The sequence below is a fragment of the Clostridium tunisiense TJ genome (assembly GCF_000300195.1).
Classification (GTDB): Bacteria; Bacillota; Clostridia; order Clostridiales; family Clostridiaceae; genus Clostridium_J; species Clostridium_J tunisiense.
In genome coordinates, this window is the sequence record NZ_AMQH01000005.1 from 288,357 (window position 1) to 346,027 (window position 57,671).

The 57,671-nt window shown below is 31.0% G+C and carries 43 protein-coding genes and 1 riboswitch (1 of these 44 only partly in view); of the genes, 32 read left to right on the forward strand and 11 right to left on the reverse strand.

Annotated elements, in window-relative coordinates:
• The first annotated feature begins 136 nt into the window (after positions 1-136).
• Complete coding sequence (locus C661_RS0105145; protein WP_017414242.1) at positions 137-1,762, forward strand: SulP family inorganic anion transporter; 1,626 nt, start codon at positions 137-139, stop codon at positions 1,760-1,762.
• 238 nt (positions 1,763-2,000) lie between these two features.
• Here the strand turns inward: C661_RS0105145 and yaaA are convergent, their stop codons facing one another.
• Complete coding sequence (gene yaaA / locus C661_RS0105150) at positions 2,001-2,771, reverse strand: peroxide stress protein YaaA (RefSeq protein WP_017414243.1); 771 nt, start codon at positions 2,769-2,771, stop codon at positions 2,001-2,003.
• Positions 2,772-3,131: 360 nt separating this feature from the next.
• Between yaaA and C661_RS0105155 the strand changes: the two genes are divergently transcribed.
• Positions 3,132-4,142, forward strand: a complete 1,011-nt coding sequence (locus C661_RS0105155; RefSeq protein WP_017414244.1) for a DUF2935 domain-containing protein — start codon at positions 3,132-3,134, stop codon at positions 4,140-4,142.
• A 288-nt stretch (positions 4,143-4,430) separates the two neighbouring features.
• Entirely contained in the window at positions 4,431-7,682 is a 3,252-nt protein-coding gene (locus C661_RS0105160) for a DEAD/DEAH box helicase (RefSeq protein ID WP_017414245.1), read from the forward strand.
• 188 nt (positions 7,683-7,870) lie between these two features.
• On the opposite strand, the gene C661_RS0105165 is transcribed toward C661_RS0105160, so the two are convergent.
• Positions 7,871-8,053 (reverse strand): cysteine-rich CWC family protein, encoded by a 183-nt coding sequence (locus C661_RS0105165; protein ID WP_017414246.1) that lies wholly within the window; start codon positions 8,051-8,053, stop codon positions 7,871-7,873.
• 33 nt (positions 8,054-8,086) lie between these two features.
• Positions 8,087-9,478 carry an aldehyde dehydrogenase gene (locus C661_RS0105170; protein WP_017414247.1) on the reverse strand — a complete coding sequence of 464 codons (1,392 nt, stop codon included), beginning with the start codon at positions 9,476-9,478 and terminating at the stop codon, positions 8,087-8,089.
• A 414-nt stretch (positions 9,479-9,892) separates the two neighbouring features.
• Between C661_RS0105170 and C661_RS0105175 the strand changes: the two genes are divergently transcribed.
• From C661_RS0105175 to C661_RS0105185, 3 genes are all read left to right on the forward strand, one after another.
• Entirely contained in the window at positions 9,893-10,936 is a 1,044-nt protein-coding gene (locus tag C661_RS0105175; RefSeq protein ID WP_017414248.1) for an energy-coupling factor ABC transporter permease, read from the forward strand.
• A 214-nt stretch (positions 10,937-11,150) separates the two neighbouring features.
• Positions 11,151-11,951, forward strand: coding sequence for a cobalt ECF transporter T component CbiQ (gene cbiQ / locus C661_RS0105180; protein WP_017414249.1), 801 nt, complete (start codon positions 11,151-11,153; stop codon positions 11,949-11,951).
• A gap of 44 nt (positions 11,952-11,995) precedes the next feature.
• Positions 11,996-12,763: an energy-coupling factor ABC transporter ATP-binding protein gene (locus C661_RS0105185; protein ID WP_017414250.1), complete on the forward strand. Its 768-nt coding sequence runs from the start codon at positions 11,996-11,998 to the stop codon at positions 12,761-12,763.
• A gap of 60 nt (positions 12,764-12,823) precedes the next feature.
• Here the strand turns inward: C661_RS0105185 and larE are convergent, their stop codons facing one another.
• Positions 12,824-13,648 (reverse strand): ATP-dependent sacrificial sulfur transferase LarE, encoded by an 825-nt coding sequence (gene larE / locus C661_RS0105190; RefSeq protein WP_017414251.1) that lies wholly within the window; start codon positions 13,646-13,648, stop codon positions 12,824-12,826.
• A 340-nt stretch (positions 13,649-13,988) separates the two neighbouring features.
• On the opposite strand from larE, the gene C661_RS0105195 reads away from it, so the two are divergent.
• Positions 13,989-15,317, forward strand: coding sequence for an FAD-dependent oxidoreductase (locus C661_RS0105195; protein WP_017414252.1), 1,329 nt, complete (start codon positions 13,989-13,991; stop codon positions 15,315-15,317).
• A 106-nt stretch (positions 15,318-15,423) separates the two neighbouring features.
• Here C661_RS0105195 and C661_RS0105200 read toward each other — a convergent pair whose 3' ends face one another.
• Both C661_RS0105200 and C661_RS0105205 read right to left on the reverse strand, forming a co-directional pair.
• Positions 15,424-15,876, reverse strand: a complete 453-nt coding sequence (locus C661_RS0105200; RefSeq protein WP_017414253.1) for a hypothetical protein — start codon at positions 15,874-15,876, stop codon at positions 15,424-15,426.
• A gap of 579 nt (positions 15,877-16,455) precedes the next feature.
• On the reverse strand, positions 16,456-16,800 hold the full coding sequence (locus tag C661_RS0105205) for a cupin domain-containing protein (protein ID WP_017414254.1): 345 nt from the start codon (positions 16,798-16,800) through the stop codon (positions 16,456-16,458).
• A gap of 521 nt (positions 16,801-17,321) precedes the next feature.
• Positions 17,322-17,423, forward strand: a riboswitch (purine riboswitch).
• A 101-nt stretch (positions 17,424-17,524) separates the two neighbouring features.
• Here C661_RS0105205 and C661_RS0105210 point away from each other — a divergent pair.
• Positions 17,525-18,952, forward strand: coding sequence for an NCS2 family permease (locus C661_RS0105210; protein WP_017414255.1), 1,428 nt, complete (start codon positions 17,525-17,527; stop codon positions 18,950-18,952).
• 170 nt (positions 18,953-19,122) lie between these two features.
• Here C661_RS0105210 and msrA read toward each other — a convergent pair whose 3' ends face one another.
• A complete protein-coding gene (gene msrA / locus C661_RS0105215) occupies positions 19,123-19,692 on the reverse strand; it encodes a peptide-methionine (S)-S-oxide reductase MsrA (protein ID WP_017414256.1) in 570 nt (189 codons plus the stop codon).
• Positions 19,693-19,945: 253 nt separating this feature from the next.
• On the opposite strand from msrA, the gene C661_RS0105220 reads away from it, so the two are divergent.
• From C661_RS0105220 to C661_RS0105255, 8 genes are all read left to right on the forward strand, one after another.
• Positions 19,946-20,107 carry a zinc-ribbon domain-containing protein gene (locus C661_RS0105220; RefSeq protein WP_017414257.1) on the forward strand — a complete coding sequence of 54 codons (162 nt, stop codon included), beginning with the start codon at positions 19,946-19,948 and terminating at the stop codon, positions 20,105-20,107.
• Between the two features lie 160 nt (positions 20,108-20,267).
• Entirely contained in the window at positions 20,268-22,508 is a 2,241-nt protein-coding gene (gene recQ / locus C661_RS0105225; protein WP_017414258.1) for a DNA helicase RecQ, read from the forward strand.
• A gap of 142 nt (positions 22,509-22,650) precedes the next feature.
• Positions 22,651-22,908: a phage holin family protein gene (locus C661_RS0105230; RefSeq protein ID WP_017414259.1), complete on the forward strand. Its 258-nt coding sequence runs from the start codon at positions 22,651-22,653 to the stop codon at positions 22,906-22,908.
• Between the two features lie 279 nt (positions 22,909-23,187).
• Complete coding sequence (locus tag C661_RS0105235; protein ID WP_017414260.1) at positions 23,188-23,880, forward strand: ABC transporter ATP-binding protein; 693 nt, start codon at positions 23,188-23,190, stop codon at positions 23,878-23,880.
• 132 nt (positions 23,881-24,012) lie between these two features.
• Positions 24,013-26,529: an ABC transporter permease gene (locus C661_RS0105240; protein WP_017414261.1), complete on the forward strand. Its 2,517-nt coding sequence runs from the start codon at positions 24,013-24,015 to the stop codon at positions 26,527-26,529.
• A 106-nt stretch (positions 26,530-26,635) separates the two neighbouring features.
• A complete protein-coding gene (locus tag C661_RS0105245) occupies positions 26,636-27,331 on the forward strand; it encodes a response regulator transcription factor (RefSeq protein WP_017414262.1) in 696 nt (231 codons plus the stop codon).
• A complete protein-coding gene (locus tag C661_RS0105250; protein WP_017414263.1) occupies positions 27,328-28,569 on the forward strand; it encodes a HAMP domain-containing sensor histidine kinase in 1,242 nt (413 codons plus the stop codon). Before C661_RS0105245 ends, C661_RS0105250 begins: the two co-directional genes overlap by 4 nt.
• Before the next feature lie 402 nt (positions 28,570-28,971).
• Positions 28,972-29,805 (forward strand): sulfurtransferase, encoded by an 834-nt coding sequence (locus C661_RS0105255; RefSeq protein ID WP_017414264.1) that lies wholly within the window; start codon positions 28,972-28,974, stop codon positions 29,803-29,805.
• A gap of 178 nt (positions 29,806-29,983) precedes the next feature.
• Here C661_RS0105255 and C661_RS0105260 read toward each other — a convergent pair whose 3' ends face one another.
• Complete coding sequence (locus C661_RS0105260; protein ID WP_017414265.1) at positions 29,984-30,712, reverse strand: polysaccharide deacetylase family protein; 729 nt, start codon at positions 30,710-30,712, stop codon at positions 29,984-29,986.
• Between the two features lie 524 nt (positions 30,713-31,236).
• Here C661_RS0105260 and C661_RS0105265 point away from each other — a divergent pair.
• From C661_RS0105265 to C661_RS0105285, 5 genes are all read left to right on the forward strand, one after another.
• Positions 31,237-32,610 (forward strand): MATE family efflux transporter, encoded by a 1,374-nt coding sequence (locus C661_RS0105265; RefSeq protein ID WP_017414266.1) that lies wholly within the window; start codon positions 31,237-31,239, stop codon positions 32,608-32,610.
• Positions 32,611-32,853: 243 nt separating this feature from the next.
• Positions 32,854-33,639 (forward strand): hypothetical protein, encoded by a 786-nt coding sequence (locus C661_RS0105270; protein ID WP_017414267.1) that lies wholly within the window; start codon positions 32,854-32,856, stop codon positions 33,637-33,639.
• A 507-nt stretch (positions 33,640-34,146) separates the two neighbouring features.
• Entirely contained in the window at positions 34,147-35,064 is a 918-nt protein-coding gene (locus tag C661_RS21380; RefSeq protein WP_192812647.1) for a CsxC family protein, read from the forward strand.
• Positions 35,065-35,201: 137 nt separating this feature from the next.
• The gene (locus C661_RS0105280; protein ID WP_017414269.1) at positions 35,202-35,867 is read left to right on the forward strand and encodes a DUF4489 domain-containing protein; all 666 of its coding nucleotides are present in this window, start codon (positions 35,202-35,204) and stop codon (positions 35,865-35,867) included.
• Between the two features lie 185 nt (positions 35,868-36,052).
• A complete protein-coding gene (locus tag C661_RS0105285) occupies positions 36,053-37,015 on the forward strand; it encodes a hypothetical protein (protein WP_017414270.1) in 963 nt (320 codons plus the stop codon).
• A gap of 45 nt (positions 37,016-37,060) precedes the next feature.
• On the opposite strand, the gene C661_RS21385 is transcribed toward C661_RS0105285, so the two are convergent.
• The gene (locus tag C661_RS21385; RefSeq protein WP_017414271.1) at positions 37,061-39,532 is read right to left on the reverse strand and encodes an ABC transporter substrate-binding protein; all 2,472 of its coding nucleotides are present in this window, start codon (positions 39,530-39,532) and stop codon (positions 37,061-37,063) included.
• A 414-nt stretch (positions 39,533-39,946) separates the two neighbouring features.
• Here C661_RS21385 and C661_RS0105295 point away from each other — a divergent pair, with 414 nt between their 5' ends.
• The 3 genes from C661_RS0105295 to C661_RS0105305 all read left to right on the forward strand — a co-directional run bounded on the left by C661_RS0105295 (position 39,947) and on the right by C661_RS0105305 (position 43,635).
• On the forward strand, positions 39,947-40,456 hold the full coding sequence (locus C661_RS0105295; protein ID WP_017414272.1) for a hypothetical protein: 510 nt from the start codon (positions 39,947-39,949) through the stop codon (positions 40,454-40,456).
• A 477-nt stretch (positions 40,457-40,933) separates the two neighbouring features.
• The gene (locus C661_RS0105300; RefSeq protein WP_017414273.1) at positions 40,934-42,361 is read left to right on the forward strand and encodes a TldD/PmbA family protein; all 1,428 of its coding nucleotides are present in this window, start codon (positions 40,934-40,936) and stop codon (positions 42,359-42,361) included.
• Entirely contained in the window at positions 42,361-43,635 is a 1,275-nt protein-coding gene (locus tag C661_RS0105305) for a metallopeptidase TldD-related protein (protein ID WP_017414274.1), read from the forward strand. The genes C661_RS0105300 and C661_RS0105305 overlap by 1 nt, the downstream gene beginning before the upstream one ends.
• A 413-nt stretch (positions 43,636-44,048) precedes the next feature.
• On the opposite strand, the gene pdxR is transcribed toward C661_RS0105305, so the two are convergent.
• Positions 44,049-45,554 carry a MocR-like pyridoxine biosynthesis transcription factor PdxR gene (pdxR, locus tag C661_RS0105310; protein WP_017414275.1) on the reverse strand — a complete coding sequence of 502 codons (1,506 nt, stop codon included), beginning with the start codon at positions 45,552-45,554 and terminating at the stop codon, positions 44,049-44,051.
• A 141-nt stretch (positions 45,555-45,695) separates the two neighbouring features.
• Here pdxR and pdxS point away from each other — a divergent pair, with 141 nt between their 5' ends.
• From pdxS to C661_RS0105340, 6 genes are all read left to right on the forward strand, one after another.
• On the forward strand, positions 45,696-46,574 hold the full coding sequence (gene pdxS / locus C661_RS0105315) for a pyridoxal 5'-phosphate synthase lyase subunit PdxS (protein ID WP_017414276.1): 879 nt from the start codon (positions 45,696-45,698) through the stop codon (positions 46,572-46,574).
• 10 nt (positions 46,575-46,584) lie between these two features.
• Positions 46,585-47,157, forward strand: coding sequence for a pyridoxal 5'-phosphate synthase glutaminase subunit PdxT (gene pdxT, locus C661_RS0105320; RefSeq protein WP_026050949.1), 573 nt, complete (start codon positions 46,585-46,587; stop codon positions 47,155-47,157).
• 325 nt (positions 47,158-47,482) lie between these two features.
• A complete protein-coding gene (locus C661_RS0105325; RefSeq protein WP_017414278.1) occupies positions 47,483-48,445 on the forward strand; it encodes a CobW family GTP-binding protein in 963 nt (320 codons plus the stop codon).
• A gap of 11 nt (positions 48,446-48,456) precedes the next feature.
• Positions 48,457-49,089, forward strand: coding sequence for a GTP-binding protein (locus C661_RS0105330; RefSeq protein ID WP_017414279.1), 633 nt, complete (start codon positions 48,457-48,459; stop codon positions 49,087-49,089).
• Between the two features lie 71 nt (positions 49,090-49,160).
• Positions 49,161-50,201, forward strand: a complete 1,041-nt coding sequence (locus C661_RS0105335; RefSeq protein WP_017414280.1) for a permease — start codon at positions 49,161-49,163, stop codon at positions 50,199-50,201.
• Complete coding sequence (locus tag C661_RS0105340; RefSeq protein ID WP_017414281.1) at positions 50,198-51,001, forward strand: TIGR03943 family putative permease subunit; 804 nt, start codon at positions 50,198-50,200, stop codon at positions 50,999-51,001. The genes C661_RS0105335 and C661_RS0105340 overlap by 4 nt, the downstream gene beginning before the upstream one ends.
• A 293-nt stretch (positions 51,002-51,294) precedes the next feature.
• On the opposite strand, the gene C661_RS0105345 is transcribed toward C661_RS0105340, so the two are convergent.
• Entirely contained in the window at positions 51,295-51,612 is a 318-nt protein-coding gene (locus tag C661_RS0105345) for a hypothetical protein (RefSeq protein WP_017414282.1), read from the reverse strand.
• 240 nt (positions 51,613-51,852) lie between these two features.
• Between C661_RS0105345 and C661_RS0105350 the strand changes: the two genes are divergently transcribed.
• Together C661_RS0105350 and C661_RS0105355 are read left to right on the forward strand one after the other, a co-directional pair.
• Positions 51,853-56,769 (forward strand): nucleotidyl transferase family protein, encoded by a 4,917-nt coding sequence (locus C661_RS0105350; RefSeq protein WP_017414283.1) that lies wholly within the window; start codon positions 51,853-51,855, stop codon positions 56,767-56,769.
• A 14-nt stretch (positions 56,770-56,783) separates the two neighbouring features.
• Positions 56,784-57,671 carry the 5' portion of a lactate/malate family dehydrogenase gene (locus C661_RS0105355; protein ID WP_017414284.1) on the forward strand. 492 nt of this gene lie beyond the right edge of the window, so only the first 888 of its 1,380 coding nucleotides appear in the window; it begins with the start codon at positions 56,784-56,786; its stop codon lies beyond the right edge, outside the window.

Here is a 57,671-nt window from a genome sequence, read left to right on the forward strand (position 1 = left end):
TTTTCATTTTACAGAATTATTTAAGAAAAAATTAAATATACATGCATGGAAATAAGGTAGTAAACAAGTTGACTAAAGAAAATCACAGGAGTATGCTTTTATAGGGAATAAAACTAATCTTAGGAGTGATGGTTACATGAAACCAAAATTATTAAGGATGATAGAAAGAAAGGAGATTACTAAGGAAAGAGTTTTAAAGGATATAATTGCAGGAATTATAGTTGCTATTATAGCATTGCCATTGTCTGTAGCACTAGGAATTTCCTCAGGAGTATCTCCAGAAAAAGGACTTATAACGGCGATTATAGCAGGATTTTTAATTTCCTTTTTAGGGGGAAGCAGAGTTCAAATTGGTGGACCTACAGGAGCCTTTGTTGTAATTGTTTATGGTATTATTCAAAGTTATGGCATAGAGGGCCTTATTATATCTACAATTATGGCAGGAATTATTTTAATAGTTTTAGGATTGCTTAGATTTGGAAGTGTGATTAAGTTTGTGCCTCACCCAATAACTGTTGGGTTTACTTCAGGGATAGCTATAACCTTACTTTCAACACAAGTTAAGGATTTTCTGGGACTAACTATAGATAAAGTACCAGCAGAATTTATTGGGAAGTGGGAAGCATATTTTGCGCACCTTAATACCTTTAATTTAACAGCATTTTTAGTAGGACTTGGGTCATTACTTATTATGATTTTGTGGCCTAAAATTAACAAAACAATACCTGGTTCATTAGTTGCATTAATAGTAGCTACCTTGGTGGTTAGTCTATTTAACCTTCCAGTAGAGACTATAGGTAGTAGATTTAATAATATTTCATCTACAATTCCTGTTCCAATGTTACCAAAGGTAAGTTTTGACACTATAAAAAACTTGTTAAGTCCAGCCTTAACTATTGCAATACTTGCTGCCATAGAGTCCCTACTTTCCGCAGTAGTAGCTGACGGAATGATAGGAGGCAAGCATGATTCAAATATGGAATTAATAGCTCAAGGTGTAGCCAATGTGGCTTCAGGTCTGTTTGGCGGAATTCCAGCTACGGGAGCTATTGCAAGAACTGCTGCCAATGTGAAAAATGGAGGAAGAAGTCCTATTTCAGGAATTGTCCATGCAGTAACTTTACTTTTAATAATGTTAGTGTTCATGCCTTTGGCAAAGTTAATACCAATGACTACCTTAGGAGCTATACTAATATTGGTATCTTATAATATGGGGGAATGGAAAACCTTCTATTCTCTTTTGAAAGCACCAAAAAGCGATGTAGCTATACTTTTAATAACATTCTTTTTAACAGTAGTATTTGACCTAGTGGTTGCTATTGAAATAGGAATGGTACTTGCTATGTTCCTTTTCATGAAACGAATTGCAGATACTACAAAAATAGAAACTATGGTATTATGCAGTGAAGGAGAAGAGGAACAGGTAAGAGATGAAAACTCTAAAGATAATATATTGGTGTATGAAATAAATGGACCTTTATTCTTTGGGATAGTTCATAATTTTATGGATGTAATGAAAGAGATAAATTCTTCTTATGAAGTATTAATACTTGATATGAAAAATGCAAATGCTATAGACTCTACGGCCATGGAGGCTCTGGAGAATCTTTATAAAAGATGTGAAAAACATAATATTAAACTTTTACTAGCAAATATACAAGAGCAGCCTCATAAGGTTTTAAAAGGAATGGGATTCTTAAAACTAGTTGGTGAAGAAGCTATATTCGATGACAGAGAAGAAGCTTTAAAATCAGTGGCTTAAAAATAGAGGACAAAAATGTGTTATTTAATGATGCATTTTTGTCCTTTTTTTCATAGAAATCTGTGTAATCCATAAGATGTAGATTTCTACTAGTATAGGTTTCTCAGATAAAATAGAACAAGAATCTTATTAAGGATTTTCAGCTCTAATTAAATAACCTTATATGAAAGATTAGCTTCAGAGAAGGCTTTAACTTAAAAGGGCAAGAGAATTACTCGGATAAAACAAGATTAAAAGTTTATCTTATAAAAACCATAGTATCTTCATTAGACATATCCTCAGAAAATTTATAACCCACTAAATTGAAATCTTTGATTTTCGCTACTTCGCAAATTCCATTTTTCATAATATAACTTGTCATAAGCCCTCTAGCCTTTTTAGCGTGTACTCCTATAATTTTATATTGATTATTTTTACTCTCTTTGAAAGAGATATTCATTATCTTAATTTTTTTAGAAAGTTGTTTTAAGTTAAGAGATTTAGAGTACTCTTCTGAGGCAAGATTAATTAAAATCTTATCACCTCTGCTATTTAAAACCTCTTGCTCTATATGGAAACTTAGCTTTTCTCCCCAGTATTCATATAGATTTTTTGAGCAATTAACCTGTAATTTTGTGCCCATTTCAAGTCTATGTTCCTTTATTAAGTCTAAAGGCCTCAAGACTCCATAAAGTCCAGATAATATTCTTAGGTTTTCTTGTGCAAAATGGATGTGCTCTTGAGAAAATTCTTCAATGTTTAAGCCTTTATATACATCACCTTTAAAGACGAATATTGCTTCCTTGGCCTTTTGGGATGCAGCATCATTTAAAATCTGAAACCTTTCATAATTTAATTTGGCTAAGTTCTCACTTATACTCATTAATTTACCAACTTCTTCTGAAGTTAACTTTCTTAGTACTTCTCCTAATTCAAAGGCTTCCTTTAGAAATATAGGTGACGTAAACTCTAAGTTTGATCTTGGACTTTCAAAGTCTAAGGTTTTTGCTGGTGAAATAATTGTAATCATTAAAAGCTCCTTTTATTTATAAAATTTAATCTGCATTATAGAAGCAAATTAGATTTAGTTTTTAAATACATTATATAAAAGTTGTCCAAAGGTTTCTATATTAAATAATAATTTTTAGTGGGGGCAATTTGTATTTCTAATAGACAAGTTTCCATTTATAAAAAGGTTAATGGAAGTTATTTACTTATTGACTAATATGGAAGTTTTATTAGGAATGATAGCAAGAAATTATATAGGTTTTAGTATAAAACCATTATCTTACAAAAAACAATAACCTTTTTTCCATAATTAAATATAATGAATATATATGGCGTTTTGATTCTTATTAATAATGCCAAACAATTTAAATAAGGAGAATATATGTTAGTTAGAGAACAACAACAATTAACAAGAAGAAGGTTTGTAAACCAGTCTATTCAGTTGAATTTGTTTTTCTTAAGAGTGGTTAAGGAGCATCTAATATTTGTTGCAGCCTCACTGACTCCAAAGGATGTGAATTATGCTCGTCAAGCTGGTATGTTAAAAAGAGAAGTAGAGAGATTATTAGGTGAAACCGTAAAGCTTGCTTCAGGAGTAATTAGGCCTAATCAAATTAATTCAGGAGAATATGTAACCAAGTACACTTTAGATGCAGAAAAAGCAACTCAATTCTATACAGGAATTGAAATAGATACAAACATAACGTTAATGGAGTTAAGTCTAGGTGAAAGCAACTTACCTATAACTGATGATATAGAACCTGAAAATATACCAGAGGATGCACCTTTTGGACCGAATTTCGATGAACAGGCTAGTGCACAAAATATATTTGTATTAAATAGAAGAATTATTCCTGTTATAAGAGAAGTAATAGGATTTAAAGAAACCTTGATAAAAAGGGTTGCTTCTTGCCAAATGTTCACGCTAGCTTATCCTCATATGGTTGAGCATATTTTAGATGAAACTAGATTCTATCTAACTATGTTAAGAAGACTTCAAAGAATGACCAATGTTGATGTTGACATGGAAGCTGTTGAACAAGAATCTTTCTGGAACGAAATCATGGGAGACCATGCAAAATTCATAAGGGGAATGCTAGACCCTACAGAGGCAGAATTAATTAATGTTGCTAATGAATTTGCTGAGAGATATGACCAGCTTGTTGAAGAAGCTGAAAATTTAAAAAGCAATATGAATAATTTAGGTACTGTAACTCAACAAAGTTTAAGAACCACTAGGGAGTTTAGAAACTTCAAGACTCAAGGTGTACAGGGAATTTTGGGATGCAAGGTTAAATCTATTATTTTACCACTACTTGCAGACCATGTATTAAGAGAAGCCAATCATTATCTAAGAATCTTAAGAAGGCTAAACAGGCCTAATAGATATTAATTATAAGTAGGCGTACTCTAATTAGGGTACGCTTTATATACTTTGTACTTCTAAGAAGTTAGATTATGATATTAAAAAACCCCTACAGGAAATTAATTTCCTCATTAGTTAAATTAATTTCAATCTTAGAACCTCATAATTGTGGTATAATTAAGCTTATGCTTTAAGTACATATGGCAAGATTATTTAAAAGTTTGAATAATTTCATATAACTGGGTTACAAGTGTATTTGACAACACTTAGTGGATATAATTAAAAAGATAGTAGTTTCAAATTGAGGTGTAGTTTATGAATTTTAATATAAGCGAAGAGGGGATTAAAATCTCTTTTGGAGATATTATATATCTTCGTGGGCTTGATATGTATCTTAGAAATAAAATAAGAAAATTAGATGTGATAGAAAATAGTGCAAATATCTTATCTATAGCTTCAATAGTAGAGTCAGCTGATAATTTGCAAGATTATAGAGTTAGAATAATTATGAATAGATTAAATGAACAGTTTTTCAGCTCCTGCACTTGCAAAGCCTTCTCAGATTTTAAAAAGTGCAAACATATTTCATCAGTTTTAATTAAACTAAGTAGAGAAGGAAACAACGGTTTTGGTGGTATAAAAACTGTTGTAAATTATGGAGATCAATTACTGAATTATTATAAAAAAGCAACAAATGAAAATTACAAACCAAGCCAAGCTGTAAATATGAATGTGACTCTAGAATTTGCAGCCTCTAATTATCAAAACCACCATTTGGAGTTAAAGGTTGGAATAGATAGATTATATGTAGTGAAAAATGTGAAGGAGTTTATCCAAAGTGGACTTATTCGAAGAGAATCTATTGAATTTGGGAAAGGTTTTACCTTTCAACCAGAAAATCATTATTTTTTGAGGGAAGATCAAGAGGTAATTGATTTAATTAAGGAAATATATGATTTGAATGAAGCCATAAGTAGAAATATATACATTGATAGATCCTCAATACTTTTAAGCGGCAAAAAAGTGCATTTCACTGATTCCCAATTAATTAAGTTTTTAAAGCTTAAAAATAAGAAATACATAAATGCAAGAATTCATGGTATGGAGCACAAGGATATAGAAGTGATTATTGAAGATATGCCTTTGGATTTTAATATTGCCTTAAAAAAGGATAAAGTTAGACTTACTCTTGAACATGAACTACCAGAAACCATAGATAAAACCAATAGAGTTTATCTATATAATAATAAAATTTATGTGCCTTCCCAAAATCAAATAAGTGGATTTTTGCCCATGTTAGATGTTTTAAGCAAAAGAAAAAATAATTCTATAGATTTTTCTAAAGAACACATTCAAGAGGTGGCTACATATGTGATTCCTAGTCTTAAGGCTATAAGTAAGAATATTAATCAAGATAAAAGTATCAGTAGTCTTGTAAAGGAAGAACCCTTAAGAATTAGATATTATCTAGACAAGGAAACAGAAGGGGTTAGTTGTGAGGTAGTGTTTAATTATGGAGAGGTAGATTTTCACTTAGAGGAAAGCAAAGGAAGTAAAGAAGGCATAGTTATAATAAGAAACCTAGAGGAAGAGAAGCAAGGTCTTAGAGCATTAGAGGATTTTGGATTTTCTAAGGAAAAGGGAAAGTTTTATTTAAAAGATGAAGAAGCTGTGATGGATTTTATCACTGCAGGCTTGGAGGTAATTAATGTACTTGGAGAAGTTTATTACTCTGATAGTTTTAAGGGAATAAGAGTGATTTCTTCAAAGAGTTTTAAATCTTCAATATCTTTAAATGAATCAAATTTGTTAGAGTTTGAATTCAGTATTGAAGGTGTAGATAAGGAAGAGTTAAAGGGGTTATTCAGTTCCTTAAAGCAGAAGAAAAAATATCATAAGCTTAAGAATGGTTTTATTGTGCCACTTCAAAGTGATGAAGTAGAAGGCTTTCAATCTCTTGTGGAGAGTTTAGATATAGATGCAACTAAATTTGCAAAGGGAAATATTACTCTTCCTAAATATGCTTCTTTATATATAGATGATAAAATAAAGAATAATAATTTAGGGTTCATTGGACGGAACAGAGCCTTTAGAGAATTGGTTAACACTATTAAGGATGTAAAGGATGCAGACTATGAACTACCAAAGGGAATTACAGGAACTCTAAGGGATTACCAAAAAATTGGTTTCAAGTGGTTTAAAACCTTAGCTTATTGTGATTTTGGTGGAATATTAGGTGATGAAATGGGCCTTGGAAAGACCTTTCAAGGAATTACTTATATTCAATCAGAAAAGGAAGAGGAAAAACTTGAAAATCCTGCATTAATAGTTTGTCCAACATCCCTAGTTTATAATTGGCTTAGTGAATTTGAAAAGTTTGCACCTAATTTAAAGGTGCTAGTGGTATCAGGGAGTAAGAGTGAAAGAGAAGCTCAAAGAGATGAATTGTTAAGCCATGACGTAGTAATTACTTCTTATCCTCTTATAAGAAGAGATATTGAAGATTATAAGAAAATCAGGTTTTCCATTTGCATTTTAGATGAAGCTCAACACATTAAAAATCCAACATCCTTAAATGCTCAATCAGTTAAGGAAATAAATGCAGGAAAGAGATTTGCATTAACAGGAACTCCAATGGAGAACTCATTAACGGAGCTTTGGTCTATCTTTGATTTTATTATGCCGGGTTACCTAAAGACCCATGGTAGATTTACAAAAAACTTTGAAACTCCTATTGTTAAGGACAAGAATGAAAATGTATTAAATGAGCTGCTAAAGTTAATAAGACCTTTTATTTTAAGAAGATTTAAAAGGGATGTGGCTTTAGAACTTCCACCTAAAATTGAACATAAAGTAGTGGTAGAAATGACTGAAGAACAGAAAAAGCTTTATGCATCCTACGTAGAGTCCTTCAAAGAAGAAATCAAAGAAGAAATTAGAGAAAAAGGCTTTAATAGGAGCAAACTTAAAATTCTATCACTATTAACTAGATTAAGACAAATATGTTGTGACCCTGGTAGTTTTTTAGAGAACTACAAAGGAGATAGCGGTAAATATATAGCTTTAGATGATATTTTAGAAGAAAGCATCGCCAATGGTCATAGAATACTTTTATTTTCTCAGTTCACCACTATTTTACATAATATTAAGGGAAGGCTTAATAAGGCTGGAATTAACTCTATGTATTTAGATGGGTCAACGCCATCATTAGAAAGAATGGATATGGTAAATGAATTCAATGAAGGTAGTGCAGAGGTGTTTTTAATTTCCCTAAAGGCAGGAGGAACTGGCCTTAATTTAACAGGAGCAGACTTGGTAATTCACTTTGACCCTTGGTGGAACCCAGCAGTAGAGGATCAAGCTGTAGATAGAGCACACAGAATAGGTCAAACTAAAACTGTAGAAGTAATTAAGCTTATAACAAAGGGAACCATTGAAGAGAAGATTTATGCACTCCAAGAAAAGAAAAAGGAAATTATCCAGAGTGTGTTAGATGGTGAAAATCATAGTGATGTAGTTATAAGCAATATGACAGAAGAAGAGGTTGAAGATTTATTCAAGATCTAAGTCTAATCCCGGAAGGGGAATTATTCCATATTGAGAATTAGAGTAGATCATTATCCTTTGATAAGGCAAGTGTAGAATTGTATTAATATGTTATAACTATGGAATTAATAGCTAATCTTAAAGCACTATAAATCCTGAGATGTCTACTCTATTAGAAGACTTTCAAGATTTATAGTGCTTTCTAGATATTATTTGTATTTTTCTATGCAATCCTTACATATACAAGCTTTACCTTTTTTCTCCTCAGGAACCATGTCAATAACATGCTTTGGTACTATTACAGTATCGCACCAACAGCCACCTTGGCCATGTTGGCACCCATTATCTTTTCCACAAAGAGGGCAAAGTCTTTCTTCTCCTGTTACGCTCATTATTATCACTCCTTCAATTTTAGTTTTGAATTATTACTTTAATAGTTTTCTAACAAGATTAACTCTATCTCCATAAGGTGGAAATACTAATTTAATATCAAGTTTTGTACTTTTCTTAAGGATGCTCTTTCTATGGGAGAAGGTTTTAAAGCTTTCTTCCCCATGATAACCACCAATTCCAGAGTTACCTATACCACCAAAGGGCATAAAGGGAGTAGCCACATGGGAAATAGTATCATTAACACAACCACCACCAAAGGATATGGAGTTTAAAACTTTATGATCCACAGAAGTGTTTTCTGTAAATAGATATAGTGCTAAGGGTTTTGGTTTACTATTGACAATGGTTATAGCTTCCTCAATAGTTGTAAATTCGAGAATTGGCAATATAGGGCCAAAAATTTCATCTTCCATAGAACTATCCTCAAAGGTTACATTGCTGATTAAGGTTGGCTCAATATATAAATCCTTTTCATTAACTTTTCCACCATATATTATTTTATCCCTATCTTTGTTTATTATATTAGCAAGTCTCTTAACTTGTCTACTGTTAACTATTCGACCATAGTCAGAACTTTGTGAAGCATCTTTTCCATAAAAATCAACAATTGCTTCTTTTAGCTTAGAAATTAATTCATCCTTTATATTTTTGTGAACTAATAAATAATCAGGAGCAATACAGGTCTGACCTACATTAATCAGCTTACCCCAAACAATTCTTTTTGCAGCTACATCTAAGTTTGCACTCTCCTCAACAATTACAGGGCTTTTACCTCCAAGTTCTAGGGTTACAGGCACTAAGTTTTTCGCAGCAGCTTCCATAACAATTCTACCTACAGGCACACTGCCAGTAAAGAAAATATAGTCAAAGGGAGCATTGATTAGTGCCGAAGTGGTTTCTTTTTCTCCTTCTATAACCCTTACATAGTTCTTATCAAAGGTTTCTTCAATAAGGTTTTTTATTAATGCTGAAATGTTAGGGGTACTTTCGGAGGGCTTTAATACTGCGCAATTTCCAGCAGCTAGAGCACCTACTAAGGGTTCAATAAGAAGCTGGAAAGGATAATTGAAAGGACCAACAATAAGCACTGTACCATAGGGTTCGTACATAATATAGCTTTTTGAAGGTATTTGATGTATTGGAGTTTTAACCTTCTTAGGTTTTGACCATTTTTTAAGGTTTTTACTAATATAACCAATACTATCAAGAACAAACCCAATTTCTGTGCTATAGGCTTCAAATTCACTTTTCCTTAAATCTTTGTATAGGGCTTCTAATATTTCTTTTTCATATTTTTTTATTGAAGCTTTTAGTTTGTTAAGACTATCTATTCTAAAGGAGATATCCTTAGGTTTTTCACTGTGAAAAAATTCTTCATGTTCCTTAAGAAAGTTTATAACCTCTTCTTTGTCTAACACATTCATTTTTAGACTCCTTTCAAAATTCAATTTTAATACAAATTTTATAATCAAATCATAGCATATAGACTTTTAAGGTGAAACTTTATCTTATTAATGCCTATGTAACAACGAGCTAGTGATATATGATGGAGGTAGTTGAGCCTTTATAGACTTTAACATTATTTTACTATATAATTAATGTGATTATAACAAAGAATTATTATTATAGTTACTTTTAATAATAATGTTTCATTAAAAACATTCATAATCGAAGAACAATAATTTATAGATGTAAAATTTTGCTTATATAACATATATTATATAATAGTATTACCGAAATGAAATTTATATAGGAATAAAAGCTTATATTTTTATTTAAATTCATATTAAATTATTTGCTTATAAGTTTAGTATGAAATTAAAAAGGGGGGAATGTTTATGCATATGGCAGATGCACTAATTTCACCTATAGTTGGTGGAACTATGTGGGTAGCTACAGCGGGAGTAGCAACTTACTCCATAAAAAAACTAAAAGTAGATTTAGAAGAGGAGAAAATTCCTTTAATGGGGGTCATGGGAGCCTTTATTTTTGCAGCGCAAATGATAAATTTCACCATACCAGGTACAGGCTCTAGTGGACATTTAGGTGGAGGCATGCTTTTAGCAGCAATTCTAGGACCTTATGCAGGTTTTATAGCTATGGCTTGTATTCTCACAATTCAGGCCTTGTTTTTCGCAGATGGAGGACTTATAGCATTGGGTTGCAACATATTTAATTTAGGATTCTATACTTGCTTTATAGCATATCCTTTAATTTATAAAAAAGTTTTAAGTAAAGGATATTCTAAAAAGAAAATTATGTATGCTGCTATGTTATCATCTATTATTGGACTTCAGCTAGGAGCTTTAAGTGTAGTATTACAAACTTTCTTTTCAGGGAAAACAGAGTTGCCTTTTTCAACCTTTGTAGCCTTAATGCAACCAATACACCTTGCTATTGGAGTAGTTGAGGGTATAATTTCTGCAACAGTAATATCCTTTGTTTGGACTGCAAGACCTAATACTATAGAGAAAGTCTCTAATGAAACTAGTACTATAATATCATTGAAAAAAGTTGTTATACCACTTTTGGTAGCTTCAGTATTTATAGGAGGAGTTTTATCCTTGATTGCATCCTCTAACCCTGATGGATTAGAATGGGCCATGTTTAAAACCTCAGGAAAAGAAGAAATGGAAGCTAATTATAGTACTCATGAAAAAGCGAAAGAGCTACAAGAGAACACAGCTATACTACCAGACTATGGTTTTAAAAAAGAATCAGAAGACTCAAAAAGTGAAGATAAAGGGACTGTACTTGGAGACAATATAGGTACAAGCATCTCTGGGGTTATTGGAGGAATGATTACTTTAGTACTGGCAGGAGCCATAGGAATCGGAATTAATATTATTAAAAAGAAAAACAACAGGGAACAACAGGTTTAGTTTAGATACTAATGTTTTAAGGAACACTATAAGCTTTTGAAATGGAAGGTTATTTTATCATTCTCAAAAGCTTTAAAGAAACTAAGGTAGTCTCATATTTAAATCAAGTGTTAACTTTGGTTTCTTATATAAAGAACTAATAGCTAAATTAATTTATATACAGGTTAGCTTTAAAAGGTCATTACATTATTTAGTTATAGAAAAGGATAAATATATGTCAGAGAAAATGAATTCCTTTTACAATTTAAGAGCTCTAGAAGAGTTATCAGAAAAAAATACAATGATTCATAGAATAAATCCAACAGTAAAAATACTAACTACTTTAGTATTTTTATTTGTCACCGTATCTTTTTCTAAATATGAGATAAGTGCAATGTTGCCGCTGATATTTTACCCTATAATTTCAGGTTCTGTTGGAGAGGTGCCAGTTAAGGAATTAATGAAAAGAACTTTAATAACCATGCCATTAGTAATTGGAATTGGAATTTTAAATCCTTTTTTTGATACCACTCCTAGAGTATCACTATTCACATTAAATATAACCGCTGGGTGGATATCCTTTGTTTCAATTTTAATAAGAGGGTTTTTAGCTATAATGGCAGCACAACTTCTTATTGCAACCACTGGTATTATAAATATTTCTAGGGGACTTAAAAGATTAAGGGTGCCAAATATATTTATTATGCAATTGATTTTTACATATAGATATATATCACTTTTCATGGAAGAAATTGGTCGAACAACTAGAGCTTACTCTTTTCGTTCCTATGAGGGGAAGGGAATAAGCTTTAATCACTGGGGATCTTTAGTTGGGGGGCTACTTTTAAGAACTTTAGATAGAGCAGAAAGAATCCATAAAGCAATGTTGGCAAGAGGGTTTCAGGGAGAATATAGAATAGGTAAAGAATTTAAAATAGAAAAGAAAGATTTAATTTACTTAATATTATGGTGTGGGTATTTTATTCTTGTAAGAAGGTATAATCTTCCTAAAATTCTTGAATTTTTTATAAATTAGATAAGTAGTTTGCGTTGTGAAATAATGTATGTATAGAGGTAGTTATGGAGAAAATAATTGAAGTTAACAATTTAAAATATAAATATAGTGATGGAAGATTAGCTTTAAAGGGCATTGATTTTTCAATAAGCAAAGGAGAGTCTGTAGGGATTGTTGGAAATAACGGAGCAGGAAAATCTACTTTACTTTTAAATATTATGGGAGCCTTATTTCCAACTGAAGGAGAAATTAGGGTTAAAGCTATGGACTTAAACAAGAGAAATTTATCAAAAATCAGGGAAGCTATTGGTATGATATTTCAAAACCCTGATGATCAGCTATTTATGCCAACAGTTTACGATGATGTGGCATTTGGACCGAGAAATTATAAGGCTTCAGAGGAAGAGGTAGATAAAAGAGTAAAGGAAGCATTAGAAACAGTAGGTGCAGGGCATTTAATTCAGAGACCACCTTATAAGCTTTCAGGTGGGGAGAAGGGAAGGGTTGCTATTGCAACAGTACTTGCCATGAAACCTGAAATAGTAATTATGGACGAGCCAACTGCTGCCTTAGATCCCAAATCAAGAAGGAGACTTATAAATCTTCTCAAAGGATTAGACTATACAAAGATAATAACTACCCATGATTTAGATATGGTGCTAGACCTTTGTGAAAGAACTATAGTGTTGAAGGATGGCAAAATAGTGGCTGATGGAAACACAGAAGAGATACTTAGGGATTCACAGTTATTGGATAGTTGTGAATTAGAAATACCTTTAAGTCTTCAAAGCTGTCCAATATGTAATAAAAGAGATAATAACATTGAAATTTAATAAAATACTTTTTAGTTAGGCTACCTAAATTTTGTATTCAGGTAGCCTAAGTTATTGTTATTAGATAGTTTTCTCTTCTTCCGATAAAACCTCATTCATACTTCCGGTTCTATAGCCCATAATATCTAAGGTCACATATTTAAAGCCAATTGATTTAAATTCTTTCCCTATTCTATCCATAAAGTCTAAGTCAAAAAACTTTTCTCTATCTTCTGGAGCAACTTCTATTCTTGCAATTTCATCATGGTGTCTAACTCTTAATTGTTTAAAACCTAAATCCATTAGGAACTGTTCAGCTTTTTCAACCATACTTAGCTTTTCAACAGTAATTTCCTTTCCATAGGGAAATCTAGAGGAAAGACAAGCAAAGGCTGGTTTATTCCAAGTAGGTATGTTAAGGTCTTTTGAAAGCTGACGAATATCTGCTTTGGTGAGTTCTGCAAGTTTTAAAGGACTTATTACTCCTTGTTCCTTCGCCGCCTTCATACCTGGCCTAAAATCTCCAATGTCATCAAAGTTTGAACCATCAAAAACGTGTTTTAAATTGAGCTTGTTGGCTTCCTCCCTAACTTTTGAAAAAAGCTCAGTTTTGCAAAAGTAGCAACGATTTATTGGATTTTTTGAGAAACCTTCTATATCTAATTCCTCAGAGACTATTGTTATGTGCTTAGCACCAAACTGTTTAACATATTTTTTTGCTTCGTTATATTCTCTTTCAGGATAAGTTGAGGATCTAGCAGTAACAGCTATAATGCTATCACCGAGGATATCGTAAGCAACCTTTAGTAAGAAGGTGCTGTCCACTCCACCAGAAAATGCAACAGCACCACTTCCTGCCTCTTTTAATATTTCTTTTAGCCTTTCGAATTTTTGTTGTAGTTCCATAAGTTCCCCCTATATTTTTATTTTAAACGCCAAATCAAAGTTTTTATTCACATAGGCACACTAAACAACAGGTTAAAGTACTGAAATGTGAAAATTTATTGTTATAATTATACAAAAATCTTATGAATAATTTATGAATATAAAAAAAAGTGAACTAAAAAACAAAGTTAATGTATTGAAATTAGACAAGTTCATTTCAATACATCTATAAATAATTATAAGTAGATAGGATAAAAATAAGCATGAAATATTTACAATTTAATATAATGACAAGTGAGGATAACTATGTTATAATAATAACAAATATTAGATAATAATAATTATTAAAGGAGAGAATATTATGAAGGTAGCTGTTATAGGATGTACACATGCTGGGACTGCAGCAATTTTAAATACTGCTAATTTATATCCAGAGGCAGAAATTACAGTTTATGAGAGAAATGATAATATATCATTTTTATCTTGTGGAATAGCTCTTTATGTAGGAGGAGTTGTTAAAGATCCACAGGGACTTTTTTATTCATCACCAGATAAGTTAGCTGAATTAGGTGTTAAAACTAAAATGAGACATGATGTAATCAGCGTAGATACTTTAACAAAAAAAGTAGTTGCTAAAAATTTAGATACAAATGAAGAGTTTGAAGATACTTTTGATAAAATTATTGTAACTACTGGTTCATGGCCTATAATTCCTAGAATTGAAGGTATAAATCTTGAAAATGTATTACTTTCTAAGAACTTTTATCACTCAAATACTATTATTGAAAAAGCAAAGGATGTAAAGAATATAGTAGTAGTTGGTGCTGGATATATAGGTGTAGAGTTAGTAGAAGCTTTTCAAATGAATGGAAAAAATGTTACCTTAATTGATAGCCTAGATAGAATTATGAGCAAGTATTTAGATAAGGAATACACTGATGTAGCAGAGCAAGCATTTAAAGATCATGGCGTTAAGTTAGCTTTAGGAGAAACTGTTGAAAAATTTGAAGGAAAAGATGGAAAGGTTACAAAGGTTATAACTAACAAGGGGGAATATGAAGCTGAACTTGTTATTCTTTGTATAGGATTCAGACCTAATACTGAACTTTTAAAGGGTCAAGTGGATATGCTTCCTAATGGAGCTATTATTGTGGATGAGTATATGAGAACTAGTAAAGAAGATGTTTTTGCAGCAGGAGATAGTTGTGCATTAAAATATAATCCTACTGGGAAAACTGAATATATCCCTCTAGCAACAAATGCAGTACGTATGGGAACCTTAGTTGCAAGAAACCTAGTAAAGCCTACAACAAAACATTTAGGAACTCAAGGAACTTCAGGAATTAAAATATATGAATACAATATAGCTTCAACTGGGCTTACAGAAAGTTCTGCGAAAGCTAATGGAATAGATGCAGTATCAGTAATTGTTAAGGATAATTATAGACCAGAATTTATGCCAACTTATGAAATGGTTCAATTTAAAGTGGTATATGAAAAAGAAAGTAGAAAGATTTTAGGTGCACAAATTCTTTCTAAGGCAGATATGACTCAAATGGCTAACACAATGTCTGTAGTAATTCAAAATGAAATGACTATAGATGAACTTGGCTTTGTTGATTTCTTCTTCCAACCACATTTTAATAAACCATGGAGCATATTAAATATGGCAGGATTACAGGCAAAGTAAGGAAATAATTCATTACGGGCACTATGATATGGTAGTAATAGGTAAAAACTAGATATACTGCTAAATTAAAAGTAGGTTAGTCATTAACTAACCTACTTTAATTTTTTTATTCCATACTGTTTTGACTTTCGGAATTTTTCTTTTGGCCCATACCAAACATGCTATACATTTCTTGGTATGTTGGGTCAGTTTTTCTTGACTCAGCATTTTTTCTCCTGACTTCTTGCAAATAAGCTTCATCAGAAGAACTTGTAAAATTATTTGTTCCGCTAGTACTTGTCATTGATCCACTAGAATAATTTGAACTTCCATTTGTATAGTTTGTGCTTTGATTATAGCTATTTAAAGAGTTGCTAGAGTAATTACCGGAGCTACCATTTGATCTGGATTGTGCATTTTGGCTTCTTACCTCATTTAAATAGGATTGATTGCTTGAATTGCTAAAGTTATTTAATTCTGAGCTACTTGTCATGGAGCTGTTTGAATAATTAGAACCACTACTATTTGATTTTGATTGTGCATTTTGTTTTTTTACCTCATTTAAATAGTTATTGTTCATTAAAATCTCTCCCTTCAAATTTTAATTATTTTTCATAGACTTCCTATAATTTATAAAGATTACATTAACTTCTCGAATATTATAAATTATAAGTGATAATATTAACTTTTATTAGCTTTACTTAATAGTAAGAAGGCTAACTTATTCAAGTTTAAAATTGAATAGTCAATATTACTGCTACAATTAATAGTCTTTCCTAAGGAGGCTTTAATATTAGAGAACAAAATGTCAATGTTGGCTCCACCTGGTTAACTATGATTGATTTACAATTATAATTCTTAAAAAAATCCACATAAAAGTTGCTCATTACAATTTTTATAGAATACAAGCACAAATTTTCAGTATTTCGTTATAATTAAATGACCAAAATATAATTATTAAACCTAGTATTATATATTAATAAAATTTATGATTACTTTTAAGAATTATGGACTTATTACAATAATTTTCAATTAATATGATTATTAAATTGTAGAAAATTAAAAATCACTATGATATGTTTAAAACTCATAGTGATTTTAGTAATTTAAAATTCTAGTAGAAAAATCTTACTAAGAAGTATTTACTAATGTTTAAAGGTTAGAATTCCTTAGAATAAATTTGTGAAGGATTAGGAGTTAGAACTACGAAACAGCTCATATTTTCTTTACCTGTGTTTGCAATACTAAACATTTCTATACCATCACAGTGAAAAACATCTCCAGTAGCAACTACGGTTTTATTACCGTCTGTAACTACTTCACCTTGATCTCCAGCTACTATATAAATTATCATATCGCTATTCTCATGGTTATGAGGAGGAACACTTTGACCTGGTTTTAAGTTAAGCATAAAGTTTAAAACTTTGCCTGTATTGAAAAGCATTCTCTTTGAAATTGTACTTTCATTAAAGACTATTTTATCAGATATTTTTTCTAATTTCATATTTATCACTCCTATTTTTTTATTATTAATTTAATTTCTAGACTTAAGTTGATTTTCATTGGATACATAAACTATATTGAGATTTGATGTACCTTTCTTTTAACCTTAGTATAATCAACTTCATATGGAAAATATGTGATTGAAATCAAAAAATTATAAACTTTTCTATAAAATGTGGATAATTTACATTATTTAAAATTGCATTATTGATAATCAGGGGGAATTACTAAGATTAAAGCAACTTGTCCTATATAAAGAAACTATAATAGGAGATCAATTGATTATATTGGCTAGAATACCCTTTAAATCATTATAAAATTAGTTGAAAGTAATTTTTAATATGTAGAAGGTAAAATATAACTAAGGACTTATATAATTTCTTTATTAGAGTTGATATACTAAATTTTAAGTGAAATTATAAAATAAGCAAAAATTAATGAATAAATTATATAAAAATGTCTAAAATAATAAGTTAATGCAAAAAATTCCTCTTGAACAATAGTTATTATGTTGTTATAATAGCTATAAATTAAATAGCCATCCATATAGGTCTGACAATAGGGGTCAGGCGTTTCTACAAAGAGGCCGTAAACTTCTTAGCTATGGGTGAATCCAAGTTCTATTCTTAAAGTTTTTGATTTCAAACTTTTTTGGATTTAGATCTACCATTGGATTTACTCATAATCCGATGGTAGTTTTTTTTATTTTCAAAGGAGGAATAGATATGCAAATTACTAGCAAAGTACAAGATAAAAAAGATGGATTATTAGAAAAACTTTTTCATTTAACTAAGTATGGAACTAGTGCTAAAACTGAGGTTCTTGCAGGTTTGACTACCTTTATAACCTTAGGTTATGCACTTTTAGTTATACCAAATGTCTTAAAGGCTTCAGGAATGAATTCACAAGGAGCTCTTGGAGATGCCGCAAATGCACTTACAATTTTAAATGACCCTGTAGTAGGTTCTATATTTACTGCAACTTGTGTGTTATTTTTAATTTCAACTTTATTTATGGGGTTATATGCTAACTTACCCTATGCTTTAGGACCAGGAATGGGACTTGTAGCTTTCTTTACCTATGGTGTATGTTTAACTATGGGATTTACTTGGCAAGAGGCAGCTGCTGCAGTATTTATTTCAGGAATAGTATTTATTATTTGTACGGTAACTTCTCTTAGACAATTAATAGTGGATGCACTTCCAGAGAATATAAAGATTGCTATCACTTCAGGTATAGGACTATTTATAGCTCTTATCGGGCTGAAAAGTGGTGGTATAGTTGTGGCTAACCCAGGGACCCTAGTGTCTTTTGGAAGTTTCACAAATCCTAGTACTTTATTAACTATTATAGGAATTTTAGTAACCGGTATTCTTATGGCAAGAGGAACTAAGGGCGCTATGCTTATAGGGATTGTTGTAACAACTATAATTGGAATTCCCATGGGGATAACAAATATTCAGGGAGTACAACTATTTTCAATGCCACCATCAATGATGCCAACCTTTGGTAAAATGGACTTTATTGGTCTTTTAACTCACAATGGCACAGGAATTATTGCAGCAATAACATCAGTTATAATGGTTATTTTAACTTTTTCATTAGTGGACATGTTTGACACTATAGGAACTCTTGTTGGAACAGCTCAAAAAGGTGATTTGTATGATGAAGAAGGAAAGCCAAGAGGAATGAACAGAGCACTTTTAGTGGATTCTATTTCAACTACAATTGGTGCATTATTTGGTCTTCCAACAGTTTCAACTTATCTTGAGTCTACATCAGGAATTGCAGAAGGTGGAAAAACTGGATTAACAGCAGTGGTAACAGCTGTACTATGTGGACTAACTTTATTCTTTGCTGGTTTTGTAGGAATGGTTCCAGCTCAGGCTACAGCACCAGTACTAATAATTATTGGGTGTTTAATGCTAGAAACAATAAAAGAAGTTGACTTTTCTAGCTTTGATGAAGCATTGCCAGCTTTCTTTACTATAGCAATAATGCCATTTAGCTACTCTATAGCAAATGGAATAGCTTTTGGGATAATTAGCTACCCTATATTAAAAATTGCTGTAGGAAAAGGAAAAAAAGTTCATCCATTAATGTATATACTAGCAGCATTATTTATTTTAAGATATATATTAATACCTCAATAAAAATAAATAGAACTTCCATCTTAAATTTGAATGTCATCTGCAAGGATTACAATTATATTAAGATGGAAGTTTTTTATTTAGATAGATTTTAAACTTTTCTCCAAAATTTCGTTTAGGAAGGAAAGTTTTAATTTTTATAGAAAATAAAAATTAAAAGTGGCTAAAAATATTTATTCTTCATAGATAGAATAATAATCTTCTCCCCAATATTGTTGTATAAACTCATCTCTTCCAGATATGGAACGATCTTTTTTATATTCTACAGGGCTCTTTTTATAAAAATCTTGATGGAATTCCTCAGCATCATAGAATTTAGAAGCAGGTAATATTCTTGTTACTACAGCATCAGGGAATCTACCAGATTCATTTAACTCTTTTTTAGATTCTTCAGCTACAGTCTTTTGTTCCTCATTAGTGTAAAAAATAGCTGCTCTGTAAGAAGAACCCCTATCTTGGAATTGGCCCTCATCATCCATAGGATTGATTTGTCTCCAAAAGGCTTGTAATAGCTTTTCATAGCTTATAACTTTAGGGTCATAGGTTATTTTAATAACTTCGAAGTGTCCTGAAGTTTGAGATTTTACATCTTTGTAGGTTGGGTTTTCGAGGTGACCTCCCATGTATCCTGATTTCACTTCAATAATTCCATCTAGGATATCAAAGGGAGAAACCATGCACCAAAAGCATCCTCCTGCAAAAATCGCAGTGCTATAGGTTGTATTAATATTATCTAAGTTCATTGTAAACACTCCTTTGTAATAAATAGCATATATTAAATTTTATCTCATAATTTCAATTAAAGAAAGAATTTTAATTATGATTATAGTTTGCAAAAAAACACTTGCATAATATTTTAAATCATGTTATATTAAGATAGTCAGGTAGCAAAAGCTACTTGTAGAGAGATTTAATTTGATAAGCAACATTTCCATTTTTCGGAACAATGTGAATCAGTTTTTAAATCTTAATACGAAGAAAAGGGGAAATGTTTAAATGGCAGATAAAACTTTAACATGCAAAGATTGCGGAAAAGAATTCATATTCACTGAGGGAGAGCAAGCTTTCTACAAAGAAAAAGGATTCGAAAACGAGCCACAAAGATGTGCTGATTGCAGAAGAGCAAAGAAGCAACAAAACAACGGATTCAGAAGATAATATCATTTGAATTAACAACTCTGTAAGAAGAAATTCTTATAGGGTTTTTTTATTTTTACAAAAGTTATTGAATTAAAACAATAACTTTTTTTAGTTTAGTTTTTATAAAAATCTGCAACAATGGTATAATGTAAGGGACAAAAAATTTGAGGTGGAATGAATGATTAATAAAGCTTTAGAAGTTTTAAATAAATATTATGGTTATAGCTCCTTTAGGAAAGGGCAGGATAAAATAATTGAGGAAATATTAAGGGGTAACGATACTGTGGCTATTATGCCAACTGGTGGAGGAAAATCTATTTGTTATCAAGTACCTGCCTTACTTTTAGAGGGTGTAACTTTAGTTATTTCCCCCTTAATATCCCTTATGAAGGATCAAGTTGATAGTATTAGGGAGTTAGGAGTTGAAGCTGCATATATAAATAGTTCTTTAAGCAATAATGATATAGCAGCAATATTAGAAAAACTTGAAAGAGGACAATTAAAAATTGTTTATATTGCGCCCGAAAGATTAGAATCAAATAGTTTTATTTCCCTTATAAGAGATATAAATATTTCACAAGTAGCAATAGATGAAGCACATTGTGTTTCTCAGTGGGGACATGATTTTAGAACTAGTTATAGAAATGTTAAAGGGTTTATTAAGTCTTTAAATAAGAGGCCTATTGTTACTGCTTTTACAGCTACAGCTACTGAGGAAGTTAGGGAGGATATTGTAAGTCTTCTTAACTTATCTAGACCTAAAGTTTTTATTCAAGGGTTTGATAGGGAGAATTTAAAAATTCAGGTTATAAAGGGGTTAAGTAAAAAAGAGTTTTTGCTTAATTATATAAAAGAGAATAGTGAATTGTCAGGAATTATTTATACAGCGACAAGAAATGAAACGGATAAGGTTTATGAAGCATTAACAGCGAGAGGCTACTCCGTAGGAAGATATCATGCAGGGTTGTCTGAAAGCGAAAGAACTGAAAACCAGGAGGCTTTTGTTTATGACAGAGTAAATATTATGGTGGCTACAAATGCCTTCGGTATGGGAATAGATAAACCTAATATTAGGTATGTAATTCATTACAATATGCCTAAAAATATAGAAAGTTATTACCAAGAAATAGGAAGAGCCGGTAGAGATGGAGAAAAAAGTGAATGTATTCTACTGTTTTCACCTTCTGATGTACATACCCAAAAGTATATTATTGATGTTGGAACTAACAATCCAGAAAGAAAAATTAACGAATATAAGAAACTTAAGCAAATTATGGACTTTGTCCATTGTAATTCTTGCCTCAGAAATTATATACTAAATTACTTTGGAGAGGAAACCTCTAGGGAATGTGACAATTGTAGCAGTTGCAATCTAGAAGGGGAACTTATTGATAAGACGATTGATGCTCAAAAGGTTTTATCTTGTGTATATAGAATGAACAGACCTTATGGAGTTAATATGATAATTGATGTGCTTAGAGGTTCCCAAAATAAGAAACTTAAGGATTTAAGATTAGATGAACTATCTACCTATGGAATTATGAAGGATTATTCAAAAGAAGGATTAAAGGAGTTTATAAATACCCTAATTGCCCATTCTTTTTTAGACTCTGTTGAGGGGGAGTATCCTGTTATAAAACTTAATCAAAAGTCTGTAGAGGTGCTCAAAGGCAGAGAAAAAGTAATATTTAAAGAACCTAAAAAGGTAGAGAAGGTAGTAATAAATAATGATTTATTCGAGTCCTTAAGAAATCTAAGAAGAGAGTTAGCAGCAAAAGAAGGGGTACCACCTTATATTATCTTTGGAGATAGTTCTTTAAAAGAAATGAGTGTTAGATATCCTAGTACATTAGAGCAATTTTTAGATATCAGTGGAGTTGGAGAAGTAAAAGCAAATAAATATGCAAGTTATTTTATTGAAGCCATAGTAGCGCATTTAGAGGAAAATGGCATTCAGGTTACCTGGACTTTTAAAAAGGAAGGAAAAGCTACATCTATTCTCAAAGCTGATGGGAATATGGAGGAGCATAAGGAGCCTATTACTAAAACTCATGAGAGCAAAACTAGTGATGAAAATAGTACATCTGATTCAGAGAAGAAAAGTAAAGAAAAATCCTACGAAGTTACCATTAGTATGATAAGGGATAAAAAATCTTTAGGACAAATTTCTGTTGAAAGGGAAATAGCATTAACCACAGTTTTAACACATGTAACAGAGTTTCTTACTACAGGAAGTCCCGTGGATTTTTCAGTGGATTTTACTGATGTGTTTGATGAGAAAACAGAAAGCTTAGTAATGGAAGCAATAAAAGAAGTGGGAGCAAACAAGTTAAAACCTATTAAAGAAAAACTACCAGATTATATTACTTATGATCAAATAAAAGGAGTTGTGTTGAAAAATTACTCAAATCTTGTTTAGATTAAATAAAGAGAGCTAAGCTTTTAATACTGGAACCTTTTTCTTATAAAATCAAATGCTGGAGCATATAATAGATTAACAACATATTATATAGAGAGAATATGTTATGAATAAGTTGTTAATCTATTTGGGAGGGGTAAGCATGGACTTAGGAAAATTTATAATTGACCAAGCTCTAATTCTTGTTCCAGCACTATATGTTATAGGTATGTTTCTTAAGAATACACCAGCGGTTAAGGATTGGACAATCCCGTATATATTGCTAGTAGGTGGAATTATAGGCGCAATAGCTATAATGGGATTAAGTGTATCATCAGTAATTCAAGGAATATTAGTTACAGGTGTAACAGTGTTTACTAATCAATTAATTAAACAGACAGCAAAAAAGGATGAAGAGTAAAAAGAATAATATTAAAAAGGGTAATCTCTAGAAACAGGGATTACCTTTTTGTTTGTAGAAATATTAACTTTTAGGGAGAGTAAAATCCTGACTAACCTATCTTACTAAATTGTAAGATAAGTATTTTTATTGTAAGGTAACTGAAATGGAGTAGGAAATCTAAAAAGGCTATAATAGGAATATAAGTTAAGAACATATGAGTGTAAAGAAAGTAGCTTTTAAAAAATAATTATAGGAATTTAGTATAAAGAATTAATTATTAGAAAAGGAGATTAATTTATGGAAATTTTAAAGGTAGAAAGTTTAAGCAAGATATATGGTAAAGGGGATAATAAGGTAGAAGCTCTTAAAAATATTAGCATATCAATCAATAAGGGTGAATTTGTAGCAGTTGTAGGGGCTTCAGGGTCAGGAAAAAGTACTTTGCTTCACTTACTAGGAGGGCTAGATAAGCCAAGTAGTGGAAAGGTTATTATAGATGGTGAAAGTATTTATGACTACAAAGAAGAAAAGTTAGCTATATTTAGAAGAAGAAAAATAGGATTTGTTTTTCAGTTTTTCAACTTAATACCTGTATTAGATGTAGAAGAAAATATATCTCTTCCAGCACTTCTTGATAACGATAAGGTAGATAAGGGATACTTAAAAGAGTTAATCCAAATCTTAGGCCTTGAGGAAAGAAGAAGTCATCTTCCTTCTGAACTGTCGGGTGGACAACAGCAAAGAGTTTCCATTGGAAGAGCACTTCTTAATAAACCAGCAATAATCTTAGCTGACGAGCCAACAGGAAACTTAGATAGTAAGAACTCAAAGGAAGTTATTGAACTCTTAAAGCTTACAGCAAGAAAGTACAATCAAACTTTAATTTTAATAACTCATGATGTAAATATAGCATCTATGGCAGACAGAGTTATTACGATTGAAGACGGTGAAATAACTTCAGATAAGTATTTGAGAAATAAGGTTGGCTAAAATATTCATATTAAAGTGGTACTTAAAAATAAATTTAGCTAAATAGCTAGGAAGATAAAAATATTAAGTTATTTTCTCAGAAAAATAAAATTAAGAATTGAGCAAAGATAACATAAAGCAGGAGGTAGCAAGGTGATTACTGAATTTAAACAGCTTTCAAATAGATATTTAAAAGCTAATAAGAAAAGAACTATTTTAACCATTATTGGAATAGTATTGTCTGTAGCATTAATCTCCACCATAGGTCTTTTCTTTAAAAGTATACAACAAACTGAATTAGAGGATGCCAAGCATGATTATGGTTCATATCATGTATCATATAAAAAAATTAATGAAGAGTTTGTAAATAAGATAGTGAATAATCCAAGGGTTGGTAGAAATGGCTTATATAGCACTGGCGAAGAAATAGAAATATCAGATAAGTTAAAGGTTTATCCTGTAGTGGCTTCAGATAAGGCATTAGAACTAACCCCTTATAGAGTAACAGAAGGAAGACTTCCGGAGAGAGAGAATGAAATAGCCATTGAAAAGTGGGCTATTAAACACATAAATAATAATGCTAAAGTTGGGGAAAAAATTAAAATTAAGGATAAAGAGTATTTATTAGTAGGTTTTTTAGCAAATAATATAAAGAATCAATCAGAAAATACATCAATGATACTATTTAATAGTAACAATATAAATATTGAAAATGCAGTTTTATTAGTAGAAGTAAATCCAAAAGCTAATTTAAAAAAAGCTGTAAAAGAATTAGTTGCCTTAGGTGAAAAAGATAATGTAAGTACAAATAATATGATATTAGGGTTACAGGGAGCAGGAGAAGATAGCTCTTCGTGGAAAGGAATTTATTCTACTGTAGCAATAATAGTCTCAATAGTGGTAGTTTGTACCATTGCAGTTATCTATAATTCTTTCCAGATAAGTGTTGTGGAAAGAGTTAAACAATTTGGCCTTTTAAGAGCTGTGGGAGCCACTCCAAAACAAATAAGAAAGTTAGTATTTAAAGAAGCAACCACAGTAGCAATAATTGCAATTCCTCTAGGATTAATCTTTGGAATTATAGCTCTTTTAGGAATAAAGCTTACCTTTAAGCTAATTGGGGCAGATTCAGTTATGAATATTAGACTAACTATATCCTATATGGTTTTAGCTATAAGTGCATTAGTTGGAGTAATATCAATATACATTTCAGCCTTCATACCAGCTCACTTTGCAGGGAAGATATCACCTTTAGTTGCTATTAGTAGTAGAGCTACTATTACTAAAGAAAGAATTAAAAAGAGAAAATCAGGAATAGCTAGCAAGATTTTAGGTTTTGAAGGAGCACTTGCTTCTAAGAATATGAAAAGAAATAGGAAAAGATACAGAATAACTGTTTTTTCTATAGTAATTAGTGTAGTTTTATTCATAACCTTTAAATCCTTTATGGACATGTCACTGAATGTATCTGCAGACCTTAATGAATCACAGAATATACATTTTACAGTTTGGCCTGAGTACAATGATGGTGAGAATAGAATATTTATTGAACAGAAGTTAGTAGAGGACATAAAAACTCTTCCAATGGTAGAAAAAGAATATAAAAGGTACGATACCGACTACTTAAAAGGAACTATAAGCAAAGAGAAAAAAGTTCAAGAAGTAGATAACATAGGAAATGTCTATAAGTCAACAAATCTAGGAGATAACAACCTTGGAATAGATAGTGCTATAACCATTTATGATGATAACTCATTAGAAATTTCTAAAAAATATATAAAAAGTGGATCTATAGATAAAGATGCTTTAAATAAAGAAAATGGTGTAATCCTAATTGGTAAGAATAGAATATTTAATGAAAAAACAAAAAACACCTATTATGGTCAGATTGCAGACTTAAAGGTTGGGGATGAAATTGAACTAGAAGCTTATAGTGATGATAATGACAGAGATAAATCTTCAGTGGGAACTTCTTTAGAATTTAATAAGGGTAATACTAAAAAGGTAAAAGTTATGGCAATACTTGAAACCAGCCCATTTTACTATATGGGAGGTGGTAGAGCTTTAAATCTTATAAGCACCAAAGAAGTCGTTGAGAGCTTGGTTGGAAAAGGTGAACTGAAACCTACAAGCTTAGATATTCAAATTAAAGATCCGAAAGAAGAGATTCAAGCAAAAGAGAAAATCGAGGAAAAAGTAAAAATAAATCCAGCTTTAATGATAATAAACAATATTGATGAAAATAGAAAAGTTAAATCTTCTATATTAATGGTACAAATATTGTTATATGGCTTTGTAACGGTTGTATCGTTAATTGGTAGTGTAAATATTATTAATACCTTAACAACTAATATTATTCTTAGAAAAAAAGAGTTTTCTACTTTAAAATCCATAGGATTAACCCAAAAGGGGTTAAAGAAGATAATTGTTTTAGAAGGGTTATTATATGGAGTAGTAGGAACTATATATGGCTCAATAATAGGAACAGGGTTATCTTACCTAATGGGTGGTGGAATGAATGCTGCAAGGGAATTTAAATGGGTAATTCCTTGGAATGCTATAGGAATAGCAGGTGTTGCAGCTTTAGTAATAGGATATCTTTCAGTTTTGGCACCATTAAAAAGAATTGGCAATGAGAATTTAATTGAGGGTATAAGAGAAGACTTTTAAATAAAAGGGGAAAATAATGAGAAGGGGTCAGGGTAACTGACTCTTTTTCTGTTTATAGTTTAAAGAATACTGATTTTGGGTTAAAATGTTTTTGTGAGGTGAGTTTATGAATAAATTATTGTTAATTGAGGATGATGAAGCATTAGCTTTAGGTATAGAGTTTACCCTTAGGGATGAAGGATATGAAGTGGTACGAGGAGCAACTTTAGCACAGGGTAAGGGCTTCTTTGAAAAAGAAGAATTTGATTTAATTCTTCTTGATATAAACCTACCAGATGGTAATGGCTATGATTTATGTAAATACATAAGAACAAAAAGTGAAGTACCAATTATATTCTTAACTGCATTAGATGATGAAGTAAATGTGGTTTTAGGTTTAGAAATTGGAGGAGATGACTACATTACAAAACCCTTTAGAGTGAGGGAACTTTTATCTAGGATAAAGGCCTTAATAAGAAGAAGTAGCAAAACACAAGCTGGTGGAACTAAAATGAAAAGTGGAGAATTAGAGATAAATACTCTAGATACTACTGTAAAGAAAAAAGGACAAGAAATAACCTTAACTGCTCAAGAATACAAACTTTTATTAATTTTCATGAGTAATTCAAATGTAATGATGAAGAGAGAAGAAATACTAAGCAAACTTATTGAAGGCGATGAGGTATTTTTTGATGAAAATACTCTATCAGTGTATATAAAGAGAATTAGAGAAAAAATAGAAGATAATCCTAGAGAACCTCAGTATATAGTCACCCAAAGAGGATTAGGGTATAAGTGGAATGGAGAGGTAGTAAGGCTATGAAAAAATACTTTACTAATCCAGAGCTAAAAAGAAGTTCAATTTTCCTTGTAATTTTAATGAGTACTTTTTTTCTTATCACAATCATTGCCCTGAAACTGCAACATGACCGGTTAAAGGATTCCTATATAAAATCACTGGGAGCTACGGCAATAAAAATTATAGAGAAAGATCCTCAGCTAGAAAAAGATATAATTCCACTAATACTAGACAAGGCATCAGAGGAAGAAAAGGTGAAAGGTGAGGAGTTTTTAAGGAAATATGGCATTACTAAAGAGTTAGATACAGTTATCTTTCCATATATAAGTAAAACTTCAACTGAAAATTATTATTTGATTTGTTTTATATTTATAGCTATGTTATTGATGATTTTAACTGTGAATTATTTTAACCATACTTTTTTTTATAAAAGGATAAGACGAATAACTACAGGAGCTAAAAGAGTAATTGAGGGAGAATATGATATTGCAATTAGTGAAGATAAGGAAGGCGATTTCTCTAAACTAGCAATAGCCTTTAATTCTATGAAAGAAATTATTAGAAGTAATTTACATAATTTAAAAAGAGAGAAACAATTCTTAGTTGATTTGTTAGCAGATATATCCCATCAGTTAAAAACTCCACTTTCTTCAATGATCTTATATAATGAAATTATGCTGAGTAAGGAGTTATCCAATGACCAAAGAACTACTTTTTTGGTGAGTAACCAAAATCAACTTCATAAGATGGAGTGGCTTATAAAAAGCATGCTAAAGCTTGCTAAGGTAGATGCTAAGGCTGTTGATTTTCATAAGGAAAACTATAGTTTAAGTGAAACAATAAGAGAATCAGTTGAAGCCTTGGAAAGCATGGCTAACGAAAAAGGTGTTGTTGTCAGCTTTCATGAGGAAGTTGAAATAGCATTTAACCATGATACATCATGGCTTCAAGAAGCATTAATTAATATTATAAAAAATGGTATAGAGCACAGTGAAGAGGGAGGACAGGTATATATAAGTCTAATAGAAAATCCTGTATACATCAGAATTATAATTGAAGATAAAGGTCATGGGATAAGTGAGGAAGATCTGCCAAATATCTTTAAAAGATTCTATAAGGCTAAAGATTCTAAAAACACTAATTCAGTAGGCATAGGATTAGCTCTTTCAAAGTCTATAATTGAAGCACATAATGGGATGATAGATGCAGAGAGTAGGCTTGGCACTGGCACAAAGTTTATTATTACTTTTTTAAAATACTAGGTAAAATAAAAAGTTGTAGTGAGTTGGTAATGACGAATTTTAGTTTTACTAAAGAGTCTATAAGGATAGTTGTCATCAGTAGAACCTTCTTAGATATACTAAAGTATATATTGGGATAAATAGTTATACAATAGATCTTACTAATAAATAGGAAAAGCTTAAAGACATGCATATGTAAAGAATTTTTAGTGGGTAAAAAATTAGAGTTACATATAAACAATACACGAAAATACTTGCAGGTAGAAGTGCACTTAAATTATTAGTAAGTATTTCTCATTTTATAAGACTTTACAAGAGTAAACTAGATTTTTATTTTCCTAAGTGCTATTATATTTATGATAGGATAATTGTTAATATTATACATATATCATTATAGGATGTATTAAATAAGGAGTGATTTTTTTGAAAAATATAGTTGATATAAATTGGTTGAAAAGTCATATTGAGGATGATGACTTAGTAATTATTGATTGTAGATTTAGTCTTCAAGATCCAATCTATGGAGATAAGGCTTACAAGGAAGCACACATCCCAAAAGCAATTTCCGTTAACCTTGATAAAGACCTAGCAGGAGAAAAGGGAGAGCATGGGGGAAGACATCCACTTCCAAATATGAAGGACTTTGTAGAGTTTATGGAGTCCCTAGGAGTATCAAACAATACAACAGTTTTGATCTATGATGATGGTGATTTAGCTGCCCCTTCAAGACTCTGGTGGATGCTTAAGTATATAGGAATTGATAAAGTGTATCTATTAGAGGGTGGAATAACAGCTTGGAAGACTTCTCAGGGAAGAGTTACTGCAGAAGAGTATAGGGGAAAAGCAAAAGGAAAAATAGACATAAACTTTAAAGAAGAAATGAAATGCTCAATGGATTATGTAAAGGAAAATCTCAGAAGCAATGATGTTGTAATTATTGATTCAAGGGCCAAAGAAAGATACCTAGGGCTAGTGGAGCCAATGGATAAGAAGGCAGGACATATACCAGGTGCTAAAAATTATGATTGGACTTTAAATTTTAAAGAGGGTAAAGTACTTCCACTAGAAGAGCTTAAATCAAGATTTGAAAAAGTAAAAGATTATAAAGAGGTAATAGTACATTGTGGATCTGGAGTTACAGGGTGCGCTAATGTTCTTATTCTAGAAGAAATAGGTATTCCCTCTAGGCTTTATGTAGGGAGCTGGAGTGACTGGTCAAGTTATGATGAGAACCCAGTAGCAACTGATGGAGAATAGTTCAAAATATAATTTATGATAAGACTAGTATACAGCAACAAAAATATTGATAGGTTAGTATTAACTGTAAAGCTCTCAGAATTGTAATTTAAAAGCAAGAACAACAAATACAGATTCATATAATATATAAATATAATAAAGAAGATATGTTGAAATTGCACTTCAACATATCTTTCTTTTATACTTGCTTCTTTAGTGGGAAATAGTGTTCAGGAGTGGTTTCATCGATAACTTTAAACTCATATCCTTTGTCTTTGTAAAACTTTATAACCTCTGGTAAGGCTTTGCAGGTGTTTTTATGGGTGTAATCACAATGCATAAGTAAAATTACTGGTCCCTCAGACTCTACAGGTTTAGTTGCCTCTTTGTATAGTTTATAGGGAGGGGTTTTGCAATTGATACCATCGGACATAAAAAGATTCCAATCATATACCTTGAAATTATGGTTATGAAGATTATTTAAAAAGATTTGGCTTAACTTTTTATTACTCCCAAAAGGAAATCTTATAATATTGGGTTTAACACCAGTAAGGTCATCTACGATTTTTTGAGTGGTAAGCATTTCAGAAATAAATCTCTGCTGACTAGAATAGATTTTCTTATACTCATGAGTGTAAGTGTGAAGTCCTATACTATGACCTTCCTTATGTAATCTTTTAACTATTTCCTCTTGTCCTTTTATTTGATTTCCAATAAGAAAAAATGTACCTTTAACTTCAAACTTATTCAAAATATCTAGAATTTCCCCTGTTAAAACACTAGGTCCATCATCAAAAGTTAAATAAATAGTTTTTTCATCCATGGATGAATCTAAAGTAATTGCCTTAACTTTAGGTACTAATATATAGTTTAAAACTATAAATATAGTTAATACAGTAGAAATATAAGTTAAAATAATCTTTTTCATTTTATTCCTCCGTTTCATAAATAATGAACAGGTTTGGTTTTGTTAAACAATACTTATTATTTCTTAAATATCGATTCATATCCTAAACAATTTTTCTCAAATAATATTATTTAGTGGACAATCTGATTTAAACAAAATAAAATATACTTGTGATGTAAATATATAAGTTAAAATATATAAATTAATCAATGGTATATCAAGGAAAAAGATAAATAATAATGAAAAAAATATTGTATTATGAAATTTAGTATAACCTCTATCACCAGGTGCATAGAGGCTTGTAAGGTGAAAATATACTTTGTTTACCCCAAAACCTTAAGATGACTAATATAGTGTGATGTAGAAGTTAAGTCTTAACTGAGTTTCGCTCTACACTCTAATGAACATGGAGTTAAGGAAAAGACCCTATCAATATATAGTTATAATATGTATTTTTTTTAGTATAAGTTGGTAGGGAGTATTAGTTACAACAAATGTTAGAATTTAGATAGTATTTAAATAAAATTAATGACTGGAGATGAATCATGGAAAAGAGAATAAATTTAGTTGAAGGAAATATTTTTACAAGTCTAATAAAACTAGCAATTCCAATTATGGGAACCTCTTTCATACAAATGGCTTATAACATGACAGATATGATTTGGATAGGAAGAGTGGGAAGTAAAGCTGTTGCAGCGGTTGGAACTGCAGGCTTTTTTACTTGGTTGGCTATGGCATTTATTATGATTTCTAAGATTGGGGCTGAAGTTAAAGTTGCCCAAAGTTTAGGAAGAGGAGATAATGATACAGCTAAAAGCTATATTATCAGTTCAATTCAAATAAATGTAATTTTGGCATTGGCATACGGGGCGGTTTTATTTATGTTTAGAAAACCTCTTTTAGGCTTTTTTAAATTAGGGGACCCTTCTATTGTGAATATGGCAGAAACTTATTTAATAGTAATGATTTTAGGAATGGCATTTTACTTTATAAATCCTGTTTTCACTTCAATTTTTAATGGGGCAGGAAATAGTAGAACTCCTTTTATCATTAACTCAATAGGATTAGTGTTTAATATGGTATTTGATCCTGTATTAATACTTGGAATTGGACCATTTCCAAGAATGGAAGTTTTAGGAGCAGCTATAGCTACTGTTTTAGCTCAAATGGTAGTAACCTTATGTTTTATACTTGTAATGTTAAAAAGCAAAGAGCAATATCTAAAGTTTAATATATTTTCTAAACCTAATAAGGAAAATATTATAACAATTTGCAAGTTAGGACTTCCGGTAGGAGGACAAAGTGGATTATTCACTATATTCTCCATTCTCATTGCTAGAGCTATTGCGAACTTTGGACCTATTCCAATTGCAGTACAAAAGGTAGGTTCTCAAATTGAAGCTATATCTTGGATGACAGCAGGTGGATTCTCAACTGCTTTAGGAACCTTTGTGGGACAAAATTATGGGGCTAAAAAATATCATAGAGTTAAAGAGGGATATAGGGCTACTATGATAATGGCTATTATAGTAGGTATTTTTGCAACCTTGCTACTGACATTTGGAGGAAGAACAGTATTTTCATTATTTATACCAGAGGAAGAGGCTATAAAATACGGAATTGTTTATTTGAGAATATTAGGATACTCTCAGTTGTTTATGTGTATAGAAATTACTGTTAGTGGTGCTTTCAATGGGCTAGGGAGAACTATGATACCATCTGTTATAAGTGTAATATTCACAGGACTTAGAGTACCTGCAGCTTATATCCTTGCATCAGAAAGTCTTTTAGGATTAAACGGAGTATGGTGGAGTATTAGTATGAGTAGTGTTATTAAAGGCATATTGATGGTTGTGATTTTCACTATCTTATTAAAAAGAAACAAGCTTTTCAAAGAGGAAATTGAGCTAGTTGCTTAAAGTTTTTTCATTTGTATCACCTTATATTCTTTAGGACACTAAAGAATATAAGGTGATTTTTATTATAGAAAGCTATAAAATTAGTTTTATTTATACAATGAATAAAGCTAATTTTTCATCAGAAAACCTATGTATAGTAACATTTATTAAAAAAATGAATAGTATATACTGTAAAATAGATATACTGACATAGGTATATTTTAGATTTATAATGTTAGCTTGTGGTGTGAGGAGGTTAAAAATATGTCTGAAGAAAATAAATTTAATAATGGAAAAGAACACGTACACTGCAAGGAAGACAATGAAGTAAAGGTATTAGAATGTGATACAATAGTAAAATGTCGTAGCAAACAATATAATATTGATACAAGCAAAAATGCTTTTATAGTAAATGTTCCAATAGTTTTAGCTGGAATTGAAATAGAGTTAACCTTAGATAAAGAAATAGAGTTAGGAGAAAATAAAACATATGTAAGGGCTGAAAGTAAACATACAATGATAACTGAATGTAATATAATACCTTACACAAATAACTTATTTGTAGAAGGATATGTTCAAAAGTATATTGAGTTCTATGAAAGTAGACAGATAGGATTGCCTAGGAAAGAATTAAAACATATGACTATAAATATACCTTTTAAAGCTTTTACCGAAGTTTCTTTTTTAACCAAACCCATATATGGGAAAACTATAAATAAATCCATATGTGTGATGAAAAATATTGAGTTAGCCAAAGGAACCACAGAAAACTCTTGGTTTTATTATAACAAACCCCAAGAACAAATTTACTGTGAGTTGGAGTGGTTAAAGATTTTAGAAACTAATATTCTAGAGAATTCCATTAAAGAAAATATGAGCAATAACGAGGAATGTAAAAATTGTAGAAAGCTATTTGTGAAGATGGTACTTAATATAGGTCTAAAGATAATTCAAAATCAACCACTAGCTATTTCTCATTTTGATAAAATCAATTATAAGATAGAAGATAAAAGTAATATAAAAGAAGAAAAACTAGTAGAAGATGAATAACTACTTTTTAATACTATAAGGAGAGTAAGCAATTTGATGCATACTCTCCTTTTTTTATAGTTAATGAGGATACATAAATAGAGGATTTGAAGTAAGAAACTAAACATAACAATATGATTCTGTATTTACTCAATTAGAACATATAGATTTACCACTTGAAACCTTAAAGTACTTTGCTATCGAAGCATTGAAAAAACTTAATTTTATTTAAAGCTATGACGTGGTTTATCTATATTGTAACAATGTAATAACTTTATCTATTGATGGAGCATTGAATTTTATCATCTAAATAAAAATATTACATACCTAGGTAAAGTTAAAGATGAGTAGGCAAGATTAATTTAAATATAGTTTTTTATCAAACTAGTATTTGTCGAAAAAATTTGTAAATAAGAAGTTCTAAAAATAAGTGACAAGCTGTAACAACTTTCAAATTACTGAATAAGATATTATTAGATATGAAGCTTAAGGATTCAGCAGATAATGTGAAAGAGCAAAAGTAGATTATTGGATAAAATCAATGTAACTTTAGGCTTTCATATACTTGAAGACAAAAATGGAGATGAAATCGTGTTTAAGAATCATGCAACCTTTAATAATTGTAATTGTGGAGAGTGCCCACCGGCTACAATTGAACCTGTGAACTTGGGGGAATGTAGCAACGAGCACTATCATCCATATGGATATCCAGGTCCAATGGTAGTTAAGGTTCCAGTTGTTCTATCTGAAGTTAAAGTTCAAATAGACCTTGAAAAAGAAGTAGTTTTAAACGAACCAGCTTATGACATTAAAACTATTGATAAAAAAGTATGTATAACACAATGTCATTTAGTACCATATACAAATAAATTATTCCTTGCAGGTTATGTTCAAAAAAATATACAGTATTCAACTGTTGACCAAGAAAATGCAAATAGCTTTAGTGGAGATATAAGACATCATGTAATTAACGCTGACTTTAGATGTGTAACCGCAGTAAAATTTACTAAACAACCTAACTTTGGAAAGTCCTATAAATCTAAATCTAATGTTTTAGATTACAATATGGTTTGCAAAGATGAGGGCGAAGACAACTGGATACACTATAATCAATATTTTGAGCCAATCTTCTGCGAAGTAGAGTGGACAAAAATTCTAGAAACTGATATTTTTAATAGAAATAATGAATGCCTAACAGAGTTCTCAGCAGTAAATTGTTTCACAAACTTCATCGAAAAAATGGTAGTTTATATAGACCTTAAAGTATTACAAACTCAACAAGTATTTATTCCAGAACCTGATTGTGAAGTAAAGGTAGAAAAGCACTATGAAGATAAGAACTATGAAGATAATCATAATTCCTGTGACTACTATGATGACATTGAAGTAAGCTGCATACCCGGAAAAGGAATGGTAGCAAGACCAATAAAAAGAGATAAATACTAAGAAAAACTTCTTAGTAAAATATTATAAATGGTTAGTTCAATAAAAAACTTAAAATTATTAACTCAGAATTGTAGAGATTTATTCTTTTAATATAAATAGATTGAAAAATAAATTAAATCTAAAAGGAGATTTTATATATGAAACTAAATTACAATGGACCAGAAGAAAGATATGAAGACAAAAAGTATTATGATAAATGTGATTGCAGATACGAAGACAAAAAATATGATGACAGAAAATATGAAGATAAGCACTATGAAAAGTGTGATTATAAACAACCTTGCTGCGAAGAGCATAAATATGCACACTGCTATCCAAAGAGTCCATGCCCATATGGCATATTATTTGAATGCAATAATGGAACAGGAACTGAAATACCAGCAACTGTAACAAATGGAGGAAACCCAGTATTACTTCCATTTGTACCAATTTCCTTAGGCTGTGTAACCATTGATACAAGATGTTTAAAAAGCCCAGTAGTAAAATTTGATTTCTGCAGTATTGTTAAATATAGAGAGCTAGAGGGTGGAGAAACTCCAGCAGTATTCTTAAAGTTTCAATTAAGCAAGATATGTGAAAATAATGGAGAAGAAATTATATGTGGTACTTGGGACTTTAGAGCAGGTTTTAACAATACAGATGAACAAATCACAACTTCCTTCTGCTTCAGCCACTGTGAATGTAATAGTTGCCCAGATTGCTGCACTTACTTTGTAAAAATTATTGCAGCTCAAAATGTGGACGATGATGCACTAAAAGTTTGGAATCCAACACTTTCAGTTATGGCTAAATCAGCTTGCTAATCCATTAAGAATAAATTTTGGAAACCCCTCGGGGTTTCCTTCTTAAAATAAATAACCTTAAGTTGTTAAGTGACTTTGGAAGAAGAAAATATACTTCTGCCAAAGTCTATTTTATAAGTAAACTTATATAGAGTTGAAATGGAATTAGGTTTAATTTATTTAAATAAGCATAAGGAGGAGAATTTATGAATGAAAACAGTAGCCTAAATTATATAATAAAGCAAATAGCTAAAACTATTCCTAAAGAGAATCGCAACAAAGCTATGTTAGTCATATTAGGTATATTAAGGGAAAAAGTAAAGAATAGAGAGAGTAGGGTTAAAAATGAAGCAATAGGGGTAGATAAGTTAGAGTTAGGTGATGACAGGGATACTAGCAAAAACATATTAGATAAGGAAGAAGATAAGGGAAACACAAGTGGAATTATATCACTGTGTAATGACAAGGATGAAAGACCTAAGGAGTTTGTTGAAACCATTGTTAACCTTCAACAATGTGTCAGTGAGCAGGTAGATATTAGTATAGTACCTGAATCTTTAGTGGGGAAATTCCCTGTGATACTAGCACAAACAAACATAGAAGTTTCAATTGAAGCACTTACAAAATTTCCAGAAGAGGTCTTCACTATAGAAGATATAGATAAGAATTTAGTTGTAAGTAGTTGCAGCATTATTCCAGATGCAAGTACCATATTTTTAGAAGGAGTTATAGAAAAAAAAGTAAAATATACCACAGTTAATGAATGTTATAGTGACAGAATTATTGGCAATATTAAAAATGCAACGTTGATACTTCCTTTTAAATGCTGTTCAGACTTCAAGTTTTCAAAAAGCCCTGAAGCCTTTAAGGGAAATAATCCTATAATACTTCAAATACTAAATCCTTTAGGACCTCAGTGCAATTACAATAAGGAAAGTTCAGTTGAAAGTAAGAAATTAAGTCATGAGATTTATTGTACCTTGGAAAATGTGAAAATATGCGAATACAATAAAAAACTTGAAACTAAATTGTTGAAAAACACTTTACCAAAGGAAGATACCTTTAATACAATGAAAGAAAAAACTGTGATAAGCTTAACTATTTCTATAATGCAAAACCAACAGGTTTTTATTTATAATGAAAATAGTAGCAAACTATTTGAAACTTAGATGAAAAAAGCTTAAGGGTGCAAGTGAAGCTCCCTTAAGCTTTTTTTAAGATATGATTATATCGTCATATTTGTAGTGCCCAGTGATGGTTTGTCTTAGGCCAAGTAATTCTTTTTTGTGCACAAATGCCCTTTGAGGGTGGAATAAAAATACCCAAGGAGCTTCATCCACAATAATGTTTTGGATTTCCTTATAAAGTTCTAATCTTTTCACAGGATTTATAACTTTTTTTGCTTCGCTTAACAAATCCATTACTTCTTCATTATTATAACGAACAAAGTTTGTAGAATTTTCGAAGTTGAATAGTGGCTGCAAGAAGTTGTCCAAATCCCCTGTATCTGCAATCCATCTACTCATAAAGCCATCACAATTTTTAATAGCAGCAGGAGTAAGATATTCACTTGCTTTAACAACTGTAATATCGCATTTTACACCAATTGCATTTAAATCTTCAACAATAAGCTTAAGAACTTTTCCATTAGTCGTGCTTTCAGTATCTGTATCACGTAAATTAACTTTTAAAGTTCTATTTGATATTCCTTCTTTTTGAAGTATGCTTTTTGCAAGAGTAGGATTATAATCATAGCCCTTTCCAGTGGCTCCATTTAACATTCCAGGAGGAATTGGACCCTTTGCTGCAACTCCTAATCTACCAAGAATCTCTTTAACTATTCTATCCTTATTTATAGCAAGATTAATAGCTTTTCTGGCTTCCTTACTTTTAACAAGAGGAGAAGAACCTTCTAAGTTTAAGCCAAAATAATAGGTTCCTAATATTTCAGCAATCTTAGGATCTAAACCGGTTTTAGTTTTTATCTCTGTAATGTCAGTATCGGTATCTGTAACTATGAAGTCATGAGTACCATCTATGAACCCAGCTACGGCCCCAGAGGTGTTAAAACTTATGATTGCCTTATCTACATAAGGAGTACCACCATAGTAGTCTTTAAAGGTCTCTAATACACATTCTTTGTCATTATACTCTTTAACAATAAATGCTCCGCAACCAGTAATTGTTCCTTTTAAACAATCTTCTTTACAAAGGATAGAGGTAGCTACTTGTCCTAAGTTTAATAGAAAGCCCATGTAAGGAGAAGCTAGTTTTAATTTCACTCTATATCTATCTAAAGCCTTGATACCTGAAACAGAAGAAGCTTGTCTTGTCATAAACTCATGAGCACCCTCTAGGAAATCTAAATACCAAGCATTATCAGCTTTTAAATTAGGATCTAATATTCTCTGAAGCGAATATACTACATCATCAGAGGTAACTTCTTTTCCATTATGAAATTTAAGACCCTTTCTTAGATTAAATACCCAAGTTAGTCCATCTTCCTCTACATACCAACTTTTAGCAAGACCAGGAAGTATATTACCTTCACAAGAAAGAGAAATTAATCCACTGTGTACATTTGATAAAAGTTGGTTTCCATCAGAATCAATACAATTTGCAGGGTCTAAGGTAATTGGCTTACCATGACAGGCATGAAGTACTGATTCTTTTTTCTCTTCACTATCTTTAATTTCATTTAGAAGATCATTTGTAAGAACTTGCATGTCCTTTGACACATCATCTAAAGCGGCTAAGGAAGTTTTAGTGTAAGCAGTGTTCAAAGAAGCATATTGTGCCATTTGCTCTAGGTGTTCTGCCACCTTAGTCATATCTTCTGTAGCATACATTATTTTTTCTAAAATATTTGTTTGAGATGCCGTAGCATTACTAATTTCTTTAACAACTTCAGTAGTACTAGTTACTGCTTCAGTAATTTCATCAAAAACTTGTAATGTATTGTGAGCAATTTCTGTTCCTTCATTTACTTTAGAGGAGCTTACCTTCATTGCGTCAAGGGTTTGAGCAACACTATTATTTATTTCCACTATATTTTTAGAAATATGATCAGCAGATTCTGCACTCATTTCAGCTAATTTTTTTACTTCTGTAGCAACAACTGTAAAGCCTTTTCCTGCCTCACCAGCTCTCGCAGCTTCTATAGCAGCATTAAGAGCCAAAAGATTTGTTTGCTTAGATATGCTTTTAATAATCTCTAACATATCATTAATCTGAGTTGCTTTGTGGCTTAGGTTATTTACTAAAGAACTTACATTGTCCACTGATGATTTAATTTCATCCATGGCATCAATAGATTTATGTACAGCATCAGTTCCCTTTTTTGCTGTAGTCAAAGTTTCTTCAGCAATTGTTCTAGTATTATCAGTATTAGCCATAACTTCTTCAGCAAAGGCGCTATACTCTCTAACACCATCAGATACTTTCTCGATAGAGCTCATTTGAACTTCAACTTGACCTGCAATATCGTTAATCATAGTTATAAGGTTTTCTGTAACAGAGGTAGCATCCCCAACTTTATTAACTATCCTTTGAGAAATACATTGTTGGTTATACTTTAACAATGCTAATTTGCTATTACTGTTATGTTTAACCACAGGAGTGTTTTTCACTGCTATTGTAGTATCTACAATATTTGTAGAAGGATTCTTTTTCTTTCTTCCGAACATATTTATACCTCCAGAAAGTGTTTTATATAATTTAGTTAAATATATTATTATTTTAAAGGTCACATTATGTAGAATTTTCTTGTAAAGTTATATGTTACCAATATTTTTCAACAATTAATTATATAGCTTCAGTTTAATATAATCAATAGAATACAAAAAATATAAATTGGTATAGTGAATTTTAGTGAAAAATATGACACTTCCATAAATATATCGTCAAAAATCATCAAAACTGAATAGCAGTATTTTAAGTTGTATAGGTCACATATATTTAATAAGCTCAAATAATGTGGTTTAATAACAATAAAAATAATTCCGACCTATAGTAGGATTTTCATTAGGTTAATAGTAATAATAGAGAAAACAGTAATTGTTCGTGGTATAATATAGAAAATATAAGAAGGGGGCGAGAATATGGAAGGATTTACGTTGGATAATATTATCATGGTTTTAGTAGCGTTAGGCCTTTTAATTCTAGTTATAAAATTTATTAAAGGTGTAATTAGAACGGTGATATCTTTAATTTTAATTCTAACTTTAGGTGTAAGTGGTTATAATATTTTTATTGCCCAAAAGCCTGTGTCTTATGAAATACAAAGATATAAAACTGATTTTGCCTATGTAAAAGAAATGAAAAGTTTAACTACAGACGCATCCAAAGCAATTGATGAAATTAAGGAAAACAAAAATGTTAACGAAAATGTGAATAAGCTTATGGACCTCAGGGAGAAAGCTAATGGAATTGCTCATAGTGAAGAAACAAATTTTATTCATAAAAGATACATGAATGGGTTTGATGCAGTAATTACGGGGGTAAAAGGTTATGAAGTTGCTAAGGGGGCTGAGGCTCAGGTAGCAAAACTTGAAGAATTGTCAAAAGAAATTAATATAAGTTTTATGGATGTAATTTTTCCGGAAAAATAGATTTTGGAATTACAATGAAGTAATAAAAGAGTAATTTTACTATGATAAAGTTTGGATAATTAAAAGATGTAGAAAAAAAGTCATTGAGTAAGGGTTATACTGCTTAATGACTTTTTTGTAACTAAATAATAATTAAGTCCATTTGCTAGATGAATTTGGAGTAAAGCCATTTTGTAATTAAATCTTTTTGTTATACAAAAGCTTTACACTATACTGAAGCTAAGGAGTTATTGAAGGTGTGGTTGTGGTGTTAAAAAGTACTTAAAATTATTTAAATTTATGAGATACTAGAAGGTAAGTTTAGATAAATAACATTATTTACGAATTTTTAATATAAGTAACAAGAATTCTTAAGAGGAATAGGGAATAAGCTAAGAGAGAAATGGAATTTTATTGTAATTAGCACTAGAAAGTAGTACCATTATAATAATATACTGAATATTTAAAAAGTGGTTAGTGTAAAAGGGGGAATAAAACATGGAACTAAAATATAGTAGTTTTCTTACGGAAATTAAAGAAGACTTAAAATCTTTAGTAGAAGAACTTTCTAAAGATTTTCCTTATGTATCTATATTAGCAACTGATTGTATAGGAAAGGTTTATTCTGTTACTAGAAGAACTTCAGCTATTTCAGGAAATGACTGCAATGAAAGGGGATTTGTGGTAAGAATTCATAATTATGTGAACTATTCAGAGTACTCTTTTAATGAAATATCAAAGGATACTGTGCTTGAAATCGCAGAAACAATAAGAAAAGACTTGGGTGGATTTGTAAAGCAAGCTATGGGAAAACTCACATTTAATGAATATGAAAGAATTCAGGAAGAAGAAATGAAGAAAGTCTTTAGCAAGGAAGTGAAAATTAATCCAAAGACTTTAAAGGATGAGGAAGTAATTAAAAGGCTTACTGCTATAATGAACAATGGACTAGGACAATCAGAAAAAATAATAGATTATAGAGTTAGATTTGAATATCTTCATGTAAACAAGCTATATCTTTCAAAGAATAAGGATTTAGAGCAAAGTTATATGTGGGGTAATGGAGCAAATATTTGCATTGCTTCTAAGGATGAAAATACGAAATATTCTTATAAGGGCTTTTCAGGCTTAAAGGGTGGTGAGCTTTTAGATGAAATGGAAGCTTCTGTAGAATTAGTAGTTAATAATACGCTTGTTTTATTAGAGGCGGAGCCAATGCCACCGGGAGAATATGAAGTTATTTGTGATCCAGATGTTACTGGACTTATTGCTCACGAAGCTTTTGGACATGGAGTGGAGATGGATATGTTCCTTAAGGATAGAGCAAAATCAAAGGAGTATTTAGGAGAATATGTGGCTTCAGAGTTAACTATTATGCATGATGGAGCTAAGGGGATTGAAGAAACCTCTTCTTATAATTTTGATGATGAGGGTGTACTAGCTCAGGATACTATAATCATAAAGGATGGTATTTTAAAACAAGGCATTGCTGATAGCCTTTCAGCTTTAAGCCTAGGGGTAGTGCCTACAGGTAACGGAAAGAGAGAATCATATGAAAGAAAAGCTTATACTAGAATGACAAACACTTATTTCTCACCAGGAAAACATAAGCTAGAGGATATGATAGCTTCAATTGATTATGGGTTCCTACTAGAACAATCAGCCAGTGGAATGGAAGATCCTAAGAACTGGGGAATTCAGTGCATGGTTAATGTGGCTAAGGAAATAAAGGATGGTAAGTTAACTGGAAAAGTTTATTCTCCTGTAATTCTTACAGGGTATGTTCCAGATCTTTTAAAATCAATATCTATGGTTTCAGAAGACTTAGAAATGGGTGGAGCAGGCTTTTGTGGAAAAGGATATAAAGAATGGGTTAAAGTGTCTTGCGGAGGGCCATATATTAAGGCGAGAGTGAGGTTAGGATAATGGTTGAAAGAATTATAAATGAATTAATGAGAGCTGATATAGATAAATATAAAATTAACGTAGAAACTGTAGAAAGTGTAGAGTTATTTTTTATTAAAAAGGCTCTTGATATGAATAGAAAAAAGAAAATTACTAATTATAAGGTAACAGTTTATAAGGATTTTGAGGAAAATGGCGAGACTTATAGAGGGTCTTCAGAGGTGGACATATATCCAACAATGAAGGAGAATGAAATAGGCGTTATTCTAAAAGATGGGTTATATGCAGCAGGTTTTGTTAAAAATAAATTCTATCCATTAGTAAAGGGTGAGAAGTGTGGTGAAATAACCCTTCCATCAAAATTTAGTGGATATACCTTAGAAGAGGGAGCCCTTGCTATACAAAAGGCTCTTTATAAAAATGATATTTATGAGCAAGGAGGAATAAACTCTTCAGAGATATTCCTAGAGAAAATCACAAAAAGAATAATTAACTCTGAAGGAGTAGACGTAACTTTTGCAAAGTTCTCCTCCGAAGTTGAATGCATTACTCAATGGATTGAGGAGCAAGACGTGGAGCTTTTCAATGTATTTAGATATGGAGATTTAGACGAAGAATTAATTGCGGATAGTGTTAAAGATGCTATAGAACTAACTAAGTGGAGAGTTAAGGCTAATAATGCAGTTAAAACAGGAAACTATAGAGTGCTTTTAAGAAAATCGGCTCTTAAGAGTATGTTTTCTTATTACACAGATAAGGCTAGTGTAGGGGCAGTTTATAATAAACTTTCAAATTTTAAGCCTGGTGAAGGAGTTCAGGGGGATGAAATTAAGGGAGATAAAGTCACTATAACTCTAAAAGGATCTGCACCTTACGATAATGATGGACTTAAGCTTGAAGAAGTAACTATCATTGAAAATGGAGTTTTAAAAACTTATCATGGAAACACTAGATTTTCTCATTATTTAGAGGTAGAACCTACAGGTAATCTTGATGAAACTGTAGTAAAGTGTGGAGAAAAGCCTATAGTGGAAATGACAAGGGAGCCATATTTAGAATTAGTTGCCTTTTCAGACTTCCAGATGGATTCTCTAACAGGAGACTTTGCGGGAGAAATTCGACTTGGTTTCTACTACGATGGAGAAAAGATAACTCCAGTAACAGGAGGCTCTATGTCTGGTAATATTAAGAATGTACAAAATAATATGTTCTTATCAAAAGAAATTTATAAAGACGGAAGTTTTACTGGACCTAAGATGCTAGAGCTTATAAATGTGAATATTGCCGGAGAGTAGATTTCTTAAAAATAAGTAGTTGCAAATTTAATATAAAGTGCTGGAAAGCGCATAAGTGCTATATATTTTTATATTCTTATATTTTTATAAAGAAGTAAATATAAGAATATTTCAATATATATTTATAACAATTTCTTAATATAGTGGTGTACTTTAATTTATATATTACTACAGATTACTAGTGAAGAAGTAATATTATAATAGGGATAATAAAAAAAATAAAACCTAGGATAAACAGGGAATTTTGCATAAAGCATGAATTCCCTGTTTTATTGTGAATAATGAATAATATTATTTTTAAGGATGATTGAAACTTAGTACTTATTTAAAAGATAAATTTTTAATTTGTGATTCTTATATTAAATATGGTTAAATATCCATAAGAATTAGACAAATATTTTCTCTAAATATAACTAAATCATAGGACTCATATAAGTTCGACCTTTGGACTTATTTAATATCTTAGTAATGGAAGCTTCCAGTACTTTCATTCCTGTTTTTATTTGTTCAAGATTCGTAGCAGCATAGCTTAATCTTATGGTATTGTCATTATTTCTGTAGTTATTTACATAGAAAATTTTACAGGGGACTATAAGCACATCTTCTTTTGCACATTCAAGGTAAAGTTTAGTAGCTTCCACTCCTTGAGGTAGTGTAACCCAAAAGTTTAGTCCACCCTTAGGTTCAATAAAAGTTACTCCATACTTTTTTAGATCATTTAGCTCTCTTAGCATGGCCTCATATTTTTCCTTATAGATATCCTTCATATAATTTATATGATCTTCCCAATGACCTTTTTCAAAATATAAATGAAGTGCTCTTTGTATCAATCCTGATGAGGAAATGTCTGTTGAATGCTTTGCTTTAAGAAGCTCACTAGAAAGATTTTCAGGAGACACTATGAATCCTATTCTAAGACCAGGCATCAGAAGTTTAGAAAAGCTTTTGATATAAATTACTTTATCCATTGTATCAAGGGATTTTAAAGAAGGACTTTCATGGGAATTCTCAAAAGAAAGTCCAGCAAGAGAATCATCCTCCACTATATATACCTTGTATTTTTCAGAAAGCTTAAGTAAACCTTCAAGATTTTCCTTAGAGTATGAAATTGTAGTAGGACTTTGATATCTAGTCATTACATAAATTAGTTTAGGGTTATACCTAATAATTTGTCTCTCTAGTACCTTCAAATCTATACCATTTTCATTTATTGGGACTCCAACGATTTGAGCACCTCTAGATTTAAAAACGGAAACCGCTCCAGTATAGGTTGGATTTTCTGTAATAACATAATCACCGGGATTTAAAAGAGTTTTTCCAATAATATCTATACCCTGTTGAGCACCTGATACTATTTGGATATATTCCTTTTTTACATTTATATTATTGTAAAACTTTAGAAAGTTACAAAGGGATTCTCTTAAGGGTTCAAAACCATTACTTTCTTGATATCCAAAAGCATAGCCTTTATCTCTATCCAGCACTTCATTTAAACAATTTTTAAAAGCATCTATAGGAAATATGCTAGGATCCGGCGTGGCACTGGCAAAATTAATAGTACTAGAAGTCAGTTCTATTTGGCCACTGGACATAAGTTTAATATCCTCATGCTCCAAAAACTCATCCTCACCCAAGCTATTTGCAGTAGTTTTTTTTTCATGGCCTTGTTCTTCTAACTGAAGTACATAGTAACCACTTCCTTTTATAGCCTTAATATATCCATTAGTCTCTAACTGCTTATATGCATTTACCACAGTAATATTATTAACCTCTAAATCATTAGCAAGTTTTCTGATTGCAGGAAGTTTTTCTTTAGGTTTTAGTTTTCCACTTTTGATTAACTCTCCAAGAGAACTTGAAAGTTGAAGATACATAGGAGTGTTAATTTCTTTATTTAATTGTATCGGTATAATATCCATAATTTTCATTTCTCCTTTAAATTGTGTTGACTCAGAAAAAATTGTATGCAATAATTTGGTTGAATTTAGGTGGCTATATAGTAACTGTAACGATACGATTATTATATAATGCCAGTATACATTTGTAAAGGAGAGTTTATTATGAATGAAAGATATGAACTAAATAAGAATCTGGCTCAGATGTTAAAAGGTGGAGTGATAATGGATGTGGTTAATGCAAGGGAGGCTGAGATTGCACAAAAAGCCGGTGCTGTAGCTGTTATGGCTCTTGAACGTGTTCCTTCAGATATAAGAAAGCAAGGTGGCGTTGCTAGAATGTCTGATCCAAAAATGATTAAGGAAATTCAAAGTGCGGTAACCATACCTGTTATGGCAAAGGTGAGAATTGGTCATTTTGTAGAGGCTCAAATTTTGGAAGCTTTAAATGTTGATTATATTGATGAAAGTGAAGTTTTAACACCAGCAGATGAAGTTTTTCATATAGATAAAAACGGTTTTAAGGTTCCATTTGTTTGCGGGGCTAGAAATTTAGGAGAAGCTCTTAGAAGAATAGGTGAAGGAGCATCAATGATAAGGACAAAAGGAGAAGCAGGTACAGGCAATGTGGTAGAAGCTGTAAGGCATATGAGAACTATGGTTTCAGATATAAAAAGAGTTCAACTTGCGTCTCAAGAGGAATTAATGACCATTGCAAAAGAAATGGGCGCACCTTATGACTTAATTGTATACGTAAAAAAACATGGTAAATTACCAGTAGTAAATTTTGCAGCTGGTGGAATAGCAACGCCAGCAGACGCAGCTTTAATGATGCAACTAGGAAGTGATGGAGTTTTTGTAGGTTCAGGTATATTTAAATCTTCAAATCCAGAAAAAAGAGCACAAGCAATAGTTAAAGCTACTACTTATTATAATAATCCAGAGGTTATTGCAGAGGTGTCAGAGGAGCTTGGTGAGGCAATGAATAGTATAGATATTAGAGAAATTCCGGAAGCAAATTTATATGCAAATAGAGGATGGTAAGGAGAAAGTTATGATTACCATAGGTGTACTTGGAATTCAAGGAGCAGTAAGCGAGCATATAGATAAACTTCGAAGTTTTAATGAAGTAAAGGCTATAGTAGTAAAAACCAAAGAGGAATTAAACTTAGTTCAAGGGATAATAATACCAGGGGGAGAAAGTACTGCTATTGGAAAACTCTTAGAAGACTTTTCTTTGATAGAACCCTTAAGGGAGAGAATAGAAAAGGGGCTTCCAGTTTGGGGAACCTGCGCAGGAATGATACTTCTGGCTAAAAAAATTAGTAAGGATCCAAAAGCTTATTTAAAAGTTATGAATATAGAAGTAAAAAGAAATGCTTATGGAAGTCAATTAGAAAGCTTTCAGGAGCAAAAGATTATTAAGGAAATTTCAAAAGAACCAATTCCTATAGTATTTATTCGTGCTCCATATGTGGAGAGAATCTGGGGAACTGTAGATATTTTAGCAGAAGTTGATGGAAAGATTGTAGCTTGTAGAGAAAAGAACATGTTAGCAACATCCTTTCACCCAGAGTTAACTGAGGATTTAAGTTTTCACAAATACTTTGTGGAAATGATTAGCTAAGAATCACTCTAATTACTACTTAGAGGTTAACTTAGATCATGCAAAAAAAGAAGTAGATGCAAATTATTTGCATTTACTTCTTTTTTGTTTTAGAATGTTATTAAAGTAAAAGTAAAAATTTAGTTTAAACATCATTATTTACTATGGAATTTATTTTATCTATAAGGTTAGGTTTATGCATAAACTTACAGGTGTTCAAATATAAATTTAAAGGAGTACAAAGGGTTTTTAGGGTGCTATTAAACACCATAAGTAAAGTTAATCATTAGATGATTACAATGAATTAATTAAAAAATCATATGAAAATTAGTGGGGGAGATGAATTTTGAAAACAAAGATAGATATACTTTCTGGATTTTTAGGTGCAGGAAAAACCATGCTTATTAAGAAGTTAATAAGTGAAAAATTACAACATGAAAATATTGTTATTATTGAGAATGAGTTTGGTGAAATAGGAATTGATGGCAGTATTTTAAAGGGTTCCAACGTTCAGGTAAGAGAAATAAATGCAGGATGCATTTGTTGTACAGTATCCTCAGATTTTAGTAAGGCAATCAAAGAAGTTATAGAGAGATTTAATCCAACTAGAATAATAATTGAGCCTTCAGGTGTAGGAAAATTATCTGATATTTTAAATGTATGTAAAGCAGAAGAAATAAAAAAGTTAGCAATAATCAATATGATAATTACAGTAGTAGATGGACTAAAGTATCACACTTACATTAAAAATTTTAGTGAGTTTTATAAAAATCAGATTCAAAATGCTAATACCCTAATTATTAGTAGAAGCCAAAAGCTTTCTTTATATAAGCTATTAGAGGTTGTAGAAAGTTTACAAACTATCAACACCAAAGCAAACATCATAACTACACCTTGGGATAATATAAAAGCAGAGAAAATAATAGCTATTAGTGAAAGTAAAGGGCATGACACTTTGGATGGTATAAATTTAGTTAAAAAACCAATGTTGGCAGGTAAAATAAGAAATTCTGTAAATCATAAGGCAAATGAAGTTTTTCAAACTGTGGGTATAGAAACACCAAAGGTGTTTAGTAAAAAATCTCTTGAAGGGTTTCTACAAGTTATGGAAAAGGATTCAACCTACGGGACAATACTTAGAGCAAAGGGTATTGTTGAGACTGAAGAAAAGAAGTGGATTCAATTTGATTATGTACCAGAAGAATTTCAAATGAGAGAAAGCCATCCTGAGTATACAGGGCGAGTTTGTGTTATTGGAAGTGGACTAAATAAAGAAGCAATTAAAAAGTTGTTTCTTAACTCAAAATAGAGGTAAAAATTATGATGAAAACAGATATTGAAATTGTAACAGGCTTCATAGGTTCAGGAAAGACCACTTTTATTAATGCTTTATTAGAACACACTTTAGGTAAAGAGGAGAAAGTTTTAATAATACAGTTAGAAAGTGGAGCAGGGGATATTGAAGAAAAGTTTATAAAAAATAAAAATGTAAGATATAAACCTATGAGCTACAAAGAGTTTTCTGAAAGAAGGTTTAACGATATTCTGCAGAAGATAACACCACACAGAGTTATCATAGAATTTAATGGTACAGAAGATATTAATAAATTGCTAGAGCTTATTCACAGTAAAAGAATCAAGGAACTTTCAAAATTAACTACAACTTATTTTGTTTCCGAGGCGGAAACCTTTATCCCTTACTTAAATAATATGGGAAGATTCTTGCTACCTTGTCTTCAAATAAGCGATTTAGTAATTTTAAATAATACAAAGGGGAGCAATAAAGATTCCTTAAACAGTGTAACACAAACTATTAAAGAGTATAAAGACTTTATTCCAATATTAGAAGTAGAACATATCAGTAATATAAAAGAAACCCTTAACAGGAGTAAATTATTTCATAGAGGAATTTTAAAGACATGGGACATATTTTTAAAAAATTTAAGGGCTTAAATAAAAAATAGAGATCAAGATTGAGAAGATTTTAATTAGCAAATCATTTGTAAATCAAAAGGAGAAGAATAGTGGAAAATAGAGTTAATTATGAAAAAAAATATACACTCCTTCTTTATACCGCAATAATAGGAGTTATTGCTTTTAGTTTGCTAAGGATGAAGAATATAGGAATCATAGATACAAATACGCTTCAAAGCTTTGCAATTATTTTTACGAGTATTATTCTTGAAGGCATCCCATTCATTTTATTAGGTGCATTAGTCTCTGCTTTAATTCAAGTATTTGTGTCAGAGGAAACTATAACAAAAATAATACCTAAGAACAAATTTTTAGGATTTCTTGGAGCTTCTCTTATGGGGTTCATTTTTCCGGTATGTGAATGTGCCATTATACCTATTGCTAGAAGATTGATAAAAAAAGGCCTTCCCTTAGGTTTAGGGGTAACCTTTATGCTGGCAGTACCCATAGTAAATCCAGTAGTGCTTTTATCAACTTATTATGCCTTTTATGATAAACCTTCAATGGTGATTATGAGGGGTGGCTTTGGAATTATAGCGGCTATAACCATTGGAATTTTGATATCTATGGTTGAGAAGAGGGCCATATCTCCACTTAAAAGTAGCAGCTATAAGGATGAATATGGCTGCAATTGTGGATGTGACATTAATAATCCTTTATATAAGTATAAATCAAAGTTTAGTATAATTCTTGATCATACAACTAGAGAATTTTTATCTATAAGTAAGTATTTAATTTTTGGAGCATTTATATCAGGGGTATTTCAAACCTTAGTTTCAAGAGATTTAATGGCCTCCCTAGGCGGCAAACCCATGGCTTCCATTGGTATAATGATGGCACTGGCATTTTTACTATCAATATGTTCGGAAGCAGATGCTTTTATAGCAAGAACCTTTTTATCGCAATTTACAGTAGGTTCTATCTTGGGATTTTTACTTCTTGGACCAATGCTAGATATAAAGAATACCTTCATGCTATTTGGCAATTTTAAAGGCAAAATAGCAATTCTTTTGACAGTTTATATAGGATTAGTAGTTTTTATCATAGCTGCTTACACAAATGTGGCAGTAATGTTTGGGGTGATTAAATGAAGAAGTTTAATATAGAAGAGTTTTTCACCTTTATTGTTCTATTAGGATTTTCAACACTTTTTTATTACTTAATCTTTACTGGAAAAATAAAGACTTTTATTAGTCCAAAAATGATAAGTTACATGATGTTTGCACTAATCATGTTCACTATATTAACTTTTTATCAGGGAAATAAGGTGTTTTCTCTTAAAAATCGCAAATCCATAAGCAGTAGCTATATATTATTACTATTAACCTTAATTATAGGATTTGCATCAGCAGAAAAGGGAATAAACTTAGCTATTTCAGAAAATAAAACTATAAATTTGCCAAGTTACGCCAAAAGGGATAAATTAAAGATTCCTAGCTCGAATAGTAAGGATGAAAAAGTTAGTGAAAATAGGTTAAAAGAAAACTTATCCTTAACAAAGGACAATACCATAGCAATAGATGATAGTAATTTTTATAAAGCTGTTAATGATATTGGAACAAACTTAGAAAAATACAGAAGTAAAAAGGTAATAATTACTGGGTTTGTATTTAAGAGAGAAGATTTCAAAGAGGATGAATTTGTTGTAGGTAGAATGTCTATGGCCTGTTGTGCTGCGGATGCTCAAGTTATGGGGTTGATGGCTAAATGGGCTGAAGCAAAGAATTTAGAAAAGGATACATGGGTCAATATAGAAGGTGTAATTCAAAGCACTCAGTATAGCGCTTCAGAAAATAATGAGACTTTTACTTTGCCTTTGATAGAAGTAACTAAGGTGGAGAAAATTCAAACACCAGAAAATATCTATGTGTATCCTGATATCAACAAGTAGAAAATTGAAAGAACTTGAAACTATAAAAGAGAGGATATTGCACAATGCATAAAGGTCCTAAATAATACCAAAGCCATGGATAGTAGATAAATAATTCCTCTACTATCCATGGCTTTATTAGTATTAAGTTAATAAATATTCAGTTTGAGATAGCCGTTTTTAAAAGTAATGAAAAAGTTAATTTCTTAGTACTTTTGATAATAGGTTTAATTTTGTTAAAAGATATATTGTCTGCAAAGTATTCTATCTAGAAGGACAATAAAATCAATTTTTGAAAACATTTTTGACTTACTTTAGCCCCAATATTCTGGTTTTTCTTGATGATCTGCACGAATGGCTTTACGAAGTATTGTAAGAGTAATTTTATTATTATTTCTATCAATAGAGCAAGGATAGGTGGAACCACAATCCTTACAGACTAAATACTCTTTTTCATTGATCTGTTCTCTATTATCAAATAAGTAGGGAGTTTCTTTTGTTTCTTTAATATCAGAAACCATATCAGGTGGATTTACCTCATAAGTATACACATAAGTAGCCTCGCGTTTCATTTCAAAATGGTTAGAATTACATTTTGGACATACTAAGGATTTATCTATATTTAAATTCATGAATATAACTTCCTTTCTTATATAACTGTAGTTTTATTATTTCTTAAGTTAAAAGGTTATATTCAGTAAGGGCTAATATATAGAGTGAAATAAAGTATCTTACTGTTATATTGAGGAGATATAAGATTTTTTATTTTTCACACACTATAAATAACTAGATTAGAAGGTTATAATTTAAAATATAATATAGGTAATAGAAATGAATAAATAACCATCGTAGAGTTTGATAGGAGGGCATCCATGGAAAATTTAAGTTTTAAAGAGCTTAATCAAAAAATATCTAAAAAGCTTTTGACCTCAAGATACTTAAGGGTTAGCAATATCTCGAAGGCATTAGTTGGAGAGTTTTTAAAAAGTAATTCATATATAGAAAATTTAGTAACCATGGCGGAAGAAAAGGATTTTAGCTGTAGAAGAACTCTTTTACTTTGTGAAGAGTTAATGAAAAATATATTAGAATTTAATAAATCGAAAAATATATATAAAGATGAAGAGGAAGTTACTTTAGATATAAATTTTCAAGTAGAAGATAATCAAAACAAGTGGTTGAATTATTTATATAATTATTCGCTGAAGAAAGCTTTTCCAGAAGCAGTATCAATTAAATTAAATTCCTTATATGATGCTCTGTGCGAAGTATACCTAAAAGTTTTAAGAGTTGTATCTGAGGTACAAAAGAATACAGAAGATAGCACTTGGCAGAGTTTGTATCCTATAAAGTTTTTAGCAGAGGGAGAAATCAGAGGACTTGAAAGTGATGAGGAATATGTAAAGTTTCTTAAAGCTTTTAAAAGGGACTATATCTATGAAACTATGAAGCTAAACGGAGAAGTATTTGGGTACAATACACTAGATCATATTTGTGGAGTTCACCATTTATCTTTATACATTGGACGACAGGCGAAACTTAAAAATCTTCCGGTAGACTTAGGCAGGGTTTCAGGAGCAGCAGCAGGTCATGATATAGGAAAGTATGGTTGTAAGGGGGAGGAACTTAAGAGAGTTCCACATCTTCATTACTATTACACAGATCAATGGTTTAAAAAACATAACATTAATTATATAAGGAATGTAGCAATAAATCACTCAACTTGGGATTTAGAACTTGAAAATCTTTCGCTGGAGAATCTTATCTTAATTTATTCAGATTTCAGAGTGAAAAATATCCAAACAGACAAAGGGGTAAAGATGCATATATTTTCCCTTGCTGATTCCTTTAAAGTAATTTTAGATAAGTTAGAAAATCTGGATGATAAGAAAGAGAAAAGATATAGAAGAGTTTATGCAAAGCTTAAGGATTTTGAGGATTATTTAGTAAGTATTGGAGTTGATACCACTCTTGAGGAAAATCAAAACCTGACCCTTATTGATAAACCTATTTACTCCTTAATGCAGGGAAAGGAAGTAGTTCAGAATTTAAGATACCTTTCAATTAACCATAATATTAAGCTTATGCATGCTCTTCGTGATGAGTATTCTATTGAGGAAATTTTTGAGCAAGCAAGAAGTGAAGAACATTGGAAGAACTTAAGACAATATATAAGAGTCTTTGAAGAGTACTCTACATATTTAACACAAAAACAAAAGATACAAACTATACGATTTTTGTATGACAATCTTACTCATCCAGAAGATGATATAAGACGACATTGTGCAGAGCTTATAGGAATTTTAATTGGGATTTTTGATGAGGATTACAATAAGGAAATTCCCAAAAATGTAATTCTTGAAAAGTCTGAGATAAATAGTGGTGAATTGTTTAAAGAATATTTAGATTTATTGCTTTATCCAAGTTATAAAATAATCGCAAGTCACAGAAGTTGGATAGGCTACAGCACGAGAATTATGGTAAATTCACTATTTAAAAACTGCAGAAAAAACTTTATAGCTACTTATAGAAGCATATTGATGGATTACTATAGTGCTACAGGAAACTTAAGCAATGAAACCCAGTTATTTCTATTAGAAACAGCAAAGTACATTCCAGTGGAACCTGACGCGGAAAACCTAGAACTTTTATTTAATTATATAATTTCTATGGCTAAAAAAAGGAATACTACCTTAAGATTAGCAGCTCTTGAGGTTATGAGTGAGGTTTTAGAGAAATCAAACTCAAATAATGAACTTAGAGAAATGACAGTAGAATATCTTTCTATGTCAAATAATAGAAGTAAAATTCCAACAGAGAATTTGCTGAAGTTAAAGTTAGCAACTCAGCTTAATATGAGGGAAAAGATTATCATCTTTGAAAGATACTGTGACCTTGATAACGTTAGAATTCCTGAAATATTTTTAAGTAATTTAAAATCTGCTACAGATTGGATTAAAAAGAAAAACCAAATTGAGTTACTTTTAGAATACACTCTTAAAAACATAGGAATTACAGGACTTCATACAGCTATTCATTTTTGTAATTTAATAAAGGTAAGTGCAGTAGAAACTGTAAGAAAAAGGGCTGGTTTTGCTATACTTAGAATTATGCCTCACCTAACTTTACCAGAAAGAAATGAAGTAGCAGTAGAACTTTTAAGAGCCTTAGAAATAGATGAGCACAGGTTTACTGAGTATATTCCACCCTTGTTAGGAGAAGTTCTTCTATGGTTAGAACCAAAAGAATTAAATGAGATCATTGATGATTTTAAATATAAAATAAAATCCTCAGAGGAAAATATTAAGCCTCTAATTCTTAAAACTATTGGAACTTGTGTAGCAGGCTATGGAAAATACCAGAATAGATTTATGGAAAAGAAGGAAGCAAGTCATAAACGTCTTATAAATATGATAGGAATATTATTAAATGGTCTAGGTGACTATAAAATTAGAGTTAAGCAAGCGGCTATAAGTAGTTTAGGTAAGGATATCTTTGGCGCAAAAACTTTGTCTTTGGAAGAAAAATACAATATTTTCAGGCTTGTTGGTAAGAAGATACTTACCTTAATTACAGATGATGAAAGAGACAGAATTATTTTTCTAACTAATTCTGCTGCTTTAAATCATATATATAGATTTATATCAGATTATAGTTTCTTCAAAGGAGAAATAGATATACCGATATCATCAAAAATAGCCTTTTTTCCAGGTACCTTTGACCCATTTTCTATAAGTCACAAAACTATTGCAAAGGCTATAAGAGATAAGGGCTTTGAAGTTTATTTAGCAGTGGATGAGTTTTCCTGGTCTAAGAAAACCTTACCTAATTTGCTGAGAAAGGTTTTAATAAATATGTCTGTTGCAGATGAACTAGATATATTTATTTATCCAGAAATATTTCAAACTAATATTTCTAATTCAGAGGATTTAAAAAGATTAAAAGAAAATTTTAGTCATTCAGAAGTATATTTTGTAGCTGGTAGTGATGTAGTACTAAATGCTTCATGTTACAGAAGGGAGCATAGTGAAAACTCTATTCATAGTTTTCCACATATAATTTTTGAGAGAGGAAAAAGTAAGCATTTAGAGGAGGCTAAAAAGAAAATACAGGGGGAAGTAATGGTTTTAAATCTTCCACCAAGCTATGCAACCATTAGTTCAAGCCAAATACGAGATTATATTGATAGGAATAGAGATATATCTAGTTTAATAGATCCATTAGTCCAGCAATACATCTACGAAAATGGATTTTATCAAAGGGAGCCTATGGAAAAATTAGCTTTAACCTCTTCTAATATCGATATTGAGTTTGCAGAAGAACTTACAGAGGGATTAATTAAAATCATAGGCAATTCTTCTAAAGATAAGGAACTAGTCTCTCAGTTTTTAAAAGAGCATTCCCAAAAAACTGCTTCAAAATTAGTGATTATAAAAAATGTTGAAACTCATCAGGTCTTAGGATTTTCTGCACTACATTGGGTTAGATCTAATAATCTTTATAATGAAGTATTGTGCGAAAAGGTATCCAGATATGTTCGTGAAAGTGGTACAGGAAGACTTATTCTTATTGATGCTATTTATGTAAATAATAAAGACAAAAATAAAGCTTTAGAGGAAATATTAATTACAGAAACCTTAGCTTACGCTATAGCAAAGGATTATGAATATGCACTTTTTAAGCCTAAAGCTGAGGAGTTTTATTCTCTTTCTACCCTAGAAAGTATGAAACTCTGTGGATTTAAGGAATTAGAAACTATTGAGGAAACTATACCAGTTCTAGGGGTGAATATGAGCAATCCATGTGTACTTAACTTAGATATAGACAATGTATTAAAAGAACCCTTTAGGAGTAGTGGAAGAGTAAAATCAGTTATTGCTTCAACTAGAAAGAGGTTGCAAGAAACTTTAACGCAAGTATATCCTGGTGAACTTATACTACCCTTTGACACTCACGTACTGCATGAAAAGATGATTAAAAAAGTTTGCAAGGAAAATAGAGTACCAACTAAATTAAGTAATAATAAGGAATATGGAGCTGCTATGTGCGTGCCTTATGGAGATATGCTAGATAGATATGTGGTACCTAATACAGTAACAAAGGCTTTGCACACAGAAAAATATTATAGTCCTGATATGAAAAGCTTTTTTATAGGAGAGTCTCCATATTATTTAAATCTAGAAAATCAAATGAAAATGATAAGATCCTTTAACAGACCAGTAATACTTGTAGATAATATTCTTCATAAGGGATATAGAATGAAAGCACTTGATCCCCTTTTAAAGAAAGAAGGAGTTCAGGTTCAGAAAATCATTGCAGGAGTTTTGTCTGGAAGAGGAAAGGATTTAATGGATATGCAGAATAGGGAAGTAGATGCAGTATATTTTATTCCAAAGCTAAAGGTTTGGTTTAATGAAAATTCAATGTATCCATTTATTGGAGGAGATGCCTTGTGGAGAGGGAGTTATCCAAGAAGAAATTTAATTCCTTCTGTTACTTCAATTATGCCCTATACTTATCCAATTTTTATAAGAAATGCAAATAAGAAAAGTATTTATGAGCTTTCAAAGGTTTGCATAGAAAATTCTATTGAAATATTGAGAGCTTTAGAAAACGAATATCATCTTTTATATACTCGTAATTTAACCTTAAGTTCACTAGGAGAAGTGCTGACCATTCCTCGCCGCCCTGATATAGGAAGGGATATGTATTATGATTTAAGTATGTATCCATCTCATTATCTTCAAAATGATTTAGAACAATTAAGCAGAATGGAAAGCATGTTTTAAGAAAGGGGTATAATATGTTTTATTATAAATACAAAGATAAATTAATGATTTCAAATAGAAGCTATGAAGAATATAGGAACTATAATTCCCTAAATAATAATATAAGTGATTATGAAAATAAAAAAGAAGAGCTTTATTTTCATCTAGGAGAGAATCCCTTTAAGGATTTTCTTCCAATATCAGAAGCTGAAGCACAAAAGTATAAGGGGAAAATATTTGCAATAAATGTGCTTAGCGCTAGATTTTCAAGGCGAAGTTTTATTATAACTAATGAAGAACAGCTATTCATAAAAGAAGAAAATTTAAATTTACTTAAAAAACCTATAAAATACGGAAACTGTAAGGAGCATAAAGGTGAAGAAAAAAATTTGTTGAACCATCAATGGATAGTAGAAGCTATTGAAGAAAGAAGAGTCATCTCTTTAAATATTGCTTACCACAGCTGGCCAGAAGTAATAGATTATGAAGAACCTAAAAAGTGGAGAATAAATGTTGTAGGATTGGGGGATGTGGGCGGAATTCTTTTAACAGGACTTAAACTTTTAGGCCATGAAAGAATTTCTCATTTAGGACTTTATGATAGAGATGAAAATAAGATAAAACGCTGGAAATTAGAATTAGGGCAAGTTTTATCTCCAGATATGATGGAAAGAGATATAAATATGGTAAGCCTTAAGGAACAGGAAGTTTTTAATTGTGATATGTTTGTATTTTGTGTATCAGTTGGAGTTCCAGAGGTAGGCAAAGAAGGAGAAGATGTAAGACTTGTACAATTTAAAGGGAATTCCAAAATTCTAGGTTCCTATGCTAAAATGGCAAGAGAAAGCGGATTTAAAGGAGTTTTTGCAGTGGTTTCAGACCCGGTTGATTTATTGTGCAAAGTTGCATATGAAGAAAGCAAT

Coding starts and splice junctions, on each gene's coding strand:
- larE (WP_017414251.1), bottom strand. CDS start 13,648: ATGGAACTACAACAAAAATTCGAAAGGCTAAAAGAAATATTAAAAGAG.
- C661_RS0105330 (WP_017414279.1), top strand. CDS start 48,457: ATGATGAAAACAGATATTGAAATTGTAACAGGCTTCATAGGTTCAGGA.
- C661_RS0105305 (WP_017414274.1), top strand. CDS start 42,361: ATGGTTGAAAGAATTATAAATGAATTAATGAGAGCTGATATAGATAAA.
- C661_RS0105250 (WP_017414263.1), top strand. CDS start 27,328: ATGAAAAAATACTTTACTAATCCAGAGCTAAAAAGAAGTTCAATTTTC.
- C661_RS0105260 (WP_017414265.1), bottom strand. CDS start 30,712: ATGAAAAAGATTATTTTAACTTATATTTCTACTGTATTAACTATATTT.
- C661_RS0105340 (WP_017414281.1), top strand. CDS start 50,198: ATGAAGAAGTTTAATATAGAAGAGTTTTTCACCTTTATTGTTCTATTA.
- C661_RS0105235 (WP_017414260.1), top strand. CDS start 23,188: ATGGAAATTTTAAAGGTAGAAAGTTTAAGCAAGATATATGGTAAAGGG.
- C661_RS0105285 (WP_017414270.1), top strand. CDS start 36,053: ATGAATGAAAACAGTAGCCTAAATTATATAATAAAGCAAATAGCTAAA.
- C661_RS0105145 (WP_017414242.1), top strand. CDS start 137: ATGAAACCAAAATTATTAAGGATGATAGAAAGAAAGGAGATTACTAAG.
- C661_RS0105265 (WP_017414266.1), top strand. CDS start 31,237: ATGGAAAAGAGAATAAATTTAGTTGAAGGAAATATTTTTACAAGTCTA.
- pdxR (WP_017414275.1), bottom strand. CDS start 45,554: ATGGATATTATACCGATACAATTAAATAAAGAAATTAACACTCCTATG.
- C661_RS0105270 (WP_017414267.1), top strand. CDS start 32,854: ATGTCTGAAGAAAATAAATTTAATAATGGAAAAGAACACGTACACTGC.
- C661_RS0105200 (WP_017414253.1), bottom strand. CDS start 15,876: ATGAACAATAACTATTTAAATGAGGTAAAAAAACAAAATGCACAATCA.
- C661_RS21385 (WP_017414271.1), bottom strand. CDS start 39,532: ATGTTCGGAAGAAAGAAAAAGAATCCTTCTACAAATATTGTAGATACT.
- C661_RS0105210 (WP_017414255.1), top strand. CDS start 17,525: ATGCAAATTACTAGCAAAGTACAAGATAAAAAAGATGGATTATTAGAA.
- recQ (WP_017414258.1), top strand. CDS start 20,268: ATGATTAATAAAGCTTTAGAAGTTTTAAATAAATATTATGGTTATAGC.
- C661_RS0105350 (WP_017414283.1), top strand. CDS start 51,853: ATGGAAAATTTAAGTTTTAAAGAGCTTAATCAAAAAATATCTAAAAAG.
- C661_RS0105280 (WP_017414269.1), top strand. CDS start 35,202: ATGAAACTAAATTACAATGGACCAGAAGAAAGATATGAAGACAAAAAG.
- C661_RS0105195 (WP_017414252.1), top strand. CDS start 13,989: ATGAAGGTAGCTGTTATAGGATGTACACATGCTGGGACTGCAGCAATT.
- pdxS (WP_017414276.1), top strand. CDS start 45,696: ATGAATGAAAGATATGAACTAAATAAGAATCTGGCTCAGATGTTAAAA.
- C661_RS0105160 (WP_017414245.1), top strand. CDS start 4,431: ATGAATTTTAATATAAGCGAAGAGGGGATTAAAATCTCTTTTGGAGAT.
- cbiQ (WP_017414249.1), top strand. CDS start 11,151: ATGTCAGAGAAAATGAATTCCTTTTACAATTTAAGAGCTCTAGAAGAG.
- C661_RS0105295 (WP_017414272.1), top strand. CDS start 39,947: ATGGAAGGATTTACGTTGGATAATATTATCATGGTTTTAGTAGCGTTA.
- C661_RS0105345 (WP_017414282.1), bottom strand. CDS start 51,612: ATGAATTTAAATATAGATAAATCCTTAGTATGTCCAAAATGTAATTCT.
- C661_RS0105220 (WP_017414257.1), top strand. CDS start 19,946: ATGGCAGATAAAACTTTAACATGCAAAGATTGCGGAAAAGAATTCATA.
- C661_RS0105165 (WP_017414246.1), bottom strand. CDS start 8,053: ATGAGCGTAACAGGAGAAGAAAGACTTTGCCCTCTTTGTGGAAAAGAT.
- C661_RS0105170 (WP_017414247.1), bottom strand. CDS start 9,478: ATGAATGTGTTAGACAAAGAAGAGGTTATAAACTTTCTTAAGGAACAT.
- C661_RS0105230 (WP_017414259.1), top strand. CDS start 22,651: ATGGACTTAGGAAAATTTATAATTGACCAAGCTCTAATTCTTGTTCCA.
- C661_RS0105205 (WP_017414254.1), bottom strand. CDS start 16,800: ATGAAATTAGAAAAAATATCTGATAAAATAGTCTTTAATGAAAGTACA.
- C661_RS0105175 (WP_017414248.1), top strand. CDS start 9,893: ATGCATATGGCAGATGCACTAATTTCACCTATAGTTGGTGGAACTATG.
- C661_RS0105300 (WP_017414273.1), top strand. CDS start 40,934: ATGGAACTAAAATATAGTAGTTTTCTTACGGAAATTAAAGAAGACTTA.
- yaaA (WP_017414243.1), bottom strand. CDS start 2,771: ATGATTACAATTATTTCACCAGCAAAAACCTTAGACTTTGAAAGTCCA.
- C661_RS0105155 (WP_017414244.1), top strand. CDS start 3,132: ATGTTAGTTAGAGAACAACAACAATTAACAAGAAGAAGGTTTGTAAAC.
- pdxT (WP_026050949.1), top strand. CDS start 46,585: ATGATTACCATAGGTGTACTTGGAATTCAAGGAGCAGTAAGCGAGCAT.
- C661_RS0105185 (WP_017414250.1), top strand. CDS start 11,996: ATGGAGAAAATAATTGAAGTTAACAATTTAAAATATAAATATAGTGAT.
- C661_RS0105245 (WP_017414262.1), top strand. CDS start 26,636: ATGAATAAATTATTGTTAATTGAGGATGATGAAGCATTAGCTTTAGGT.
- msrA (WP_017414256.1), bottom strand. CDS start 19,692: ATGAACTTAGATAATATTAATACAACCTATAGCACTGCGATTTTTGCA.